This is a genomic window from Aquitalea pelogenes, assembly GCF_041914625.1.
GTDB lineage: Bacteria > Pseudomonadota > Gammaproteobacteria > Burkholderiales > Chromobacteriaceae > Aquitalea > Aquitalea pelogenes.
Genome location: NZ_JAYSDA010000001.1, coordinates 1 through 57671, shown reverse-complemented (window position 1 = coordinate 57671; position 57671 = coordinate 1). Strand labels below are relative to the sequence as shown.

The 57671-nt window shown below is 60.0% G+C and carries 49 protein-coding genes and 1 pseudogene (1 of these 50 running past the window's edge); 28 read left to right on the top strand and 22 right to left on the bottom strand.

What is annotated here, in order from left to right; translation table 11 throughout:
• The 6 genes from ACE3SE_RS00250 to ACE3SE_RS00225 form a co-directional block, all read left to right on the top strand.
• Positions 1 to 939: the end of a hemagglutinin repeat-containing protein gene (locus tag ACE3SE_RS00250; RefSeq protein WP_374553166.1), read on the top strand. It extends 5358 nt beyond the left edge of the window; 939 of the gene's 6297 nt are visible here — the last part of the coding sequence; the start codon falls outside the window, past its left edge; the stop codon is at positions 937 to 939.
• Between the two features lie 35 nt (positions 940 to 974).
• Positions 975 to 2723: a hypothetical protein gene (locus ACE3SE_RS00245; RefSeq protein ID WP_374553165.1), complete on the top strand. Its 1749-nt coding sequence runs from the start codon at positions 975 to 977 to the stop codon at positions 2721 to 2723.
• Positions 2720 to 3343 (top strand): hypothetical protein, encoded by a 624-nt coding sequence (locus tag ACE3SE_RS00240; protein ID WP_374553163.1) that lies wholly within the window; start codon positions 2720 to 2722, stop codon positions 3341 to 3343. Before ACE3SE_RS00245 ends, ACE3SE_RS00240 begins: the two co-directional genes overlap by 4 nt.
• Before the next feature lie 86 nt (positions 3344 to 3429).
• Positions 3430 to 4608, top strand: a complete 1179-nt coding sequence (coaBC, locus tag ACE3SE_RS00235) for a bifunctional phosphopantothenoylcysteine decarboxylase/phosphopantothenate--cysteine ligase CoaBC (RefSeq protein ID WP_374553161.1) — start codon at positions 3430 to 3432, stop codon at positions 4606 to 4608.
• A 78-nt stretch (positions 4609 to 4686) separates the two neighbouring features.
• Positions 4687 to 5139 carry a dUTP diphosphatase gene (dut, locus tag ACE3SE_RS00230; protein WP_062791246.1) on the top strand — a complete coding sequence of 151 codons (453 nt, stop codon included), beginning with the start codon at positions 4687 to 4689 and terminating at the stop codon, positions 5137 to 5139.
• Between the two features lie 146 nt (positions 5140 to 5285).
• On the top strand, positions 5286 to 6269 hold the full coding sequence (locus ACE3SE_RS00225) for a GGDEF domain-containing protein (RefSeq protein ID WP_374553159.1): 984 nt from the start codon (positions 5286 to 5288) through the stop codon (positions 6267 to 6269).
• A gap of 13 nt (positions 6270 to 6282) precedes the next feature.
• On the opposite strand, the gene ACE3SE_RS00220 is transcribed toward ACE3SE_RS00225, so the two are convergent.
• Positions 6283 to 7584: a ferredoxin reductase family protein gene (locus ACE3SE_RS00220; protein ID WP_374553157.1), complete on the bottom strand. Its 1302-nt coding sequence runs from the start codon at positions 7582 to 7584 to the stop codon at positions 6283 to 6285.
• Positions 7585 to 7838: 254 nt separating this feature from the next.
• On the opposite strand from ACE3SE_RS00220, the gene ACE3SE_RS00215 reads away from it, so the two are divergent.
• On the top strand, positions 7839 to 8573 hold the full coding sequence (locus ACE3SE_RS00215; protein WP_045845263.1) for a peptidylprolyl isomerase: 735 nt from the start codon (positions 7839 to 7841) through the stop codon (positions 8571 to 8573).
• Positions 8574 to 8716: 143 nt separating this feature from the next.
• Entirely contained in the window at positions 8717 to 8959 is a 243-nt protein-coding gene (locus ACE3SE_RS00210; RefSeq protein WP_045845264.1) for a GlsB/YeaQ/YmgE family stress response membrane protein, read from the top strand.
• Between the two features lie 42 nt (positions 8960 to 9001).
• On the opposite strand, the gene ACE3SE_RS00205 is transcribed toward ACE3SE_RS00210, so the two are convergent.
• Together ACE3SE_RS00205 and ACE3SE_RS00200 are read right to left on the bottom strand one after the other, a co-directional pair.
• A complete protein-coding gene (locus ACE3SE_RS00205; RefSeq protein ID WP_374553156.1) occupies positions 9002 to 9706 on the bottom strand; it encodes a glutathione S-transferase N-terminal domain-containing protein in 705 nt (234 codons plus the stop codon).
• Between the two features lie 129 nt (positions 9707 to 9835).
• On the bottom strand, positions 9836 to 10696 hold the full coding sequence (locus tag ACE3SE_RS00200) for a LysR family transcriptional regulator (RefSeq protein WP_045845266.1): 861 nt from the start codon (positions 10694 to 10696) through the stop codon (positions 9836 to 9838).
• Between the two features lie 98 nt (positions 10697 to 10794).
• Here ACE3SE_RS00200 and ACE3SE_RS00195 point away from each other — a divergent pair, with 98 nt between their 5' ends.
• Both ACE3SE_RS00195 and ACE3SE_RS00190 read left to right on the top strand, forming a co-directional pair.
• On the top strand, positions 10795 to 11250 hold the full coding sequence (locus ACE3SE_RS00195; protein WP_374553154.1) for a multidrug/biocide efflux PACE transporter: 456 nt from the start codon (positions 10795 to 10797) through the stop codon (positions 11248 to 11250).
• Between the two features lie 16 nt (positions 11251 to 11266).
• Positions 11267 to 11602, top strand: coding sequence for a DMT family transporter (locus ACE3SE_RS00190; RefSeq protein ID WP_045845268.1), 336 nt, complete (start codon positions 11267 to 11269; stop codon positions 11600 to 11602).
• Positions 11603 to 11654: 52 nt separating this feature from the next.
• Here ACE3SE_RS00190 and ACE3SE_RS00185 read toward each other — a convergent pair whose 3' ends face one another.
• Entirely contained in the window at positions 11655 to 12926 is a 1272-nt protein-coding gene (locus tag ACE3SE_RS00185) for a diguanylate cyclase (RefSeq protein ID WP_374553152.1), read from the bottom strand.
• A gap of 175 nt (positions 12927 to 13101) precedes the next feature.
• On the opposite strand from ACE3SE_RS00185, the gene ACE3SE_RS00180 reads away from it, so the two are divergent.
• The 4 genes from ACE3SE_RS00180 to ACE3SE_RS00165 all read left to right on the top strand — a co-directional run bounded on the left by ACE3SE_RS00180 (position 13102) and on the right by ACE3SE_RS00165 (position 20880).
• Positions 13102 to 15918 carry a valine--tRNA ligase gene (locus ACE3SE_RS00180; protein ID WP_062791262.1) on the top strand — a complete coding sequence of 939 codons (2817 nt, stop codon included), beginning with the start codon at positions 13102 to 13104 and terminating at the stop codon, positions 15916 to 15918.
• 72 nt (positions 15919 to 15990) lie between these two features.
• Positions 15991 to 16842 carry a hypothetical protein gene (locus tag ACE3SE_RS00175; protein ID WP_374553150.1) on the top strand — a complete coding sequence of 284 codons (852 nt, stop codon included), beginning with the start codon at positions 15991 to 15993 and terminating at the stop codon, positions 16840 to 16842.
• Between the two features lie 491 nt (positions 16843 to 17333).
• Complete coding sequence (locus tag ACE3SE_RS00170; RefSeq protein ID WP_374553148.1) at positions 17334 to 18989, top strand: hypothetical protein; 1656 nt, start codon at positions 17334 to 17336, stop codon at positions 18987 to 18989.
• A 1213-nt stretch (positions 18990 to 20202) separates the two neighbouring features.
• Positions 20203 to 20880, top strand: a complete 678-nt coding sequence (locus ACE3SE_RS00165) for a hypothetical protein (RefSeq protein WP_374553146.1) — start codon at positions 20203 to 20205, stop codon at positions 20878 to 20880.
• A gap of 67 nt (positions 20881 to 20947) precedes the next feature.
• On the opposite strand, the pseudogene ACE3SE_RS00160 reads toward ACE3SE_RS00165, so the two are convergent.
• A pseudogene (locus tag ACE3SE_RS00160) lies at positions 20948 to 22198 on the bottom strand (methyl-accepting chemotaxis protein); the annotation flags it as partial.
• Between the two features lie 455 nt (positions 22199 to 22653).
• On the bottom strand, positions 22654 to 23487 hold the full coding sequence (locus ACE3SE_RS00155) for an SDR family NAD(P)-dependent oxidoreductase (RefSeq protein ID WP_374553144.1): 834 nt from the start codon (positions 23485 to 23487) through the stop codon (positions 22654 to 22656).
• Between the two features lie 162 nt (positions 23488 to 23649).
• On the opposite strand from ACE3SE_RS00155, the gene ACE3SE_RS00150 reads away from it, so the two are divergent.
• Genes ACE3SE_RS00150 through ACE3SE_RS00135 form a run of 4 tightly spaced genes read left to right on the top strand, consistent with a single transcriptional unit; the run spans position 23650 to position 27955 of the window.
• Entirely contained in the window at positions 23650 to 23883 is a 234-nt protein-coding gene (locus ACE3SE_RS00150; protein ID WP_045845349.1) for an exodeoxyribonuclease VII small subunit, read from the top strand.
• On the top strand, positions 23873 to 24769 hold the full coding sequence (locus tag ACE3SE_RS00145; RefSeq protein WP_374553142.1) for a polyprenyl synthetase family protein: 897 nt from the start codon (positions 23873 to 23875) through the stop codon (positions 24767 to 24769). Before ACE3SE_RS00150 ends, ACE3SE_RS00145 begins: the two co-directional genes overlap by 11 nt.
• Positions 24770 to 24785: 16 nt before the next feature.
• The gene (gene dxs / locus ACE3SE_RS00140) at positions 24786 to 26633 is read left to right on the top strand and encodes a 1-deoxy-D-xylulose-5-phosphate synthase (RefSeq protein WP_374553140.1); all 1848 of its coding nucleotides are present in this window, start codon (positions 24786 to 24788) and stop codon (positions 26631 to 26633) included.
• A gap of 29 nt (positions 26634 to 26662) precedes the next feature.
• Positions 26663 to 27955, top strand: a complete 1293-nt coding sequence (locus ACE3SE_RS00135) for an MgtC/SapB family protein (protein WP_374553138.1) — start codon at positions 26663 to 26665, stop codon at positions 27953 to 27955.
• Here the strand turns inward: ACE3SE_RS00135 and ACE3SE_RS00130 are convergent.
• Entirely contained in the window at positions 27952 to 28626 is a 675-nt protein-coding gene (locus ACE3SE_RS00130; protein WP_045845279.1) for a class I SAM-dependent methyltransferase, read from the bottom strand. The genes ACE3SE_RS00135 and ACE3SE_RS00130 overlap by 4 nt on opposite strands.
• A 234-nt stretch (positions 28627 to 28860) precedes the next feature.
• On the bottom strand, positions 28861 to 29655 hold the full coding sequence (locus tag ACE3SE_RS00125) for an alpha/beta fold hydrolase (RefSeq protein ID WP_374553136.1): 795 nt from the start codon (positions 29653 to 29655) through the stop codon (positions 28861 to 28863).
• Between the two features lie 164 nt (positions 29656 to 29819).
• On the opposite strand from ACE3SE_RS00125, the gene dsbD reads away from it, so the two are divergent.
• From dsbD to ACE3SE_RS00110, 3 genes are all read left to right on the top strand, one after another.
• Positions 29820 to 31613 carry a protein-disulfide reductase DsbD gene (gene dsbD, locus ACE3SE_RS00120; protein ID WP_374553134.1) on the top strand — a complete coding sequence of 598 codons (1794 nt, stop codon included), beginning with the start codon at positions 29820 to 29822 and terminating at the stop codon, positions 31611 to 31613.
• Between the two features lie 264 nt (positions 31614 to 31877).
• Entirely contained in the window at positions 31878 to 33275 is a 1398-nt protein-coding gene (locus tag ACE3SE_RS00115; RefSeq protein ID WP_374553132.1) for a methyl-accepting chemotaxis protein, read from the top strand.
• 133 nt (positions 33276 to 33408) lie between these two features.
• A complete protein-coding gene (locus tag ACE3SE_RS00110; protein WP_374553130.1) occupies positions 33409 to 34521 on the top strand; it encodes an AI-2E family transporter in 1113 nt (370 codons plus the stop codon).
• A gap of 73 nt (positions 34522 to 34594) precedes the next feature.
• Here ACE3SE_RS00110 and ACE3SE_RS00105 read toward each other — a convergent pair whose 3' ends face one another.
• Both ACE3SE_RS00105 and ACE3SE_RS00100 read right to left on the bottom strand, forming a co-directional pair.
• Positions 34595 to 35782 (bottom strand): acetyl-CoA C-acetyltransferase, encoded by a 1188-nt coding sequence (locus tag ACE3SE_RS00105; RefSeq protein WP_374553128.1) that lies wholly within the window; start codon positions 35780 to 35782, stop codon positions 34595 to 34597.
• Positions 35783 to 35817: 35 nt separating this feature from the next.
• Positions 35818 to 36210, bottom strand: a complete 393-nt coding sequence (locus tag ACE3SE_RS00100) for a MerR family transcriptional regulator (protein WP_045845282.1) — start codon at positions 36208 to 36210, stop codon at positions 35818 to 35820.
• A 144-nt stretch (positions 36211 to 36354) separates the two neighbouring features.
• On the opposite strand from ACE3SE_RS00100, the gene ACE3SE_RS00095 reads away from it, so the two are divergent.
• From ACE3SE_RS00095 to ACE3SE_RS00065, 7 genes are all read left to right on the top strand, one after another.
• Positions 36355 to 37206, top strand: coding sequence for a 3-hydroxybutyryl-CoA dehydrogenase (locus ACE3SE_RS00095; RefSeq protein WP_062790464.1), 852 nt, complete (start codon positions 36355 to 36357; stop codon positions 37204 to 37206).
• A gap of 45 nt (positions 37207 to 37251) precedes the next feature.
• On the top strand, positions 37252 to 38754 hold the full coding sequence (locus ACE3SE_RS00090; RefSeq protein WP_374553126.1) for a CoA-acylating methylmalonate-semialdehyde dehydrogenase: 1503 nt from the start codon (positions 37252 to 37254) through the stop codon (positions 38752 to 38754).
• 100 nt (positions 38755 to 38854) lie between these two features.
• A complete protein-coding gene (locus tag ACE3SE_RS00085; RefSeq protein WP_374553124.1) occupies positions 38855 to 40015 on the top strand; it encodes an acyl-CoA dehydrogenase family protein in 1161 nt (386 codons plus the stop codon).
• Positions 40016 to 40502: 487 nt separating this feature from the next.
• Positions 40503 to 41285 carry an enoyl-CoA hydratase gene (locus ACE3SE_RS00080; RefSeq protein WP_374553122.1) on the top strand — a complete coding sequence of 261 codons (783 nt, stop codon included), beginning with the start codon at positions 40503 to 40505 and terminating at the stop codon, positions 41283 to 41285.
• Between the two features lie 11 nt (positions 41286 to 41296).
• Positions 41297 to 42418, top strand: a complete 1122-nt coding sequence (locus ACE3SE_RS00075; RefSeq protein WP_374553120.1) for an enoyl-CoA hydratase/isomerase family protein — start codon at positions 41297 to 41299, stop codon at positions 42416 to 42418.
• Between the two features lie 24 nt (positions 42419 to 42442).
• Complete coding sequence (gene mmsB, locus ACE3SE_RS00070) at positions 42443 to 43333, top strand: 3-hydroxyisobutyrate dehydrogenase (RefSeq protein ID WP_374553118.1); 891 nt, start codon at positions 42443 to 42445, stop codon at positions 43331 to 43333.
• Positions 43334 to 43500: 167 nt separating this feature from the next.
• Positions 43501 to 44592: a polyamine ABC transporter substrate-binding protein gene (locus ACE3SE_RS00065; RefSeq protein ID WP_374553116.1), complete on the top strand. Its 1092-nt coding sequence runs from the start codon at positions 43501 to 43503 to the stop codon at positions 44590 to 44592.
• Between the two features lie 63 nt (positions 44593 to 44655).
• On the opposite strand, the gene ACE3SE_RS00060 is transcribed toward ACE3SE_RS00065, so the two are convergent.
• The 12 genes from ACE3SE_RS00060 to ACE3SE_RS00005 form a co-directional block, all read right to left on the bottom strand.
• Positions 44656 to 45408, bottom strand: a complete 753-nt coding sequence (locus tag ACE3SE_RS00060; RefSeq protein ID WP_374553114.1) for a competence/damage-inducible protein A — start codon at positions 45406 to 45408, stop codon at positions 44656 to 44658.
• A gap of 33 nt (positions 45409 to 45441) precedes the next feature.
• Complete coding sequence (locus ACE3SE_RS00055; RefSeq protein WP_374553112.1) at positions 45442 to 46233, bottom strand: YdcF family protein; 792 nt, start codon at positions 46231 to 46233, stop codon at positions 45442 to 45444.
• A 15-nt stretch (positions 46234 to 46248) separates the two neighbouring features.
• The gene (locus tag ACE3SE_RS00050) at positions 46249 to 46959 is read right to left on the bottom strand and encodes an ABC transporter ATP-binding protein (protein WP_045845292.1); all 711 of its coding nucleotides are present in this window, start codon (positions 46957 to 46959) and stop codon (positions 46249 to 46251) included.
• Positions 46956 to 47726, bottom strand: a complete 771-nt coding sequence (locus tag ACE3SE_RS00045) for an ABC transporter ATP-binding protein (RefSeq protein WP_045845293.1) — start codon at positions 47724 to 47726, stop codon at positions 46956 to 46958. Before ACE3SE_RS00045 ends, ACE3SE_RS00050 begins: the two co-directional genes overlap by 4 nt.
• A gap of 3 nt (positions 47727 to 47729) precedes the next feature.
• On the bottom strand, positions 47730 to 48812 hold the full coding sequence (locus ACE3SE_RS00040; RefSeq protein ID WP_374553109.1) for an ABC transporter permease subunit: 1083 nt from the start codon (positions 48810 to 48812) through the stop codon (positions 47730 to 47732).
• A gap of 17 nt (positions 48813 to 48829) precedes the next feature.
• A complete protein-coding gene (locus ACE3SE_RS00035) occupies positions 48830 to 49759 on the bottom strand; it encodes a branched-chain amino acid ABC transporter permease (RefSeq protein ID WP_131359099.1) in 930 nt (309 codons plus the stop codon).
• Between the two features lie 717 nt (positions 49760 to 50476).
• Complete coding sequence (gene astB, locus ACE3SE_RS00030) at positions 50477 to 51823, bottom strand: N-succinylarginine dihydrolase (protein ID WP_374553106.1); 1347 nt, start codon at positions 51821 to 51823, stop codon at positions 50477 to 50479.
• On the bottom strand, positions 51820 to 53280 hold the full coding sequence (gene astD, locus ACE3SE_RS00025; RefSeq protein ID WP_374553105.1) for a succinylglutamate-semialdehyde dehydrogenase: 1461 nt from the start codon (positions 53278 to 53280) through the stop codon (positions 51820 to 51822). Before astD ends, astB begins: the two co-directional genes overlap by 4 nt.
• A complete protein-coding gene (gene astA, locus ACE3SE_RS00020) occupies positions 53277 to 54311 on the bottom strand; it encodes an arginine N-succinyltransferase (RefSeq protein WP_045845298.1) in 1035 nt (344 codons plus the stop codon). The genes astD and astA overlap by 4 nt, the downstream gene beginning before the upstream one ends.
• 11 nt (positions 54312 to 54322) lie before the next feature.
• Positions 54323 to 55342 carry an arginine/ornithine succinyltransferase subunit alpha gene (gene aruF, locus ACE3SE_RS00015; RefSeq protein ID WP_045845299.1) on the bottom strand — a complete coding sequence of 340 codons (1020 nt, stop codon included), beginning with the start codon at positions 55340 to 55342 and terminating at the stop codon, positions 54323 to 54325.
• 108 nt (positions 55343 to 55450) lie between these two features.
• Positions 55451 to 56665: an aspartate aminotransferase family protein gene (locus ACE3SE_RS00010; RefSeq protein WP_374553102.1), complete on the bottom strand. Its 1215-nt coding sequence runs from the start codon at positions 56663 to 56665 to the stop codon at positions 55451 to 55453.
• A 369-nt stretch (positions 56666 to 57034) separates the two neighbouring features.
• On the bottom strand, positions 57035 to 57671 hold a 637-nt coding region (locus ACE3SE_RS00005), incomplete at its 5' end, for a S1 RNA-binding domain-containing protein (protein ID WP_374553101.1).

Here is a 57671-nt window from a genome sequence, read left to right as displayed (position 1 = left end):
AGCACCTCCAGCAGCGTGGGCGTGGACGCCTCCATCGGCGGCAGCGTCAAGAAGGAAAGCAGCAAGCCTGATACTGCTGGCAGCGAAAGTAAGCCGGCAGGCGGCAAGACCGACACCAACGCCAAAACCGCAACGGCCAGCAGCAGCGACCAGCCAGCGGAAAACAAGACCGAAACCGAAGCCAAGGCCTCTGACAATGGCATCAGCCTGAGCGGCGGCACCAGCAGCGATGCACAAGCGGCCAGCCTGCAAGGCGGCCGTGGCCTGAGCATCACCGCCGGTGGCAATGCCAGCTTTGCCGGTACCCAGATGCAAAGCGGCGGCGATGTCGGCATCCAGGCCGGTGGCAATGTCACGCTGGGTACCGCCAATAGCAGCGCAGTCAGCGGCAGTTTGGGCGGCGCAGCGGGTGGCGGCTCGGCCATGATCAACCAGGCGCAGATCAGCGGCGGCGAAAGCAAGCAGACCGTCAATATCCAGAACGCCGGTAACCTTAGCGTCAACGCTGGCGGCAAGGTCAGCCTGCAAGGCACCCAGGCCCAGAGCGATGGCACGGTTTCCGTGCAGGGCGCAGGTGGCGTGCAGCAGCAGACCGTGGTCTCCGGCAGCGCCAGTGCCGGGCTGACCAATGTTGGCGCTTCGGTACAGGTACAGGGCGTGCAGATGCAGGGCGCAGGCCGGACACTGGTGCAAACCGGTGCCAATGGCAGCTTTAGCGCCAGCGTCAGCGTACCTGCCAACCTGCCGCCCGGCAGCAAGGTGCAGGCCAGCACGGCAGATGGCAAACCGCTGCCAAGCTGGCTGAGCGTGGATCCAGCCAGTGGCAAGATCAGCGGCACCCCGCCTGCCGGGTTCAGCGGTTCGCTCCAGGTGAACATCAGCGTACCCCAGGCTGATGGCAGCACCAAGCAAGTGCCATTGACCTTCTCCGCGCCGTGATATCCAATCGGCGGCACGACTAAGGAGAAGACCCAATGATGATGGACGACCTGTTGCAGTGGCGTGCGCTGCTGCAACAGCCTGTCGCCTTCCACGCCTTCCTGTTGCAAGGCTTGCTACAGGGAGGCTGGAGTCGGCAGCCACATGAACTGACCGCAGCCGCAGCCCGTGAGGCGCGCCAGTTGCTGCGCCTCTGGCTGCACCAGGCCCCTATCGCCAACGAAACGGATGCACTGACGCTGATGCAAGCACGTGGTGCGCTGCGTCGCGTGCAAGAAGGACTGGACGATAGCCTGGAACAACTGCTGCTGGATGCACTGGGCAACGAGGGACAGCTGGATCCGCTCGCCCTGGGCGACGCGGACCGGCTCAAACTGGCCTTGCTGGGCGACGCCCGGCTGCTAACCCGTTTCTCCTTGCAAGACTGGAGCAGCAAGGACCCGATAGCCGCCATGCTGTTTGCCATCCAGTCGCTGGACGCTCATTTGCTGGATTCCCTCTCGCAACTGGCTCTGCAGCGGCTGGCTGAGTGCATTCCTGCCATGGGCCTGGCCGACTTGCCGCTGGCCTTGCTCAACCCCTTGATGCTGGCCTGTCACCGGCTCAGCTATATCGACTCCCCCCGTCGCTACGATGCCAAGCAGAAACTGGTGGATCAGGCAGCGGCCATCCTGTTCCGCCATGGCAAATTACCCGGCCCCGTCCCGCCACCGCCCGCCAGAAACCGCCCCCGGCTGCTGGTGATTGGCGAAGGCCTGCGTGAAGGCCATGCCTTGTTCCGCTTTTTCGCCGAACCACTGCGGGATATGCGGCAACATTTTGACGTAGTGCTGCTGTGCGACGCCTCGGTGTCGGACGCCACCCTGGCCGAACTGGGCGACAGCGCCATCCGCTTTGCCGTCGGGCCTGACCCCTTGACGCTATGGACCGAACAAATCACCGCGCTGGCACCGGATGTGATTTTCTACCCCGGCATCGGCATGTCCTTCCCTACCTTTACCCTGTCCCTGATGCGGCTGGCCCCCTTGCAAGTGGCCTCCATCGGCTGTCCGGCAGCCAGCTGCAGTGCACAAATCGACGCCACCTTGCTGTTTGATACCCTGACTGCACCGCCTGGCCTGCCGCAGCCCATCCGCTACAACAAACACCGCCTGCGCCCGGCACGGGCCGGCATGGCTATGCCGCAACGCCAGCGCCCGGCAGATGGCGCACCGATCCGCATTGCCGTCAATGCCATGGCCATCAAACTGAACGATGGCTTTCTGGCTGCGCTGGAGCGAGTGATGACTGCCAGCGCGCCGGATACCGAACTGCTGTTCATGCCCAATGCCGATGCGCTGGAAACCGCCACACTGGCGCGCCAGCTCAGCACACGCCTGCCTGCTTCACGGGTAATACCCTCGCAGGATCACACTGCCTATATGGCCGCACTGGCCGAATGCGACCTGGTATTGCAAAGCTTTCCCTTTGGCGGTGCCAATACCACCCGCGACGCGCTAGACCTGGGCATTCCGGTGGTGGCACTGGACAGCCCCTGGCTGTCCGGCCAGACCGACAGTTTGCTGCTGGCCGATCGCGGGCTTGGCCATCTTTGCTCCAGCCATGTGGATGACTATGTCGCACTGGCCATCAGCCTGGCCCGCCCCGACAGCCCCCAGCGCAAGGATATCCGCCAGCAGTTGGCAGCCATGGCACATGAGAGGCAGGTCTCGCGGCAGGGCGAACTGGACGCAGGCACAGCCCTGTTCCGCTACTGGCAAAACCGGCAAGGAGCCGCAAGATGACGGCACCCCGCATCGCACTTGTTGGTAATGGCGCCATGGCGCTGGAGTACTTTGAACTGTTTGCGCCCGCCACCTTTTGCGCAGTGTTCAGCGAAGCCGCTTTTGCCGACCACAACCGCCTGCCACTGCCACAATACACCGAGCCAGCCGTGCTGCGCGCAGTGGCAGATCACTACGTGCTGGCCATTGGCGATGTCACAGACCGACAACGGCTGAGCGTCGTCATGGAAGCCGCGGGCCTCGCCCCCTGTCCACCGCTGCTGCTGCCCGGTGCGGTGGTGTCACCTAGCAGCCGCGTGGAAGCCGGCAGTGTGATTGGCCATGGCGTACAAGTGGGTGCGCGCTGCCATATCGGCCCGCACAATTTCCTGATGCATCACGCCGTGGTCGGCCATGACACCACCACTGGCAGCCATGTGCTTCTTTGCCCAGGCAGCTATGTCGCAGGCTATGTGCGTATCGGAGAACGGGTGGTGATCCAGGCCCATGCCGCCGTAGCCCGTTCATTGTCGGTGGGTGACGACGCGCTGGTCAGCCAGGGGGCATCCTGCTTTCGTGACGTTCCGGCCGCGGCAATCGCCATCGGCAACCCGGCGCGCCTGCGCCGCAAGGATGGCTGAACGGCGTTCATTGTCAGGGCGATACTTCGAGCCAGAGCCGATTTCCGGTACACTTGCCGGCTATTGCCATTCCAGACGAGACAGCCATGACAGCCCGACGCATCCTGCTAGGTGTGAGCGGCGGCATTGCCGCCTACAAAGCAGCCGAACTCACCCGCCTGCTGGTCAAGGCCGGTCATACGGTGGAAGTGGTGATGACCGAGTCCGCCACCCGCTTTGTCACCCCGGTCACTTTTCAGGCCCTGTCCGGCCATGCGGTTTATACCGACCTGTGGGATCCGCGACCGGACAATGCGATGGCGCATATCGAACTGTCGCGCCGGGCAGATGCCTTCCTGATTGCCCCGGCCAGCACCAACCTGCTGTTCAAGCTGGCCCACGGCGTGAGCGATGACCTGATTTCCACCCTGGCTGCCGCCCGCACCTGTCCGCTGATCGTCGCTCCGGCAATGAACCGCCAGATGTGGCAAAACCCGCCCACCCAGCGCAATGTCGCCCAGCTGAAGGCAGACGGGGTGTCGGTTTGGGGACCGGACAGCGGTGAACAAGCCTGCGGCGAAGTGGGCGAAGGACGCATGCTGGAACCGGAAGCACTTGCCGAAATGCTGGAAGGCTTTTTTGTAGCCAAAACCCTGGCCGGCAAAAAAGTGGTGCTGACTGCCGGCCCCACGTATGAAGCCATCGACACCGTGCGTGGCATCACCAATATTAGCTCCGGTAAAATGGGCTATGCACTGGCACGCGCCTGCCGCGACGCCGGTGCCGACGTAACGCTGATTTCCGGCCCCACCGGCATGCCCGCACCACAGGGCCTGACCCGCATCAATGTGGATAGCGCACGGCAAATGCACGATAGCGTGATGCAGACTGTCGGCGCTGCGGACATTTTCATCAGTGTGGCTGCGGTGGCTGACTACCGGGTGAAAAACCGCTCGGAACACAAGATCAAGAAAGGCGCGGGCCTGCCGGTGATCGAACTGGAAGAAAACCCGGACATCCTGGCCACGGTAGCCAGCCTGCCCGCCGCACCGTTCTGTGTCGGCTTTGCCGCCGAAAGCCAGAACCTGCTGGAATTTGCCGAGACCAAACGCAAGAAAAAGCGGCTGCCGCTGCTGGTGGCCAATCTGGCGCAACACGCCATGGGTGCGGACAGCAACCAGGTTGTGCTGCTGGACGATGCCGGAGCCCATGCGCTGCCGGACATGCCCAAGCCCGCCGTGGCCCGGGCCATTGTCGAGCATCTGACCCGTCTGCTGCCCCGTTAAGTCGCAACCACAATCCGACCTTGCCCCAAGGCAGGCCCGCGCGGCCTGCCTGCCCATTTGATTCGCAGGAATACCATCATGAAACCTGTTGTAGACGTCAAAGTGCTGGACCCGCGCCTGCACGACAACCTGCCCGATTACGCCACGCCCGGCTCTGCCGGCCTGGACCTCAGGGCTGCCATTGACAAGGACTTGCTGATTGCACCGGGTGAAACCCAACTGGTGCCCACCGGCATGGCCATTCACATTGCCGACCCCAAACTGGCCGCCATGATCCTGCCGCGCTCCGGCCTGGGCCACAAGCATGGCATCGTGCTGGGCAATCTGGTCGGCCTGATCGACTCCGACTACCAGGGCCAGCTCTTCGTTTCGGTATGGAACCGGGGCCACACCGCCTTCCACCTGACACCGCTGGAACGCATTGCCCAGATGATCATCGTGCCGGTGGTTCAGGTGCAGTTCAATCTGGTGGATGACTTCGACCAGTCCGAACGTGGCGAAGGCGGCTTTGGCAGTACCGGCCGCAGTTGATGGATCAAGGCCGGTCAGACTCTGACCGGCCTTCTTCATGGCATAAACCGCTTGGGATATCTATACTGGGACAGCATTTGTCATGAATGAACCCAAGCGCAGCAGACATTGCTTCACCGGACATGCGTAGCACTAGCACACTGAACATGCCATCCGCCCAACCCTTGCCGGACATCCTCGACAGCCTGGTGGCGCTGACCGCCCAGCGGGAACGCCGTACGCTGGAAATCAGCCTGCTCACCACCTTGCGCGAGCTGCTGAAGGACTGCACGGTCGCGTTGTACAACTGCCGCTGGATTGACGGCCATCCCTGGTGGCGCATCCAGCTGGACAGCCTGGACGAGCTACCCCAGCAAAACCAGCCATGGACCCTGCCCGGCAGCAAAATGCTGCGCATCCTGCTGCAACAGGATGAACGCCAGGACGTCTACTCCACCGATACCGGCCTGTGCCTGCCGCTGTATCAGGCCAATCAGGTGGTGGCGGTACTGATGATCACACCGCATGAAGGGGTGCAGGTGGATCACACCCTGCTGCTGGCGCTGGCACGCATCCATGAAAATTTTCTCAACCTGCTGCACGCCTCGGACAGTGACACCCTCACCGGGCTTTTCAACCGCCGCAAGTTTGACAACCAGCTGTTTGCCCGGGTTGCCCAGCAGCAGGCCGGCACGCCACGGCTGCCGTATCTGGCCTTGCTGGACATCGATCATTTCAAGCAAGTGAACGATACCTACGGCCACATCATTGGCGACGAAGTATTGCTGATGCTGGCGCAACGGATGCAGCAGTTCTTTGGCGAAGATGACGGCCTGTTCCGCTATGGCGGCGAAGAATTCGCCATCCTGTTCAGCGCTGTCAGTGATGAAAAGGCACAGGCCGTTCTGGAAGGTTTTTGCACCCGCATTGCCACTCAGCCCTTTCCGCAAGTCGGCCAGGTCACAGTCAGCATCGGCTTTACCAGACTGGGCAGTTGCATGGTGCCAGCCCAGTTGATAGAACGTGCCGACAAGGCGCTGTACCACTCCAAAAGCCATGGCCGCAACCAGGTAAACCAGTTTGAAGCCCTGCAACAACTGGGTATGGTGAGCGAAGCCGAAGTCGCCAGCGGCGACATCGACCTGTTCTGACACCAATACAACCTTAGAGCAGCGAAAATGCCTCGTGGTGAAAGCGCGGCGGTACGGCACGTGCGGCCAGTTGCTGCTGCAAGCTGCGCCCCAGGCCTTCCGGACCACAAAACCAGACATCACTGGCCGCGGGCAAGGCATCAGCCTGCAAGCGTTGTCCTTTGTCACTTTCCAGTACATGCAGACGGATACCCAGCTGGCGGCATGCCGTGCGTATTTCTTCCAGCGCCGCAGCTTCTGCCACATGGCGCACACAGTAATAGAAATCTACCGGCACCGTCAGCGGCCGCCAGGCGGCCTGCAACCAGGCCAGAAACGGCGTCACACCCACACCGCCAGCTACCCACACTTGCGGGCCGTCCAGCGGCCGTCCATCCACTGCATCGGTAAAGCCGCCATACGGCCCTTCCACCTCGACAGCCATCCCCACTTGCAAGCGACCGGCCAGGCTGGATGTGTAGTCGCCCAGTGCCTTGATGACAAAACGCAGCTCGCCATGACCTGGCCAGGCCGACGCAATGGTGAAGGGGTGAGCCCCTTCTTTTGCATCGAGTCGCAGCAAGGCAAACTGCCCGGCCTGATGCCCAGGCCAGCGCGGCAGCAGGCAGTTCACCTCCAGCATATTGCCCGGCAAGGGGCGCAGCGCGGTAATGCTGCCGCCGTAACGCTGCAGACTGCCGGTTTTACCCTGTAACGAAGCCAGGGCCGCAAATACACCAGCCAGCATGGCAATGGCCAGGCCCCAACCCAGCGGCGTCCACCAGAAAGCCTGCGGAGTAAGAATGACACTGTGAAACACCCCCATGAGGTAGACCGGGGCAAACAGGCGGTGCAATTTGCGCCAGAAGCCATACGGCACCATGCGCAGCAAGGCAATGATCACCAGGCCCAGAATCACCCAGGCTGCCCATTCCCCCACCTGTTTGGCCAGACCGGTCCAGGAAAACACATGCGGATGAAACGGCTTGTGGCGCGGAGCAAGCCAGCCCAGCTGCATCAACCAGCGCGGCGACAAATCCAGCAACCAGTGGCCTGCCAGCATCAGGCCGGCAGCAATCCCCAGCCGTCGGTGCAGGCGGTACATCTTGTCCAGCCCGCCCCACAGCTTTTCCAGCCACAAGGGGCGGATGCCCAGCAGCATGCCCAGCGACATCAGCATGATCAGCTCCACGCCGCTCAGCAGCATCAGCTCATGCCGCCAGGCAAAATAATTGTCCGGCCAGGGAATATAAAGCGCGTGACACAGCACGAAGGCCAGTGCCGTCAGCAACATGGCCGACGCCAACGGATAGTCTGTCCAGCGGAATGATTTCACGATATCGCCCCGAAAATAAGATTCAGGACATTTAACTAAGCAGGCATGTCGCAGTGTTGTCACCCGCAGCCGGAAATGTTGCTGATTGATAATCGGGCCAGCTGTCTTAACAAATGTTCGCAAATCAGCGCAAAACCGGCCCCCTACCATGCAGCGCTATTGACATCCACCCCGGCGGCCCCATTTAATTCCCACTTTTAGCGCGCCGTATACTTTGCAGCGTCTCACTTACTCTCCCCGAACAGGAAAATCTCATGGCCATTACCGTAAACGGCGTCGAAATCACTGAAGCCATGGTGCAAGCAGAACAGGAAAACCACGCAGATGCGCCCAACCCGCGCGATGCCACCATCCAGGAACTGGTGCTGCGTGAACTGCTGCTGCAAAAAGCCAAGGCCGAAGGCCTGGACGCTGCCAACCCGAATGCCGCCATTGGCGCCCTGCTGGAAAAGGAAATCCAGGTAGAGCCGGTGGACGAAGCCACCTGCCGCGCCTTCTACGACGAATACCCGGAACGCTTTGCCAGCGGCGAATCCGCCGTGGCCAGCCACATCCTGTTCCCGCTGGGTGGCGGTGACGAACTGGGCAATATGCTGGCCAAATCCAAGGCTGAAGGCGTGCTGGCCGAAGTACAAGCCAACCCGTCCCGCTTTGCCGACCTGGCCCGTGAACACTCCACCTGCCCGTCCGGCCAGCAAGGCGGCAGCCTGGGCCAGTTCGGTCGTGGCCAGATGGTGCCGGAATTCGAACAAGCAGTATTCAGCACCGAAGCCGGCCAGATCACCCCGAACCTGGTACAAACCCAGTTTGGCTACCACATCATCCAGGTGAACGAGCGCAATCAGGGCGGCCAGATCAGCTTTGACGACATCAAGCAGCGTCTGCAGCAATACCTGACCCAGATGGCCGGCAACAAGGCCATGCACGAATACCTGGCTGGCCTGGTGCAAGCCGCCAAGATCGAAGGCTACAGCATGCCTGCCCTGTAAGGCAGCAGCCTCGCATTTAGCTGCATGCAGACAAAGCCGGGCTTGCCCGGCTTTGTTTTACCAGGCAATTAAACAAAAGCAGAAAACTGTTTCAAACAAAACGGAAAGCGTTAACAGCGCTCCGGTAACAGAAGGACACGGCCATGCACTTGTTCTGGTTCTTGATTGTCGGCGTTGTCGCCGGCTGGCTGGCAGGTTTGCTGATCAAGGGAGAAGGCTTCGGACTGCTGGGCGACATGCTGATCGGCATCATCGGCGCCTATATCGGCGGCTATCTGTTTGGTGTGCTGGGACTGAGCGTCCACGGCATGCTGGGCCACATCATCATGGCCACCGCCGGAGCCAGCGCACTGCTGCTGGTAGTACGCCTGCTCAAGCGGATATAAAGCCACAAGCGGGCCGGCTGGCTGCCAGCCCGCCATGCAGCATCAGGCGCGCGGCGGCTGGTTCAGGCCGGCCTGCACCGCCGGCCGGGCAACAAAGGCCTCCAGCACGCGCTGCACTTCGACAAAATCGGCATAGCCCACCAGCTCGCCCGCACCATAAAACTGCACCAGATTGCGTACCCAGGGCAGGATGGCCATGTCGGCAATGGTGTATTCATCGCCCATGATCCAGCGTCGCCCTTTCAGGCGGGCGTCCAGCACACCCAGCAAGCGGCGCGATTCCGCCACATAACGGTCACGCGGACGCTTGTCCTCGATATCCTTGCCGGCAAATTTGTGGAAGAAACCCAGCTGGCCAAACATCGGGCCAATCCCACCCATCTGGAACATCAGCCACTGAATGGTTTCATAACGCAGCGCCGCGTCAGCAGGCAGGAACTTGCCGGTCTTCTCCGCCAGATACAGCAGGATGGCACCGGACTCGAACAAGGCCAGCGGCTTGCCATCCGGCCCGTTGGGGTCGAGGATGGCCGGAATCTTGTTGTTCGGATTGAGTGACAGGAACGCCGGACTGAACTGGTCGTTGGTTTCAAAGCTGACCAGATGCGCCTCATACGGCAGGCCGCACTCCTCCAGCATGATGGACACCTTCACACCATTGGGCGTGGGCAGCGAATACAGTTGCAGACGGTCCGGATGTTGCGCCGGCCATTTGTCGGTAATGGCGAAAGAGGACAAATCAGTCATGAGTGCGCCTTGGTAAGGGTCAGCCGGGCTGACCGGAGGATTGCGGAAGTAAACCAGCGTTGTTGCATAGTATGGGCAAAGCCCGGTGCAACAAGAACAATCGGCAGAACGCAGTGTTTTGCTGGCTGATCAAACACCCATCAACTGCGCCAGCACCCAGGATGCCGCCCGGCCGGGCTGGCGCGCTTGCGACCACACCAGATCCACCTGCACCGCTTTGGGCCAGCCGGCCACTTTCAGCTCGGTCAGTTCATCCCCGCCAAAGTTGACGGCCAGCCAGCTGGGCAGCTCCGACCAGCCAAAACCCAGCCGCGTCATTTCCAGCAGCAGCAGGTAGCTGGGAGCGGACCAGCAACGCGCACTGAGCGTGGCGCTGGGTGGGCCGTAGTAGGTGTTGAGCCGCAGCTCGCGCTCGGCGGCCAGTTGCTCACGGCTGACGCTGGCGAGGCCGGCCAGCGGATGGTTGCTGCTGACATACAGGCTGCTCTGGCTGGCATCCGGCATGGGGTAGCAGCCGATATCAGCCGGATAGCGCGCCAGCCCTGAAACAAAACCCAGCTGGGCACGGCCGCTTTCCACCAGGTCTATCACGTCCTCTTTTTCCGCTACCAGCGTTTCCAGCTCCAGCGCCGGGAATTGCTGCTCGAACAGCCGCAGCATCTGCTCCAGTGATTCGGACTGAAAGGTATCGGACAGCACGATGGTGAGCCGCGGCTCCAGCCCGCCTGCCAACAGCCCGGCCACCCGGCTCAGCGCATCACCCGCCTCCAGCAACTGGCGGGCATGGCTGAGCAATTGCTGCCCGGCCGGGGTGAGCACCGGCTGTCTGCCACTGCGCTCGAACAGGCTGACGCCCAGGTCGATTTCCAGGTTGGCAATCGCCTCGCTGATGGTGGACTGACTCTTGCCCAGACGGCGCGCGGCAGCAGAAAACGAGCCCAGCTCGGCCGCGGCGCTGAAGGCGGCAATGGCATCTAGCGACCAGGACATATCGGTTTCTCCGATGGATTTTATTTTTTAACTATCCGACAAACCAATCAGAATGTCACCCGAACCCACCTGACACCACTACGGGAAAGGACCGCACCATGTCTGCCAGCAACAACAAGCACGTCGGCGAACGCATTCTGCATGCCGTGTTGTATGAAGTCTGCGCCATGGTGATGCTGGTGCCGCTGGCCGCCCTGCTGACCGGCAGCGGCATGGGCCAGATGGGCGTGCTGGCGCTGATGATGTCCTGCGTGGCCATGTTGTTCAACATGCTGTTCAACGCCCTGTTCGAGCGAGCGGAACGACGTTGGGGCCTGCAGCGGACGGTGTGGGTGCGCAGTGCCCATGCCGTGCTGTTTGAAGGCGGACTGGTGGTGATGCTGGTGCCGCTGGCCGCGTGGTGGCTGCAGGTTTCGCTATGGCAGGCCCTGCTGCTGGACCTGGGCTTTTTCGCCTTCTTCCTGCCTTACACCTATGTATTCAACCTGGCTTATGACCGGCTACGTCAGCGTGTCATGCAAGACAGGCAAACTGTGGCAACACAAAGCAAATAAACCAAGGGAGACCGACATGAACAACGCCTGGATTTTCCTGAGCATTGCCATTCTGGCTGAAGTGGTGGCCACCTCATCGATGAAACTGACCGAAGGCTTTACCCGGCTAGGGCCTTCGCTGCTGACGGCCGCCGGTTACATGCTGTCGCTGTACATGCTGTCGCTGACCTTGCGCCATGTGCCGGTGGGGGTGGTGTACGCCATCTGGTCCGGCGTGGGTATCGTGCTGGTCTCTGTGGTGGCCTGGCAGCTATACGGCCAGAAGCTGGACCTGCCCGCCATCATCGGCATGGCCATGATTATTGGCGGCGTGCTGGTGCTGAACCTGTTTTCCCGCTCTGCCGTTCATTAATAAACGCTGAGCACAAAGCTGCTGCGGCATTGCGCAGCAGCAGCCGGTCCGCTCAGGCTGGCGTAGCGGGCGACGCACCCTGCGGCATACCCACCATGCCACCACACACCTGATTACGCCCGCCATGCTTGGCCTGATACAGGAAGTTGTCCGCCTGTTTGAGCAGGCTGCCCAGATCGCCCTCCTCCATCGCAGCCATGCCGATACTGACGGTAAAGCGCAAATCCCCTTGCGGGGTGGTGATGGCCAGATTGCCCAGTGCGCGACGCAGCTTGTCCAGCTGCGCCAGCATCACTGCGGGGTCAACCTGCTGGGTGAGGATGACAAACTCCTCGCCGCCGAAGCGGGCAATGATGTCATCCGGAAAGAAGGACTCAAGCAAGCGCGCCGTCTGGCAGATCACCCGGTCGCCCATATCGTGTCCATAACTGTCGTTGATGCGCTTGAACAGGTCGATGTCCAGCACCGCCACGCCGATATTGTGGCGCAGCCCGCTGGCCTGCTCGAAAAAGTGTCGCCGGTTGGACAGGCCGGACAGGTGATCCTTGTTGGCGGACTGTTGCAGTGCCTGCAGGTTTTCCACGAACTCCACATTGCGCGTGACGCGACAGAAAAACTCTTCGTAATTGAAAGGCTTTTGCAGGTAGTCATCCGCCCCGGCCTTGATGAAACGGGCCGTCATGGTGGGGTCCTGGCTGCCGGAAATGCCGATGATGGCCAGCCGGGTATGGTCCAGGAAACGGCGCACCGTACTGGTCATGCGCACACCATCCATGCCCGGCATGTCGTGGTCGGTCAGAATCAGCCGGATATCGCTCTCGCGCCGCAACAGCGCCAGTGCCTGCTCGGCATCAGGGGCCTCGATCACCTGATACAGATGGCGCTCCAGCTGCATGCGCAAAAACTGGCGTACCGCCTGTGAATCGTCCACCACCAGCACCTTGATACCCGGGTTGACACGAATGCGCCGCAGCATCTTCATCACGTATTCAAAGGCGGACGGGCTTTCCTTGGGGATGTAATCCACCACCGGCATACACAGCACCCGCTCGCGCGTTTGCATGTCGTTGTGCGCGGTCAGCACCACGGTGGGAATGCGGTTTTCCAGCAGCAAGGGCAATACCTCGCCATTGGGGGCATCGGGCAGGCAGTAATCGGCCACCGCCGCCATGAAGCGCGGGTCCTCGGCCAGTGCCTGCCGCACCTCGGCCAGGCTGGTCACCGGCACGGCAGTGAAGCCCTGCTTGTTGACCAGGCGACACAGCGGGCGGATCAGCATCTGGCTGTCCTCGATCACTAGAATCCGGGGTGCAACGCTAGGCATGGCGAATTACTGTCCATCAAGAAAGTTGGCTTCATTATTGACGAAGCCGGACTTTATGTCAGTAACGGTTGGATTAAACCGACAAGCGGGCATCCACGAGCCGTGACTCGGAGAACACCGCAAAAAAGAGTATAATCGACCCATTTTTTCAGCATAAGACGCACCATTCACCACCATGGAACTTGCCAAGAGCTTTGAACCGGGCGATATCGAACGCCGTTGGTACCAACACTGGGAACAGGCCGGCTACTTCAAGCCGAGCATGGACACCACCAAGCCGTCCTTCGCCATCCAGCTGCCGCCGCCCAACGTCACCGGCACCCTGCACATGGGCCACGCCTTCAACCAGACCATCATGGATGGCCTGACGCGCTACTACCGCATGAAGGGTGACAACACGGTATGGATTCCCGGCACCGACCATGCCGGCATCGCCACCCAGATCGTGGTGGAACGCCAGCTGGCCGAACAAGGCATCAACCGCCACGACATGGGCCGCGAAGCGTTCACCGCCAAGGTGTGGGAATGGAAGGAAAAATCCGGCGGCACCATCACCAGCCAGATGCGCCGCGTAGGCTGCTCGGTGGACTGGAGCCGTGAATACTTCACCATGGACGACGTGCGCGCCGAGGTGGTGACCGAAGTCTTCGTGCGCCTGTACGAACAAGGCCTGATCTACCGTGGCAAGCGCCTGTCCAACTGGGATGCCAAGCTGGGCACCGCCATCTCCGACCTCGAAGTGATTTCCGAGGAAGAAGATGGCCACATGTGGCACATCAAATATCCGGTAGTCGGTAGCGACGAATTTGTCACCGTCGCCACCACCCGTCCGGAAACCCTGCTGGGCGACGTGGCCGTGGCCATCAACCCGGAAGACGAACGCTATCAGCACCTGCTGGGCAAACAGCTGCAACTGCCGCTGACCGGCCGCACCATTCCGGTGATTGCCGACAGCTATGTGGACAAGGAATTCGGCACCGGCTTCGTCAAGATCACCCCGGCGCACGACTTCAACGACTACGAAGTGGGCAAGCGCCACAACACCCCGCTCATCAATGTGATGAGCCTGCAAGCCACCATCCTGCCCAAGGCGCAGATCTTCGGCTTTGACGGCAGCGCCCAGGGCAGTATCGAACTGCCGGCCGCCTATGCAGGCCTGACCACCCAGGAAGCACGCAAGGCCATGCTGGCCGACCTGCAAGCCCAGGGCCTGCTGCTGGACACCAAACCGCACAAGCTGATGGTGCCGCGTGGCGACCGTACCGGCACCGTCATCGAACCCCTGCTGACCGACCAGTGGTTCGTGGCCATGAGCAAGGTGGGCGAAGGCGACGCTACCGGCCAGTCCATCGCCCAGAAGGCCATTGAAGCCGTGGAATCCGGCGAAGTGCGCTTCATCCCGGAAAACTGGGTCAACACCTACAACCAGTGGATGAAGAACATCCAGGACTGGTGTATCTCCCGTCAGCTGTGGTGGGGCCACCAGATTCCGGCCTGGTACGACGAAGACGGCAATATCGTGGTTGCCCGCAGTGAAGCCGAAGCCCAGGCCAAGGCCCCGGGCAAGACCCTGCGCCGCGAACAGGACGTGCTGGACACCTGGTTCTCCTCCGCGCTGGTGCCGTTCTCCACCCTGGGCTGGCCGGAAGAAACCCCGGAACTGAACGCCTTTGTCACCTCCAACGTGCTGGTGACCGGTTATGAAATCATCTTCTTCTGGGTTGCCCGGATGATCATGATGACCAAGCACTTCACCGGCAAGGTGCCGTTCCGCGACGTGTACATCCACGGCATGGTGCGCGACCACGAAGGCAAGAAGATGTCCAAGTCCGAGGGCAATGTGATTGACCCGGTGGACCTGATTGACGGCATCGCGCTGGAGCCGCTGGTGGAAAAACGCACCACCGGCCTGCGCCGCCCGGAAAAAGCCCCGGCCATTGCCAAGGCCACCGAAAAGCTGTTCCCGGAAGGCATTCCGGCCTATGGCACCGACGCCCTGCGTTTCACCATGGCCAGCTACGCCACCCTGGGCCGCAGCGTCAACTTCGACTTCAAGCGCGCCGAAGGCTACCGCAACTTCTGCAACAAGCTGTGGAACGCCACCCGCTTCGTGATGATGAACGTGGAAGGCAAGGACTGCGGTCAGGACGAAAGCCTGCCGCTGGAATTCAGCTTTGTTGACCAGTGGATCATCGGCCGTCTGCAACAGGCCGAAGCCGATGTCACCAATGCGCTGGAAACCTACCGCTTCGACCTGGCCGCCCAGGTGATTTACGAATTCATCTGGAACGAGTACTGCGACTGGTACGTAGAACTGGCCAAGGTACAGCTGCAAAACGGCAACGAAGCCCAGCAACGCGCCACCCGCCGCACCATCGTGCGCGTGCTGGAAGTGGCCCTGCGCCTGACCCACCCGCTGATGCCCTTCATCACCGAAGAGCTGTGGCAAACCGTCGCCCCGCTGGCCAATGCCAAGAAGACCGACTCCATCATGCTGGCGCAATGGCCGGTAGCCGTGCCGGAGAAAATCAATGCCGCGGCCAACGCGCGCATGGATGCCTTCAAGGACATGGTCAACGCGGTGCGCAACCTGCGTGGCGAAATGGGCATCGGCCCGGCTGTGAAAGCCCCGCTGTTCATTGAAACCAGCGATGCCTCGGTAGCGGATTTCATCCCTTACCTGAAGCTGCTGGCCCGTCTGACCGAAGGCAGCATTGTTGCCACCTTGCCGGCAGACGACGCCCCGGTGGCCATTTCCGGCAACGCCCGCCTGATGCTGAAGGTGGAAGTGGACAAGGCCGCCGAAACCGCCCGCCTCACCAAGGAACTGGGCAAGCTGGACGCCGAACTGGCCAAGCTGACCGCCAAGCTGGAAAAACCGGGCTATGTGGACAAGGCTCCGGCACATCTGGTGGAGCGTGACAAGGCGCAACTGGCCGAGCTGAACGACAAGATGGACAAAGTGAAAGGTCAGCTGGCCAAGCTGGCTTGACAAATAAAACCCTCTCAATTCGAGAGGGTTTTATTTTCCCATGCTAAATGACATCAACATAAAGAGAAAATTATGGCAGAGCATAATAAAAATGAAAACTCAACGAATGTTGCATCTACTGGTAACTGGTGGGAAGGTTACATAATCCGCTACACTCTAGGAAGTTTAGTAGGTGCTGTTATATGCTGGAAATTAATAAATGAAACCAGTGGTAATCATGTATTTCAAGGATTTCTTAGTGCAAAAGATGATATTGTAAAATACGTAGTTTTACTGCTAATGGGATTGTGCTATTGCTACGTTGCGAGTTCTCCAATGTTGGTGATACATATAGCTCGTTATAAAGAATTCAGAAATCTTCATCGAAATATTCCGTGGCGGTTTGTGATTGCCATAAGCGCAATATGGGTTACGCTTATTTTTCTACTTCTCTTTCTGTCTGGATTTTCATTTTCCACGATTAGTTACACTGCAAAACTCAATCTGATATGCGGCTTGTTGGTGCCACTCCTTGTAATGCTTATTCAAATAATTATAATACCCAAAGGCAATGGAGAAATTATTGATCTTTTCAAATTTTATGATGATCTTTCATTTTTAAGGCATTACACATTTACAGATATAATGACTTCTTACAGGCACATCCGTGAACACGGAAATGCATATGCCGTTCTGATGCTTGAGGTGTTAATGGGGTGGAGTTTGACTTTTTGTATAAAAGTAGAATTTTATTTGGCAATTGCAGTATTGATAGCCTGGATATCTCCGGGTTGTTATGCTTGGATTGTTGGAACCAATATTGAAAAAAGATATATCAAAGAGCATTTGATGGCCGCAAAAAGAAAGCATGGATATATAATGGCACAGCGCAAGTCGGTCAAAAATCAATATGTTCCATTTTCGAAAAAAATAATTAAGAAATAATTGGGAATTTAACTGTGATCGGACTGGAACTTCGCGGGTCTCGCCCCGCCGTCGAGGTACTTTACTTTTGCTTCGCCAAAAGAAAGTACCCAAAGAAAAGGCGACCCGCAGCGCGTCGAATTCCCGCCCCAGCCATGCCGCCCAGGGCGCGGCCGGAACTTGCGGCGCGCTAACGTCGCGCCGCTTCGAACAGCCGACCGCTTAAGACCCTGAGCGGCACGTCTGCGTCGGCTCGCGCTGACGGGATCAGGTTTCGTTGGTACGGTCTTGCGATAACGGATTACTGTCTGGATCGTCACCGATACAGGTCAAGATTTCCTCCATGCCATCGTGCTAGCATGGCTGATATTGGCCAGATGCAGCCATTGCCTAGACATGAGGTCATACACACAAGTGCGGCCAATGCGGACTGTTATGACCTTGTGCTAGCATAGCTTCTATTCGACCAATATAAGAAGGTTTGCAAAATATTCAAATATAAAGGGCCGACTGTGAACTCCCAATCATCCGAACTGAAAGTCCAGCAGGTAAACTGTTTCTATAACTACACAATTGGTCTGGATGTTACGGAGATTGATCTTCTTAAGACTGCCTCGAAGCTCCTTAAGTCTGGAATTGCTAGGACTATTTGCTTCTCTGATCTGAAAGCTATTTACCTTGATAGGGCAGGCAAGTTTCAAGTCGAGTGGCTTAAGCCTGAAGGTCGTAAGTGGGATAGCCATTGGACTGTTGGTTTTAGTGAGTCATTACCTAAACAAGCCACAGCGGATTTAGTCTTTTGCCTGGAATTGTCATTTCATGAACGGCAAATTGAAGGATCAGAGGCAAGGCACATACCAGCACACTTGCGCACAGCCCTACAGCCATTTGTTCTTGAGCGTGATGGCTTATTTTTACCTATTTACCCATGGCTCAAGATTTATTCCGATGGCGTAATGTCAATTTCATTCCAACTTGATACTACATGGGATGATCTTCCGGAAGCTGACTTCATCCAAAATATTGTCAACTTGTCACAATGCTACTTTGATCGCATCTGGATGCAAGCCGAAATACAGCGTATGGATGGTGAGCAGGCTTTACTTGATGCATTCGAGGCAGAAATATCAATAGGTGGTCAAAGTTTACTTAATCGAAAAACACGCAAAGCTGTTAGGGCAATGCGAAGAAGTGCCAAAGCAGAACTTGATAACTCATTAAAAAAAGAAGGGCGAAGCTTTGAGTTGCATGGAGAACGATGGTGTTTGCACCAAATCGCAGGTACCGAAGATCAAGACAAATGGGAGGCAACCATTGATCTTTGTCGATCGATGTACACAACAGCACTGACTTCACAAATAGTTGTGAAAGATAATAGAATAAACAAGACGAGAGCAAGAGTAAAATTATGGCAAGGGCGCCCCTCTATTTCGTTGGTGCGATTTGCCAATCAGCCTCAAGAAAAAAATGTACTACTCGAAAAATTCGGTCCCTCGCTGTCACGCATTCTGATGCGCACTCCTTTTCTAGATAATCCTCCCATTTTACCAACCGACTTACGGCTTTTTGAAGATTATTGCTTCCATGGCAATAGAGCAATACTACTTTGGACTTGGACAAGGCCGTCTAATTCACCTCAAGATGCGTGGAGGGATTCAAATACTCGGCCTCATTTATTGGAAAACCAGGCCCGCGCCGAACATTTTGAGTACCACAACATGCGCATTGCGAGAGCATCAGCAATAGCAAGCTCTCCTCCATCGGATGAACATCTTATCCATGCTTACGAAACACTCTCAGTTGCTGAATTAGTGATTCACCAATCAAGTCAAGCTGGAGAAATTACGGATGCTCTCGATTATCTTATAGAAACGGCAGGTACAACTAGGCTTATTGCATCAGGTAAAGAGCAGGCACGATGGCACTTGGATGAGCGTCGTTTGAGAATCGAAAAGCGGCAGTCCCGCTTGGATAGGTGGTTATCAACTGTGTTTGGATTCGTTGGCGCAGCTGGCCTAGCCGACTTGGTTGTTAAACCACTAATAAAGGCCACCTATTCAACTTGGGCAGATTGGGTTATTGGATTGATTGCATTTGGATCAGCTTCATTAGCAGTTGGAGTTCTTGCGATTTTCATGCTACTAATGAACCACATCCGAAATGAATAATGCCAATTTGATATAACCCTAAAATTCTAATTATTTCGTTAACCACATTAAACTGACACAACCGGCTTGGTAGCAATCATCAAAACATAATCATTGCTGCAACTTTTCCGATCGAATCATAGATATCTTTTAAAGCAAGAATGCGATTCAGTTATTATGAATTTGTATTCAATGACAAATTTCGCCATTAAATCAAGCTATATCCCCACATTACCGTGGCACCCCACCGGCCCCGTCAAGCATGCCGACGGGTGGCCGGGGCGAGGTATTAAGCGCCTGCCCTGTCTGAGCGATTTGACGTTAGCAAATCGCGAGTTCAGGCGCGCCTCGCCCCGGACGGGACCTGTCGGGCAGCCGCAGGCCATGCTTGTGGGGTGGCCTTTGGGGTTGGAAGGGGCCTTTGGCCAAGCAAAGGTCCCTTCCCCGCCGCCGCGCGGACGCGGCAAGACAAAACATCATCCGCGTCAGCGGATGCTTGTCCTTTGTGCATCAAGAAAACCATCGAAAAGCAAAGACAAAAACAAATCGCGGGTCTCGCCCCGCCGTCGAGGTACTTTACTTTTGCTTCGCCAAAAAGAAAGTACCCAAAGAAAAGGCGACCCGCAGCGCGTCGAATTCCCGCCCCAGCCATGCCGCCCAGGGCGCGGCCGGAACTTGCGGCGCGCTAACGTCGCGCCGCTTCGAACAGCCGACCGCTTAAGACCCTGAGCGGCACGTCTGCGTCGGCTCGCGCTGACGGGACTATGCCAGCTCCGACAGATGTTCTTGATCAGATAACCACCGCACCAACGCGCCCACCGGCCCCGTCAAGCATGCCGACGGGTGGCCGGGGCGAGGTTTTAAGCGCCTGCCCTGTCTGAGCGATTTGACGTTAGCAAATCGCGAGTTCAGGCGCGCCTCGCCCCGGACGGGACCTGTCGGGCAGCCGCAGGCCATGCTTGTGGGGTGGCCTTTGGGGTTGGAAGGGGCCTTTGGCCAAGCAAAGGTCCCTTCCCCGCCGCCGCGCGGACGCGGCAGCAAAATCATCATCCGCAAAGCGGATACAAAACCATTTCCTACACTACTTGCCAGCCATCCACACACCGTAAAACCTTGCGACTAGCCCGCTTGCTGTTTAGCCTTTGCGAGTTGCGCTTAAACAGCGCGACCAGGTTTGGCGACCTGATTATCCGGACAGGAAATCCTCTACCACCATATTGATGGAGACATCACCATGTCCGCTAACACCAAAACCACCCTGCCCCCACCACCCCTCACCCTCCACTACCTCGGCAAACCCATCCGCCTCACCCTCCACCACACCCCGCCCCTGCTCGCCATCGCCGACCTCGCCGCCGCCATCGGCCCACGCTGCACCGAACAACTCCGCCAGCAACTGCAAACACACGCACACCAGCCCGACGACCACACCCCACCCAGCTGGCCACTGCCCGCACTGCTGCAAGCCCTGCGCCGCAGCCGCAAACCCGCCGCCCGCCAACTACGCCGCTGGCTAAGCCGCGAACTGCTCCCCGCCCTGCACCAGCTGCCACCCCATGCCCCGCGCTGGGAACAGGCACTGGCCATGGCCGCCGAAGCCGGTCAGCAAATCAGCCATGCCGTACTGCAAACCGTGCTGCAACAGGAAGAAAACTGGCAGCACACCCACTGGCTGCTGACGCTGGATTACACCCCGGACCACCCACGCCGCCATAGCCATGGCCGGCTCAGCGCACTGGAATGCAGCGCCACGCCCTTGCAGGCGCTGGCAGATGAAATTGCACAGCCCAAGGGCCTGGGCATGCCGAACGGGGATTTGCTGAAACTGGTGGCGGCCTGCCATGCGCAGCTGGCGCAGCGCATGAACAAACAGGCATGGCGGGAGATGGCGCGCAGAGGAGAGACAAACTGAAACGCCGCAGCCCATCAGCGCGGTGATGGTGACTGCGGCGTGTTGCAGCTAGTGGAGGAAAGCGGAATCAGCCTGCCTGTACGCCCTTGTCCAGCGCCATCTGCTGGATGGCGGTGACCACCGAATCCGCGCCCTGGCGGATCTGGTTGATGACATCGCCCACCTTGTTGACCTGATCGACACTGCCTTCCACCAGGGTCTTGATCTGGTCCATATTGTTCACCGCAGTACCGGTCTGGTTCTGGATGGCGGTAACCATGCCGGAGATTTCTGCAGTGGACAGCGAGGTGCGCTCGGCCAGCTTGCGCACTTCGTCCGCCACCACGGCAAAGCCACGGCCGGTTTCACCGGCGCGGGCGGCTTCGATGGCGGCATTCAGGGCCAGCAGATTGGTTTGGTCGGCAATGTCCTTGATGGTTTGCACGATGGTGCCGATTTGCTGGGAGTGCTTGCCCAGTGACTGCACGCTTTGGGCGGCAGTGGCAATTTCATTGGCCATGTTTTCGATATTGCTGACGCTGTCACTGATGTTGTTGACGCCCTCTTCTGCCCAGTGACGGGTTTGCTGCGAGGTGTTGAAGGCAAACAAGGCGCTGTCGCGTTCCTGTTTCTGGGTCTGCACATTGGTGGTGATGTCGGTGGCAAACTTGATGACGGATACCACCTTGCCGCTTTCATCAAACACCGGGTTGTAGCTGGCTTCCAGCCAGCGCTCGCTGCCATCCCTGGCAATGCGTTTGATCTGGCCGGAGAAAAAGTGGCCGCTGCGCAGTTGGTCCCACAGCTGGGCGTATTCCCGGCTATTGGCAAACTCTGGCGAACACAGTCGGCGGTGGGGCTGGCCGATCAATTCCGACTCCTGATAGCCCATGACCTTGAGGAAGTTCTGATTGACCTTGGTGATGGTGCCATCCAGGGTGAATTCGATACTGGCCATCACCCGGTTCACCGCGTCCAGCACTGCCCGGTTGCGCGAGGCTTCTTGCACGCGCTGGGTGATGTCGGTAGCAAACTTGATAAAGCCGGTGATTTTGCCGCTGGCGTCCTTGATCGGGTTATAGGTGGCCTCAAGCCACACCTCGTCGCCATTGCTGCGCAGGCGCTTGACCCGGCCGATAAAGGGCTTGCCTTCGCGCAGCGATTGCCAGAATGCCTGGTAAGCTGGCGACCCGGCATAGCCGGGTTCACAGAAGGCGCGATGGTTCATGCCTGGCAAGCTGGATGCGCTATAACCCATTACCTGTTGAAACAAGGCGTTGGACTCCACCACATTGGCATTCAAATCGAATGTGACGCTGGCGGTGGAGGCATGGATGGCATCCAGTATTGCTTTTTGCTGATCCAGCATGGCTGCTTGCTGGTCAATTTTTTCATGCAGTTTTTTATTAAACATTCATCACCCCCGATGGCTGCTTTTATTAATAAATCGTTAAAGCAATAGCGCAAGCATGGATATAAGTATAACCACGCATTCATGACAGTAAAGAATTTTCAGGGGAAATTTTTGGGTTGAAGATGAAGGGCGGAATTAAGGCAGCAGTTGCGCTACTTTTAAAGCATTTACAAAAAAACAATTCAACATTAGTTGTAGCATCGCAAGCGACACTTTATTCAAAAACAGAAGTTTTATTGCCGATTGAAGCCGTAGTACTGGCAAAACATGGCGGTAAGCGTAAATACCACCACCAGCCATGCACGTCTCATCTCTACGCGATATTCACCAGATGCCCGCAGCGCAGTCAGGCCGCTCCTGCCAGCGGCCATTGCACAGTATTACACCGCCTTGCGCAGCGCCCAGTCAAAAGCGCGGGTAGACAGCACCCGGCGTAGCACCCAGAACACCTTGGTGGGCTTGGTGACGCGATAGCGCGCCCTGGGGCGGCTGGCGCTGACCGCCTGCCATACCGCCTCGCCCACGGCGGTGGCGGGCAGGGTGAATGGCGCGGCGTGGCCTTCTTTTTTCAGGCGCACCAGCTGGGCTTCGTATTCCTCGCGGTGCACGCTGCCAGTCACATCCACATTCTGCAAGAAGCGTTGCAGGGCATTGGGGCGGAAGCGGCTTTCAATCGGCCCCGGCTCCACCAGCGAGACAAAAATGCCGGTGCCGTGCAGCTCCTGCCGCAGGGTGTCGCACATGCCTTCCATGGCGAACTTGCTGGCGTTGTAGGCACCACGCCAGCGCATGGCGGCAAAACCCAGGATGGAGCTGTTATAAATGATGCGGCCATGGCCCTGGGCACGCATGACGGGCAGCACGGCGTTGGTAAGTTCCCACGGGCCGAACAGATTGGTTTCGAACTGCTCGCGCATGGCTTGGCGGTGGATGTCTTCCACCGCGCCGGGCTGACCGAAACCGGCATTGTTGAACAGGGCATCCAGCCGCCCGCCGGTCTGCGCCAGCACGGTTTGCAGGGCGCTGTGGATGGAAGCGCTGTCGGTGACATCCAGTTGCAGGCTTTCCAGCCCTTCGGCCTTCAGCCGGGCTACGTCCTCGGCACGGCGGCAGCTGGCAAACACGCGCCAGCCACGCTGGGCGAACAGTTTTGCCGTGTGGTAACCAATGCCGCTGGAGCAGCCGGTAATCAGAATGCAGGGGGGGTGGGACACGTCACAACCTCGTCAAAATCAGGCAAACAGGCGGAACCCTACACCATACGGCGGGCATTGTTGAAGCAGTTTCCTGCCCCTTGCCGCGCAGACAAAAATATCGTGTTGCCGTGGAAATGGAATAAAATGGCCGACTACCGATTTTGCGACAAGGAAAACGCCATGGCGAAATCCGCCAAAGCCCCGGCCAGCTTTGAAACCGCGCTGGCCCAGCTGGAGGACATCATCCAGGCGATGGAAGGCGGCGATGTGCCGCTGGAGACTGCACTTGCGTCCTACAAGCAAGGCGTGGAGCTGATCAAGTTCTGCCAGGGCAAACTGTCCGACGCCGAGCAGCAATTGAAAATTCTGGAAAACGACGAACTCAAACCGCTGGACCTCAGTAATGGCCAATGAATCCTTCATCGGCTGGATGACGCAGATCCAGCAAACCATGGAAACCGCCCTCGCCCGCTTTCTGCCCTCGCCCGACACCTTGCCGCAGCGCCTGCATCAGGCCATGCGCTATGCCACGCTGGAAGGCGGCAAGCGGGTGCGTCCGCTGCTGGCCTTTGCCGCAGGTGAGCTGAGCGGTGCCAGCGCAGAAAACCTGGCGCGCGTGGCGGCGGCGGTGGAGATGATCCACGCCTATTCGCTGGTCCACGACGACCTGCCCTGCATGGACGACGATGTGCTGCGCCGTGGCAAGCCCACCTGTCATGTGGAGTTCGACGAAGCCACCGCCCTGTTGGTGGGTGATGCGCTGCAAACCCTGGCATTCGAGCTGATTGCCACCCCGATGGAAGGCGTAAGCCCGGCCAGCCAGCTGGCCATGTGCCACACACTGGCACGTGCTTCCGGTCACGGTGGCATGGCCGGTGGCCAGGCGATTGACCTGGCCAGTGTGGGCCAGACGCTGAACCTGCCCGAGCTGGAATTCATGCACATGCTGAAGACCGGTGCGCTGATTCGCGCTGCCGTGCTGCTGGGTGCAATGGCAGGCCAGCCCCTGTCGGCCAAACAGACCGAACAGCTGGATATCTTTGCCAAGCGCATTGGTCTGGCCTTTCAGGTGGTGGATGACGTGCTGGATTGCGAAGCCGACACCGCCACGCTGGGCAAGACCGCCGGCAAGGATGCCGCCAATGACAAGCCCACTTATGTCAGCCTGATGGGCCTGGCCGAGGCCAAGCAATTTGCCCGCGAATTGCGCGAGCAGGCCTTTGCCGCGCTGGAAGACTTTGGCCCGGCTGCCGACCGACTGAAACAACTGGCCGACTACATCGTGGCCCGCTCGTTTTAACCGCAGAAGAACAACAATGACTCCGCTGCTCGACACCATTCATCAGCCCTCCGACCTGCGTGCGCTGGGCCGCCAGCAACTGCCGCAACTGGCAACGGAACTGCGCGAATTCCTGGTCGATACGGTCAGCAAGACCGGTGGCCATTTTGCCTCCAACCTGGGCAGCATCGAGCTGACCATCGCCCTGCACTACGTGTTCAACACCCCGGACGACCGTCTGGTGTGGGACGTAGGCCACCAGACTTACCCGCACAAAATCCTCACCGGACGCCGTGAGCGCATGGGCAGCATGCGCCAGAAAGGCGGGCTGGCGGGCTTTCCCAAGCGCGAGGAATCGCCTTACGACACCTTTGGCGTGGGCCATTCGTCCACCTCCATCGGTGCGGCGCTGGGCATGGCGGCCGCCGCCAAACTGCAAGGGCTGGACCGCAAGTGCGTGGCCATCATCGGTGATGGCGCCATGACTGCCGGTCAGGCTTTCGAGGCGCTGAACAACGCCGGGGCGATGGATACCGATTTGCTGGTGATCCTCAACGACAACGACATGTCGATTTCGCCCAATGTCGGCGCGCTGAACAATTATCTGGCCAAGCTGATGTCCGGCCGCTTCTACGCCGCCATGCGCGAGGGCTCCAGCAAGGTGCTGGGCATGGCCCCGCCCTTGAAGGAAATTGCCAGCAAGGTGGAAGAGCACGTGAAGGGCTTCTTCACGCCGGGTACGCTGTTCGAGGAATTCGGCTTCAACTACATCGGCCCCATCGACGGGCACGATCTGGACGTGCTGGTGGATACGCTGAAGAACATCCGCAGCCTGAAAGGGCCGCAGTTCCTGCATATCGTCACCAAGAAGGGCCACGGCTACAAACTGGCCGAGAACGACCCGGTGAAATACCACGGTGTCACCAAGTTCGACCCGGCCAATGGCCTAGCCGGTGGCAAGAGTGGTGGCAAGCCGCAGTACACCCAGGTGTTTGGCGACTGGATTTGCGACATGGCCAAGCTGGACAAGCGTCTGGTGGGCATCACCCCGGCCATGCGCGAGGGTTCCGGCCTGGTGCGTTTCGAGAAGGAACACCCGGACCGCTACTTTGACGTGGCCATTGCCGAGCAGCACGCCGTCACCTTTGCTGCTGGTCTCGCCTGTGATGGCGCCAAGCCGGTGGTGGCGATTTACTCCACCTTCCTGCAGCGCGGTTACGACCAGTTGATTCACGACGTGGCACTACAAAACCTGCCGGTACTGTTTGCCATCGACCGTGCCGGTCTGGTGGGTGCCGACGGCCCCACCCATGCGGGTGCCTTCGACATTTCCTTCCTGCGCTGCATTCCCAACATGACAGTGCTGGCTCCGTCCGACGAAAACGAATGCCGCCAGCTGCTGTACACCGCCTTCTGCATGGACAGCCCCACCGCCGTGCGCTACCCGCGTGGCGTCGGCCCCGGCGTGGAAATCCAGCAGGAAATGACTGCCCTGCCGCTAGGCAAGGGTGTGCTGCGCCGCAGTGGCAAAGGCAAGGTGGCGATTCTGGCTTTTGGCAGCATGGTGACCCCGGCGCTGGCCGCGGCCGAGGCACTGGATGCATCAGTCGCCGACATGCGTTTTGTCAAACCGCTGGATACCGGCCTGATCCGCCAGCTGGCCGAACAGCATGAGTACATTGTCACCGTGGAAGAAAACGTGGTGATGGGCGGAGCAGGCTCCGGCTGTCTGGAAGCCATGCAGGCCATGGGCATCGTCAAGCCTGCCTTGCTGCTGGGCCTGCCGGACGACTATGTTGAACATGGCGACCCCGCGGTATTGCTGGCCGATTGCGGCCTGAACGCTGCCGGGATTGAAGCGAGCATCCGTAACTGGTTGCCCTGACAATAACAACAGCGTAAAGAGAGGCAGTCATGGGCGGTATTGATCTGGCAGCATGGCTGAATCTCAAGGGCAGCCCCTTCGAGGCGCTGCCGCTGTTTGTCACCAGTCTGGCCATCGGCCTGCTGATGGGGGTGGAGCGCGAACGCAAGCACCACACCCTGGCAGGCATCCGCACCTTTCCGCTTACCGCCATTTTCGGCACGCTGGCCGCCATGCTGGACGCGCCATCACATGGCGTATTGCTACAGACGGTGGGCCTGCTGGCGGTGGCGTCCTTCGGCTTTCTGCCCGAACGCTGCGCCGACAGCGACAAGACCGAACCGCGTACCACTACCGTGGCGTCCTTGCTGGTGGTCTATTGCCTGGGCGCACTGGTATGGCACGGCTATGGCGGCGTTGCCGTGGCAGTGGGCATTGTCGCCACCGCCCTGCTCTACCTCAAGCCCGAGCTGTCCGGCCTCACCCACAAGCTGGAGCGGCGCGACCTGCTGTCGCTGCTGCAGTTTGCCGCGCTGTCCTTCATCGTATTGCCACTGTTACCCAACCGCACCTTCGGCCCCTACCAAGCGGTGAACCCGCATCAGGTGTGGCTGATGGTGACGCTGATCGTGGGCATCAGCCTGTCCGGCTATCTGGCGGTGAAGTTACTGGGCCAGCGCGTGGGCGGCCCCTTGCTGGGCATTCTGGGCGGGCTGGTTTCCTCCACCGCCACCAGCCTGATCTACGCCCGCGAGGCACGCGCCAATCCGCTGTCGCTGAACCTGGGCACGGCCGTCATCCTGCTGGCCAATCTGGTGCTGTTCGTGCGGCTGATGGTGCTGGCTGCGGTGGTGCAAACCAGTGTGTTGCCTGCAGCGGCATGGGTGCTGTTACCCGGCCTGCTGTGCGGGCTGAGCGCCGCCCTGTGGCAGCTGCGCCAGCACAATAACGGCCAGCCGCAGCCGGAGCTGCAACTGAGCAACCCCTCGGAAATGAAGCTGGCGCTGGGCTTTGGTGCCATGTTTGCGCTGGTGATGTTTTGCGCCGCCTGGCTGAATGCCGAGTTCGGCAGCAAGGGCGTGTATGTGGTGGCACTGATTTCCGGCCTGAACGATGTGGACGCCATCTCGCTCACTGCTTTCAACCTGTTTGGCGAGAACCGGCTGGACGGCCAGCAAGTAGCCACCACCCTGGCGCTGGCGATTACTGCCAACAATGTGTTCAAGTTCAGCCTGATCGCCAGCCTGGGCGGCAGTGCACTGGCACGCCGCTGCCTGCCCACCCTGCTGGCGGCCAGCGGCGGCATGCTGGCCGGGCTGCTGGTGCTCGGCTGGCGGACCTAGTGCGCCAATGCGCGCTGGCGCTGACGCGACAGGCGTACGATGCATCCCTTGTAGGCCTCGCCGCTTTCCATCTTTTGCGGTGCACGCTGGCTGTCATGTCCATAGCCCAGTGCCGCCATTTCCCGGCAGAAACCGGCGCGGTTGCCGCGGTCCGGGTCCACGATGATGACTTCTGCACCGGGCGCGGCATGGCGATCGATAAAATGAGCCAGTTGGCCGGGCTGTTGCCGCTCGTACAGCACGTCACTGCCGATGATCAGGTCGAACTGCCCCAGTTCCGGATTGCTGCCACCCCAGTCACCGGCGTGATATTGCAGTGGTGACAAGTGGTTGAGCAGCAGGTTTTCCCGCAGGAAATCCGGGCTGCGCGGGTGCCAGTCACTGACGGTGACATCCCCGTGACGGCGATGTACCACCATGCTGGCCAAGGCCAGACCGGCACCGATTTCCAGCACGCGCAAACCCCGCAGCGGTTCGCTGCTCATCAGCAAGGCCAGCACGCGGGCAGAGGGCCACAGCAAGCCGAACAAGGGCCAGCTGGCCGGTGAAATGCCACGCTGTTCGGCTTCGCCCAGCGGGTCGGAATATTGCTGGGAATCCAGCAGGGAACGGACAAGATAATCGGTGCCATCAACGGACACCGTTTGTTGCTTGGTCAGATAGCCGGGCATGCCGGGACGCCTTTACAGGGATTGAAGCGGGGTTGCACTGCGAGGAAACGTTCTGATCGAACGGGCAGGCGCTTCAGAAAGACAGTCGGGCAAGAAGAAGCTGCGGGGACGAAAAGGCAGTCGGACACCACACCCCCGTCTAGGCGGCATGGCAAAAACTGCGCCTAGGGTAACACAGCATGCGCCGGCCGCGACTGGATCTTGTGCAGTGCATGATTCCTGCGCCGCAGGCAGCTAGCCTCCTCCCAGCAGGCCGGGCAGCAGTTGCAGGATGGTCTGCGCCGTCTGCTGTGGCGCTTCCAGCGGAAACAGGTGGCTGCCAGTCACCTCATGCAGCTGCATGCCAAAGTGGCGCTGTGCGTAGCGCAGGTCGGATGGCCGCACCACATCATGGCGGCTGGCGGCGACAAAGGCGGTTGGCACGGTCAGTTGACCGCGATAACGCGGGAAATCATGCGGCAGGCCGCAGTAAATCCGGTGTTCAATCTGCGGACGAAAGCGCAAGCGCCGCCCACCCTGGCCGTCGTCTTCGCTGCCATGCAAGGCATAGTCGGCCAGACAGTCCGGGTCGAAACGGGCAAAGGCCGGTTTGCGGGCAAAGTAGTCGTGCATCATTTCCACGCTGGCCCAGTTGTCACGCCGCCCCAGGGTATTGCCACCGGGGGTGATGCGGGCGATCAGGCCCAGTTTCTTGGCCAGCCAGATCAGCGCCGCACGGCGCGGCCCCATCAAGGGTGAGTCCAGAATCACCAGTGCCTTGAACAGTTCCGGTGCGCGGATGGCGGCATAAAACAGCAGATAGCCGCCCAGTGAATGGCCGACACCAATCACCGGCTGGCCATAGCGGCTGAGCACGGCAATGGTTTCGTCCACCAGATGCGGCCAGCAGTCCGTCACCGGATACTGCGGGTCATGGCCGATGCAATCCAGCCAGCCCAGCTGGTAGTGCTGACCCAGTGCGCGCAGCAGCTTGCCGTATACCGGCGCGGGAAAGCTGTTGGCGTGGGCAAAATGAATGATGTCCTGCATGATGTGGTGTTGCGCCCATTTTGATTTGTTATGCGTCGATACTACCGTAAAATGGCGCTTTGCCAGCCGCCGTGACCAGGCAAACCGCTTGCGGCCACCAGCCGGCACGGAACCGGCGGGCCCCTTGCTGGTCAACCCTTGCATCTTCCAGATAACGCACCATCATGCCGCACTCCCTGTTACGCCTGTTGTCCCCCTTGTGGCGCCTGCTTGCGCTGCTTGGCCTGCTGGGCCTGAGCACTGCCGCACTGGCGGTGAACCAGGCAGACCTGCTGCCACCGGAAAAAGCCTTTGCCGTCAGCGTGGAACGCCAGCCGGACCACCTGCTGCTGCAACTGAAGGTGGCGGACAACTATTACGTCTACCGTGACCGCCTGAGTTTCAGCACCGAACCGGCTGGCTTGCTGGGCAGCCCGGCCTTGCCACCCGGCCAGACCAAGCAGGACGCCTTTTTTGGCCAGCAGGTGATTTACCATGGCCAGCAGCTGATCAAGCTGCCGCTGCATCCCGGCGCACCGGCCAGTTTCAAGCTGAACGTGAAACTGCAAGGCTGCTCCACCGCCGGCGTGTGCTACCCGCCCTACACCCATCATCTGGACATCAATGCCTACGGCAGTGCCAGCAATGGCAGCAGCAGCTGGCTGGCAGATGCCACGCCGGGAAAGCCGGCGGGTAGTGGCGGCAATCTGGCGGCCAAGGGCTGGCTGGCCACGCTGGGCAGCTTTCTTTTGGCCGGCATCGGCATGGCCTTCACTGCCTGCATGTATCCGCTGCTACCCATCGTGTCCTCGCTGATTGCCGGGGAAGGCCAGCACATCACCCGCCAGCGCGGCTTCTGGCTGTCACTGACTTATGTGCAGGGACTGGCGCTCACCTACACGGTGATCGGCATCATCGCCGGACTCACCGGTTCGCTGCTCACCGTCTGGCTGCAACAGCCTGCCGTCATCCTCAGCGCCAGCGTGCTGATGGTGGTGTTTGCCCTGTCCATGTTCGACCTCTACACCATCCAGCTGCCTTCGGCGCTGCAATCGCGGCTGGCCAATGCTTCCAACCGCCTGTCCGGCGGCAAGCTGGCCACGGTGTTTGCCATGGGTGCGCTGTCAGCGCTGATCATCGGCCCGTGCGTGGCCCCGCCGCTGGCGCTGGCGCTGGGATATATCGGCAGCACCGGCGACGCCGTGCTGGGTGGTGCGGCGCTGTATGCAATGGCACTGGGGCTGGGTTTGCCGCTGATCCTGATCGGCACGTTTGGCGGACACGTGCTGCCGCGCGCGGGTGGCTGGATGAAGGCGGTGAAATCTGCCTTTGGCGTGCTGATGCTGGCGCTGGCCATCTGGATGGCCACGCCCTTCCTGCCTGCCATGCTGGTACTGCTGCTGTGGGCGGTGCTGTGCGTGGGCTGTGCCGTGTTCCTGAAGGCATTTGAAACCCTGCCGGGCAATGCCCACATCAGCCACAAGCTGGGCAAGGGCCTGGGCCTGCTGCTGTTCCTGGTGGGTGCAGCACAACTGGCCGGGGCGCTGGCCGGGGAAACCGACCCACGCTATCCGCTGAAATGGCTGGCGGGCAACAAGGCACAGGCCAGCATCAGTCAGCAGCCGGTGTTTGCCCCGGTCAGCAGTACAGCCGAGCTGGACAGCAAACTGGCCGAAGCCCGCGCCAGCGGCAAACCGCTGCTGCTGGATTTCTATGCCGACTGGTGTGTGTCGTGCAAGGAGATGGAAAGCGAGACCTTTCCCGACGCCGCCGTCAGTCCGCTGATGCAGCGCTTCGTATTGCTGCGGGCGGATGTCACGGCCAACCTGCCGCAACATCAGGCCCTGCTCAAGCGCTTTGGTCTGTTCGGCCCTCCGGGCATCATCCTGTTTGACCCGGCAGGTCAGGAAAAAGGCCGGGTGATCGGTTTTACCCCGGCTGCCGAATTTGCCCGCCAACTGCAAAACATGTTGCAGTAACCCAAACGTCATTATCATTTGTCATCATCATTCTCGCTAATATCGAGGATCAGTACGGACACGGCCTGAATCGTGTTCCTACTGATCCTGTTTTGCGTGCTATTCTGATAGCATTGTGCAGTGCAAAATTTTGGGTCGTACCGACAGGCCATGCCAGCAACTTGCGTGCCGCAAATCAAACCGCAGATGAATGTTGGGGGAATGATGGGTCTCATGTTTTGGGTGAAGAGTGATCGGCCCGTAGCGACCGGGCCGCAAGATGCCGTGTCGGAAGATACCTTGCGCCGCACCGTTACCGCGCTGGCCGAACGCGTTGGCCGGCTGGGCATTGAATCGGTGGAAATTGACGGCCGGGTGGACACGGTGCATGCGCGCGCTACCAGCCGCACGGAGAAAATGGCATCGATGGTCGAGGCGGTACATTCGCTGTCCGGGGCCAACACCCGTATCGGCGATGCGGCCGAATCCACCCACAAAAATGCCACCGAGGCGGCCACCTGCATGGAAGAAACCCGCGCCACCGTCAAAGTGGCACTGGATGCCATTCTTGAGCTGGTGGACGGTGTTGGCCAGATCGAAGCCAAGCTGCCGGAAATCCTCACCTCGCTGGAACATGTCTCCCAGGTTTCCAAAACCGTCAACGATGTCGCCAAGCAAACCAATCTGCTGGCACTGAATGCCTCCATCGAGGCGGCCCGCGCCGGAGAGGCTGGTCGCGGTTTTGCCGTGGTGGCGGATAACGTCAAGAACCTGTCAGCCCAGACCGAGGGCGCGGTGCAAATGATTCAGGCCACGCTCAGTGCGCTCAGCAGCCAGGTGGATTCGCTGATTGCCAACAGCCGCGCCGCCTCGCAGGTTGCCCAGGCAGCGCGTTCCGGCACGGGCGAGATTGGTTCGGCCGTCACCCGCATTGACCAGATCAGCAAGGACCTGGCCCAGGTCAAGCAATCGGTGGCCGGGATTGTGGAAGAAGCGGTGGGTAACCGCGAACACTGCCGTCATATTGAAGATGAAATCCGGGTGGTGGCCGAAACCACGCGGGAATCACTGAAGGATATCGAAGTCATCAAGGGCCATACCGCCTCACTGCTGAACATGAGCGAGGATCTGGTCTCGCTGACTTCCGAAGCCGGTATCAAGACGGTGGACACACCGTTTATCGAGAAAATCGTGGCGTCGGCCAAACAGGTGTCCACACTGTTTGAAGATGCGGTGCAACGCGGCGAAATTTCCATCAATGACCTGTTCGATACCCAGTACCAGCAAGTACCGGATATCACGCCACCGCACTACCTGACGCGCCACACCGATTTCTGCGCCCGCCATCTGGGGCCGCTGTGCAATGAAATTGTCGACTCCTCGCCCGACATCATCGCCTGCACACCGGGCGACATGAACAATTACTACCCCATCATCAACCGGGAATTTGCCAAACCGCCTACTGCTGACCCGGTATGGAATGCAGCCAACTCCCGCGCCAGAACGCGTCAGCTGGACCGCACTTCGCTCAACCAGATGAAGACCAAGAAGCCCTTTCTGGTACAGACCTACCGCCGCAATATGGGTGGTGGCCGCTTTGACCTGATGAAAAACTATTCGGCCCCCATCGTGGTTCAGGGCCGGCAGTGGGGCGTGCTGCGCATCATGGTCAAGGTGAGATAAACGGGCCGGATAACCCGGCCAACAGGGTTTCCCGCGTTGCGCTGGCTTGAAGTTGGCGGGTTGATCCATTAACGTGTCACACCATCGGGCAGGCTTTGTGCCTGCCTTTTTCACTCAGACTCCGGATTTCCTCATGCCGCCCAAACCCTTTCCCAGCATCAGTGTGATGGCCGTGTTGCGCATCGCCGTGATGGGCCTGCTCATCCTGTCCTGCCTCAAGGTCATTCAGCCGTTTCTGGGTGCGCTGACCTGGGCTGCCATCATTGCTATTTCTGCCTGGCCGCTGTTTACCCGGCTGCGCCTGCGGCTCAATGGCCGCGCCAAGCTGGCGGCGGTCATCATTGTGGGTGCGCTGTCGCTGACGCTGGCCATTCCCATCGGCCTGATGGCGCTGACGCTGGCCGATACCATTCCGCAACTGGCATCCATGTCGCGTGACCTCACCAGCATTCACCTGCCCGATGCCCCGGCCTGGGTCAACACCCTGCCGCTGGTGGGCGAGTCACTGCACAAGTTCTGGGTGAGCGTGCAGCTGGACCTGCCGGGCTTTATCGACAAAGTCCGCCCGGCCATCAACAAGGCCGCCTTGTGGGCGCTGGAAAGCGGGGCGTCAGCCAGCCTGAGCATGCTGGAAATCGTGCTGGCCATCGTGATTGCCGGCCTGTTGCTGATCAATGGTGACAAGCTGTGGGATGGGGCCGAACTGGCCATCAGCAAGCTGGGCGGTGCCACGGCAGACGAATTGCCCGAGGTGATTGCGCGCACCATCCGCAGCGTCACCACCGGGGTGGTGGGCACGGCACTGGCACAAACCGTGCTGTGCGTGATCGGCCTGTTGATTGCCGGGGTGCCCGGTGCACTGGTGCTGGGCTTTCTGTGCTTCATTGTGGCGGTAGCGCAGCTGCCCACGCTGATCATCTGGCTGCCAGCAGCCGGCTGGGTGTTTTACTCAGGCGCGACCGGCATGGGCATTTTCCTGCTGGCATGGGGCTTCTTGCTGGTGAACACCATCGACAACGTGCTCAAGCCGCTGCTGATCAGCCAGGGCGCACAAATGCCCTTGTCCATCATTTTCATGGGGGTGATTGGCGGCCTGCTGGCCTGGGGCCTGCTGGGCCTGTTCATCGGCCCTACCCTGCTGGCCGTGGGCTTTACCCTGTTCCGCCACTGGCTGCGGCCGGAGGATTATCCGGAGCATGCCGAGGAGTCCGAGCCGCCGTGTGATGTACAGGAAGAGCGTCGCTAAGCCAACTTGGCTAGCGGTGTGCTCCCATGAAAAAAGCGCCCTGCAGGGCGCTTTTTTGTTGCACGGGCTGTAGTTACAACAGTTCCAGCGCCACCGCCGTGGCCTCGCCACCACCAATGCACAGGCTGGCCACACCGCGTTTGCCGCCATGCTGACGCAGGGCGGACAGCAGGGTCACCATCACCCGCGCACCGGATGCACCAATCGGGTGGCCCAGTGCACAGGCCCCGCCATGCACATTTACCTTGTCATGCGGCAAGCCCAGCTCCTGCATGGCCGCCATGGTCACCACGGCAAAGGCTTCGTTGATTTCAAACAGGTCGACATCGCCCACCGTCCAGCCGGTCCTGGCCAACAGCTTGCGCATGGCCCCCACCGGCGCGGTGGTGAACAGGCCAGGCTCCTGCGCGTGAGTGGCATGCGCCACCAAGCGGGCCAGTGGCTTGAGCCCACGGCGGGCGGCTTCGCTCGCCTTCATCAACACCAGCGCGGCGGCACCATCGGAAATGGAGCTGGAATTGGCCGCCGTCACCGTGCCGTCCTTGCGAAAAGCCGGTTTCAGGCTGGCAATCTTGTCGAGCCGGGCCTTGAGCGGCTGCTCGTCAATTTCCATGGCTTGCGTACCGGTCTTGCCCTCCACCAGCACCGGGGTGATTTCATCGCGGAAACGACCCTCGGCAATGGCTTGCTGGGCGCGGGTGAGCGAGGCGATGGCAAAGGCGTCCTGTGCTTCACGGCTGAAGCCGTAATCACCGGCACAGTTTTCGGCAAATACGCCCATCAGCTTGCCCTTGTCGTAGGCATCTTCCAGCCCGTCGAGGAACATGTGGTCCTTGATTTCGCCATGTCCCAGCCGCAGGCCGCCGCGCGCCTTGGGAATCAGATAAGGCGAATTGCTCATGCTTTCCATGCCACCGGCCACCATCACGCTGGCCGAACCGGCCAATAGCAGGTCGTGCGCCAGCATGGCGGCTTTCATGCCGGAGCCACACATCTTGTTGATGGTGGTGCAACCGGCTGCCAGCGGCAGTCCGGCTCCCAGCGCAGCCTGGCGGGCCGGCGCCTGGCCCTGGCCGGCGGGCAGCACACAGCCCATGATCACCTCGTCGACATCCTCGGCAGCCACACCAGCCCGCTCTACGGCGGCGCGAATGGCGGCTGCACCCAGCTGGCTGGCCGTCTGGCTGGCAAACATGCCCTGAAAGCCGCCCATGGCGGTACGGGCCATACCCACAATGACAATCGATTCTTGCTGTTGCATCTGTCTGTTCCTTCCTGAATGGCTTGCTTGCCCGGCTACGGTGTTGATGCTGCCTGTTTGCCCAGTGCCTTCTCGCACTGGCTGCGGATCTGGCTGATTTCCCCCATCACCACGCGGATATCGTCCAGCTGTTCCTGCAATTGCTGTTCCTTGCGGCTGAGGATGCGGATGAATTCGCGCAGCTGCGGTTCGTCGTTGCTGGCTGCATCGTACAAATCGAACAGCTCGCGGATTTCCAGCAAGGACAGGCCGATGCGCTTGCCACGCAGAATCAGCATCAGCCGCACCCGGTCGCGCCGGGTATAGATGCGGCGCTGGCCATCGCGCTGCGGCTCCAGCAGCCCCTGGTCTTCGTAAAAGCGGATGGTGCGCGTGGTGACGTCAAATTCCTGTGCCAGCTGGCTGATACTGTAGGTCACGCCTTGCATGCCTGTTCCCCTGTTGTTGTTTTGGCCCTGCCCTTTGCCTGCTGGCAGCAGACAGCCGTGTTTTGATCCCCGATGCCAGATTGTTGATTGACGTTGACGTAAACGTCAAGTTATTGTGATAAAAACAACGCAGGAGAACAGCACATGACAACACAAAAAATCGGCGTGGTTGGCGCAGGCACCATGGGCAACGGCATTGCCCAGGTGTTTGCCATGCATGGCTTTGCAGTGCGGCTGGCCGATGTCAGCGAGGCAGCCCTGCACAAGGGCCTGGCCGCCATTGGCAACAGCCTGGCACGCATGGCGAAGAAAGGCAGCATTGCCGAAGCCGACATCGCCGGCATTCTGGCGCGCATCCACCCCACCACCCGGCTGGCCGAGCTGGCCGACCGCGATCTGGTCGTCGAAGCCGCTACCGAAAACCCGGCCATCAAGGAGTCCATCTTCCGCGAACTGGGCAGCGTGGTGCGGGCAGACGCCATTCTGGCATCCAATACCTCGTCCATTTCGCTCACCCGCATTGCCGCCTGGGTGCCACAGCCGGAACGCGTGGTGGGCATGCACTTCATGAACCCGGTGCCCTTGATGCAGCTGGTGGAAATCATCCGCGCCATCCAGACCGCCGACCACACTTACCAGAAAGTGTTCGAACTGGCGGTGGCGCTGGGCAAGACCCCGGTGACGGTGAAGGACGGGCCGGGCTTTGTTTCCAACCGCATCCTGATGCCGATGATCAACGAAGCGGCTTTTGCCCTGTTCGAAAACCTGGCCACCGCTGAGGACATCGACACCGTGATGAAGCTGGGCATGAACCACCCTATCGGCCCCTTGGCACTGGCCGACCTGATTGGCCTGGATACCTGCCTGTCCATCATGGACATCCTTTATACCGAATTCCGTGACAGCAAATACCGCGCCTGCCCGCTGCTGGCACAGCTGGTGGCGGCCGGGCACCTGGGTCGCAAGAGCGGCAAGGGTTTTTATCACTACGACTGACATACCAAGACGGCACACAAGCCGCCAAGCACAGGAGAGTTGCAGATGAAACAGGCTGTTCCCAGCGTCAAGCTGCTGATCAACGGTGAATTCGTCGAATCGCAGAGCCAAGAGTGGCGCGACATCATCAACCCGGCCACGCAAGAAGTGCTGGCACGGGTCCCCATGGCCACCTCCGGGGAAGTCGAGGCCGCGGTCGCCAGCGCCAGAACGGCATTCGCCAGCTGGAAGAAAACCCCCATCGGCACCCGCGCACGGATTTTCCTCAAGTACCAGCAGCTGATCCGCGAGCACATGAAGGAACTGGCCGCGCTACTGACGGCGGAACAGGGCAAGACCCTGGCCGATGCCGAGGGCGATATCTTCCGCGGGCTGGAAGTGGTGGAACACGCCGCCAGCATTGGCAATCTGCAACTGGGCGAATACGCTGAAAACGTGGCCGGAGGCGTGGATACCTACACCGTGCAACAGCCACTGGGCGTATGTGCCGGCATCACCCCCTTCAACTTCCCGGCGATGATTCCGCTGTGGATGTTCCCGATGGCCATTGCCACCGGCAATACCTTTGTGCTGAAACCATCCGAACAGGACCCGATGGTGACCATGCGGCTGGTGGAACTGGCCTTGCAGGCTGGCATCCCGGCGGGCGTGCTGAATGTGGTACATGGCGGCGAAGCAGTGGTGAATGCCATTTGCGACCATCCGGACATCAAGGCCATCTCCTTTGTCGGCTCCAGCCGCGTCGGCACCCACGTTTACAACCGCGCCAGCCTGGCCGGCAAACGGGTGCAATGCATGATGGGCGCGAAGAACCACGCCATCGTGCTGCCGGACGCCAACAAGGAACAGGCGCTGAACCAGCTGACCGGCGCGGCATTCGGCGCAGCTGGCCAGCGTTGCATGGCCTTGAGCGTGGCGGTGCTGGTGGGTGAAGCACGCAACTGGATTCCCGATCTGGTGGCCAAGGCCAAGTCCCTGCGCGTGGGCGCAGGCAAGGACAACCCGGACCTGGGCCCGCTGATTTCCTGCACCGCCCGCGAGCGCGTGGCCAAACTGATTTCCCAAGGCGTGGCCGAAGGCGCGGTGCTGGAGCTGGATGGGCGGGAAGTGCAAGTGGATGGCTACCCGGAGGGCAACTTTGTCGGCCCCACCATTTTCTCTGGCGTCACCACCGACATGGCCATTTACCGGCAGGAAATCTTCGGCCCGGTGCTGTGCCTGCTGGGCGTGGACACGCTGGATGAGGCCATTGCCATCATCAATGCCAACCCCAATGGCAACGGCACCGCCATCTTCACCCAGAGCGGTGCTGCGGCACGGCGCTTCCAGGAGGACATCGACGTCGGTCAGGTCGGCATCAATGTGCCGATTCCGGTGCCGGTGCCGCTGTTCAGCTTTACCGGTTCGCGCGGCTCCAAGCTGGGCGACCTCGGCCCTTACGGCAAGCAGGTGATCCTGTTCTACACCCAGACCAAAACCGTCACCAGCCGCTGGTTCGACGACGAGGCCAGCAGCGGCAAGGTGCACACCACCATTTCGCTGCGCTGAGCTGGCCTGATCAAGGCAGACCGATTCACGTCAGATAAAACAAGACAGCAGCAGGCCGCCATCCCCCACCGGCCCGGCTGCTGCAAGAGGAGAAACCGACATGGACTTTGCACTCAACGAACAGCAACTGGCCTTCCAGGACAGCGCGCGCGACTTTGCCAGCAGCCGCCTTGCCCCGTTCGCTGCCGAATGGGACCTGGAAGAAACCTTCCCGCTCGCCACCATCCGCGAAGCCGGCGACATGGGCTTTCTCGGCCTGTACACCCCGGAAAGCCACGGCGGGCTGGGCCTGTCGCGGCTGGATTCGGCCATCGTGTTTGAAGAACTGGCCGCCGGCTGCACCTCCACCGCCGCTTATCTCACCATCCACAATATGGTGAGCTGGATGATTGCCAGCTTCGGCAGTGCCACGCTGGCCGGGGAATGGGTGCCGCGCATGGTGAGCGGCGAAGTGCTGGGCAGCTACTGTCTGACCGAGCCGGGTGCTGGCTCCGATGCCGCCTCGCTCAAGACCCGTGCCGAGAAAAAAGGCGAAGTCTATGTGCTGAACGGCAGCAAGATGTTCATCTCCGGCGCGGGCAGCACCGATGTGCTGGTGGTGATGGCCCGTACCGGCGGCCCCGGCCCCAAAGGCGTGTCAGCCTTTGTGGTGCCCGCCAATGCGCCCGGCGTGCAGTACGGCAAGAAGGAAAAGAAAATGGGCTGGAACAGCCAGCCCACCCGCGCCATCACCTTCGACAATGTGGAAATTCCGGCAGGCAACCTGCTGGGCGAGGAAGGCATGGGCTTTGCCTATGCCATGAAGGGGCTGGATGGCGGCCGCATCAATATCGCCACCTGCGCCGTCGGCACTGCCCAGGCCGCGCTGAGCGCCGCCCAGCGCTATGTGCAGGAGCGGCAGCAGTTCGGCCAGCCGCTGGCCGACTTCCAGACCGTGCAGTTCCGCCTGGCCGACATGCTGACCGAGCTGGTGGCCGCGCGCCAGATGGTACGTCTGGCGGCATTCAAGCTGGACAGCGGCAGCACCGACGCCAGTGCCTACTGTGCCATGGCCAAGCGCTTTGCCACCGATCTGTCATTCAATGTCGCCAATAATGCCTTGCAGCTGTTTGGCGGCTATGGCTACCTGAAGGACTTCCCGCTGGAACGCCATGTCCGCGATGCCCGCGTGCACCAGATTCTGGAAGGCACCAACGAGGTGATGCGCATGATCGTCGCCCGGCAGTTGCTGAAAGATGGCGCGCTGGAGAACCTCCGTTGAACACGCATATGTACCCTGCTTGTGGGGTGCATGTTGCAATACAGGATTGATGTTGACGACGCAGCCACGGCCCCATCAAGCCTGCCGCCGGATGGCAGACCCGAGGTATTAAGAGCTGCTAACAAAACATCGTAGAGAACCCGGGCCAAGGCGCGCCGCCGCAGACAGTACATGGCGTACGGCAAGGCGGCGCAACGCTGGAGCGGGGGTTTTGTTAGCGGGTCGAAGCGGCTGCATGTTTGAGCCCTGCGACACTAGCGCAGGGCGAGTTCAGCCGCGCCTCGGGACTGACAGGATCCGGCGGGCAGCCGCAGGCCAGGCTTGCCGGGGTGGCCTTTAAGGGTGGAGGGGATATTTGGCCACGCAAATATCCCCTCCCTGCCGCCGGGCAGCCCCGGCAAACCAAACCGGCATCCGCGCAGCGGATTCAGGACAACAAAGATCGTATACAGACTGTAGGCACTACTTACCAATGATCGGGAACGCCATGACACATTACGCTCATCTGCAAGTGGAAAAACGCGGCCATACTGCGCAAGTCACCATCGACAACCCGCCAGCCAACACCTGGAACCGCGCCAGCCTGAACGCGCTCAAGCAACTGGTGGCAGACCTGAACGCGGACGACAACATCTACGCACTGGTGATTACCGGTAGCGGCAGCAAGTTCTTCTCCGCCGGGGCCGACCTCAATCTGTTTGCCGACGGCAACAAGCTGGTGGCCACCGAAATGACCATGCTGTTCGGCGAGGCCTTCGAGTCGCTGGCCGCTTTCCGTGGCGTCAGCATTGCCGCCATCAACGGCTATGCCATGGGCGGCGGGCTGGAATGCGCGCTGGCCTGCGACATCCGCATTGCCGAAGTCCAGGCGCAAATGGCGCTGCCGGAAGCCGCGGTCGGCCTGCTGCCCTGCGCTGGCGGCACCCAGCAGCTGCCATGGCTGGTGGGTGAAGGCTGGGCCAAGCGCATGATTTTGTGTGGCGAGCGGGTGGATGCCGACACCGCCGAACGCATCGGCCTGGTGGAAGAAGTGGTCGGTCAGGGCCAGGCGCTGGAAGCCGCGCTCAAGCTGGCGGAAAAAGTGGCGCGCCAGTCCCCCTCCTCGGTCAAGGTGTGCAAACAGCTGGTGCAGCGCGCACGCATCGAACCGCCCGGCTACAACCTGATTCACGAGCGCGAGCAATTCATCAAGCTGTTCGATACCGCCGACCAGCAAGAAGGCGTGCAGGCCTTTCTGGCCAAGCGCAGCCCGCAATGGCACAACCGCTGACAGGAGTCGTCATGCCCGATGTTGTCTTGTTTGAAGAACGCCGCTGTGCCGATGGCAAACGCATCGGCATTGCCACCCTCAACAGCGAAAAATCGCTCAATGCGCTGACGCTGGAGATGATCCGCCTGCTGCAAGCCAAGCTTGCCGCCTGGGAAGCTGACTCCAGCATCGCCGCAGTACTGCTGCGCGGTACTGGCGAAAAGGCCTTCTGCGCCGGTGGCGATGTGCGCGCCCTGCGCGAAGCGCTGCTGAGCGACGACAGCCACCCGCAGCCGCAGGCGCTGGCCTTCTTCCGCGAAGAATACGCGCTGGACTACCACATCCACTGCTATGCCAAGCCGCTCATCGTGTGGGGGCATGGCATCGTGATGGGTGGCGGACTGGGCCTGATGGCCGGGGCCAGCCACCGCGTGGCTACCAGCGCCACCCGCATTGCCATGCCGGAAATCACCATCGGCCTGTATCCGGACGTGGCCGGCAGCTGGTTTTTGCAACGCATGCCAGCCCGCGTCGGCCTGTTCCTCGGCCTGACCGGCGCACCACTGAATGCGCATGATGCGCTGATCTGTAATCTGGCCGACCACGTGCTGGCCAGCGAAGCCTGGCCACAGCTGCTGGAGCAGCTGCAACAGCAATACTGGGATGCCGACAGCGCCACCCGCAGCGCCCAGGTTTCCGCCCTGCTCAGCCAGCTGGAACACGCCGCACGCAGCAGCCTGCCAGCGTCCAATGTCGCCCCCAATCTGCTGACCATTCATCAGCTGATGAGCATGGGCGACCTCGCCACAGTGGCCGATGCCCTGGGCAGCTGGCAGTTCGACGACGACTGGCTGGCCAGTGCCGCCAAAAACTTCCGTCACGGCTGCCCGGTGTCCGCCGCCGTAACCTGGGAAATCTTCCAGCGTGCCCGCCACCTGTCGCTGGCCGAAGCGCTGCGCATGGAGCTGATCCTGTCGCTCAACTTCTGCCACAAACCCGACTTCCGCGAAGGCGTGCGTGCGCTGCTGGTGGACAAGGACAGGCAACCGCAATGGCACTACCGCCAGCTGGCCGACATCCCGCAGGCGTGGGTGGACAGCCACTTTGTGGCACCGTGGCCGGCAGAGCAGCACCCTTTGGCCACCTTGCCTTAAGTACAACAAAAGAGGAGAGAGACAATGACACACATCGCCTTCATCGGACTGGGCAATATGGGTGGGCCGATGGCGCTCAATCTGGTGGCCAGGGGGTTTAGCGTCGCCGCTTTCGATTTGTCTGCCGACGCACTGGCCAGGCTGCAAGCCGCCGGTGCGCGCGCCGCCAGCAGCGCGCTGGACGCCGTGCAAGGCGCCAGCGTGGTGATTTCCATGCTGCCGGCCGGCAAGCATGTGCAGGCGCTGTATCTGGGCGAGCAAGGGCTGTTTGCCAGCCTGCCCAAGGGTACGCTGGTCATTGACTGCAGCACCATTGCCGCCAGCGATGCACGCAAGGTGGCCGATGCTGCCACTGCAGCTGGCCTGCGCATGCTGGACGCACCGGTTTCCGGCGGCACCGCCGGGGCCGCTGCCGGTACCCTCACCTTTATTGTCGGCGGTGACGAGGCCGATCTGGCCGAAGCACGCCCGTTGCTGGAGGCCATGGGCAAGAACATTTTCCACGCTGGTGGCAACGGCGCGGGCCAGACCGCCAAGATCTGCAACAACATGTTGCTGGGCATCCTGATGGCAGGCACCGCCGAAGCGCTGGCGCTGGGGGTGAAGAACGGGCTGGACCCGAAAGTACTGTCGGACATCATGAGCAAGAGCTCCGGCCGCAACTGGGCGCTGGAGCTGTACAACCCATGGCCGGGGGTGATGGAAACCGCCCCGGCCAGCCGTGGCTATAGCGGCGGCTTCATGACTGCGCTGATGCTCAAAGACCTGGGCCTGGCCGAAACCACCGCGCTGGACAGCCATGCCGCCACACCACTGGGCACGCTGGCGCGCAATCTGTACGAGAACCATGCGGCTGCCGGTAATGGCCAGCTGGATTTTTCCAGCATCCTGCAGTATTTCCATCCGCAAGAGTGAAAGCACTCTCATCCACGCCAGCCCGGCCCCTGTGCCGGGTTTTTCATGGCTAGCGCACACGCCTCAGGGCCATTCGGCCTGTTGCGCAGCAAGGCATGAAACCTCGCCGTCAGCAGACAGTCCAAAGTCCTTCATGACGACGTATTCAACCGCTCAGGAAACCAGCCATGAAAACCAGAAAACTGTTTGCCACCACCCTCTTGCTGGCCGCTGCCAGCCAGGCGTCCAGCGCCGCCGGGGTGCTGAATGTGTATAACTGGTCCGACTACATTGCCAAGGACACCATCCCCGGCTTTGAAAAGCAGACCGGCATCAAGGTGCGCTACGACAACTACGACAGCAATGAAACCCTGCAATCCAAGCTGCTGACCGGCAGCTCCGGCTACGACATCGTCACTCCCACCTCGGACTTCATGGCCAAGCAGATTCAGGCCGGGGCCTTCCAGAAGCTGGACAAGAGCAAGCTGCCCAATCTGCGTAATCTGGACCCGGCACTGATGGCCAAGATAGCCGGGGCCGACCCGGGCAATCTGTATGGCGTTCCCTGGGCCTACGGCACCGACGGCCTGGGCTACAACCTGACCAAGGTACAGCCGCTACTGGGCAAGGACGCGCCGCTGGACGACTGGGACAATCTGTTCAACCCGCAAAAAGCGGCAAAACTGAAAGGCTGCGGCATTTCGGTACTGGACGATGCCAAGGCCGTGTTCGCCACCACCCTGCACTATCTGGGCAAGCAACCTAACAGCCGCAATCCGGCCGACTATCAGGCTGCCTTCCAGACCCTGCAAAAAATCCGCCCCTATATCAAGCGTTTCAGCTCGTCCGGCTATATCAACGAACTGGCCAATGGCGATATCTGCATGGTACTGGGCTACTCCGGTGACGTGGTGATCGCCAAAACCCGCGCTGCCGAAGCAAAACGCCCCTATCAGCTGGCCTATTACATTCCCCGGACCGGTGCGCCACTGTGGTTTGACGTGATGGTGATTCCCAAGGGAGCCAAGAATGTCGATTCCGCCCTGCAGTGGATCAACTATATGCAAACTCCGCAGGTGAACGCCGGCATCACCAATACCGTGTTCTACCCTACTGCCAATGCGGCGGCGCGCAAGTTCGTGAAACCGGAGATTGCCAACGACCCGGCCATCTACCCGCCACCAGCCCTCATCAACAAGCTGTTCCTGCTGGAACCGGTACCGGCTGACATCATGCGGCTGCAAAACCGGCTGTGGACACAGCTGAAAACCGGGCGCTGAGGCAAGGTCCAGCAAAGCAAAAAGGGGCGTAAAGCCCCTTTTTCAGTTGTGCCACACAACAGATCAAGACCGTTCACGCAAGGTATAACCCGCCGCCGTCAGTGCCTTGCGCCATTCGGCAATGGCTATTTCCACCAGCTGGCGCTGGCCGGTAAAGCCGAAGTCGATGTGCATCTGCGGAATGGTTTCGTTGCCAAAACTGGGCAGGCTGGACAGCTTGAGGGCAGGATAGCGCTGGCTGAAATCCTGCATCAGGGTGATCAGGTCGCCCTCGCGCGCATTCAGCGCAATCACCCCGGCTTCCACATCCGGGCTGTCATTGAACAGATGGCGGTACTGGCTGTCCAGCACCCATTCGATCATCGGCCAGGCCATGGCGGGAAAGCCCGGCACGAAATGCACATCACCATGGGAGAAACCGGCAATCTGGTTCACCGGATTGGGGATGATGCGGCTGCCTGACGGGAACATCGCCATATTGATGCGGTGCGGATAAGCATCCTCGCCAAAGCGTGCCTCGATCAGCGCACCGGCTTCGGGGTGAACCTCCAGCGGCAAGCCCAGCGCCTGTCCGGCACAGCTGCGGGTGTGGTCGTCCGGGGTGGCACCGATGCCGCCAAAACTGAACACCAGTTCGCCGCTGGCAAAGGCACGCTGCAAGGCGGCGGTGATGCGTGCCGGGTTGTCACCCACGTATTCCGCAGTGGCCAGGCTCAGGCCACGCGCCGCCAGAATGCGGATCAGGGATTGCAAATGCTTGTCCTGCCGTTTGCCGGACAATAATTCATCGCCGATGATGATGGCTGCAACGTTCACGCTTCACACCTCTTGCTCGGAGTTGACCCGGCATCAATCCGGCTGCGTGGCTCTGCCGTGCAACCAGCCTTGTACCGAGTAAAAGAAAATGCCCAGCCATTCGCGCAAGGCGGAATGGCATTCCTGCATGGCCCGCCCGGTGGGCAGATACCAGGCCAGCCCTGCGCCATCATAACGGACAAAACCGGTGGGTGCAGGCAGCACATTCAGGCCCTGGGCCTGAAAAAACGGCAGCGCGCGGCGCAGATGCCAGCCCTGGCTGACCAGCACGATACGGCTGATGCCTGCCTTTTTCAGCATGAGCGCACTGTAACGGGCGTTCTCCAGCGTGGTATTGGACTGCATTTCCACCCAGCGTACTGACAGGCCGTAGTCCTGTTGCAGGGTACGCGCCATCACCTCGCCTTCCGGCTCGCCACCATAGGGTGAGCCACCGGTCACCAGCAGGGGCAGATGAGTGCGTCGTGCCAGAAAGGCGGCGTAGCGCAGCCGGGTCTGGGTATCGGCACTCGGTTCGTTACGCTCGTATTCGGGAGCCGGTTTCTTGCCGCCGCCCAGCACCACGATGGCCTGTTGCTGTTGCAGCTGGGCAGTATTTACAACCGGATAGCGCTCCAGACCGGCATTCAGCCACATGGCAGTACGGGGGATGGACAACAGATAGGCCAGCAGCAGGCCGACACATACCAGACTGGCCCCCATGGCAGGCGCACGGCGGCGCAGCAACAGCCCCAGGGCGATGGGGAGAATGAAAAGCAGCGGGGGCAATAAAAAGGCCCCGAAGAGCTGGTGGACCAGTACTTCGGGGCTAATCGTTGCTGTCATTGAAGACTCTTTTGCTTACTCGCCGAGGTAGGCGTTACGCACGCGTTCGTCGTCGAGCAATTCGCGCGCCGGGCCACCCATGGTGATACGGCCGCTTTCCATCACATAACCGCGCTGGGACACTTCCAGGGCCAGTTTGGCGTTCTGCTCCACCAGCAGCATGGTCACGCCTTCCTTGGCAATCATCTGGATGATCTCGAAGATCTTTTCCACGATGATAGGTGCCAGGCCCATGGACGGCTCATCCAGCAGCAAGAGCTTGGGCTTGGACAGCATGGCACGGCCCATGGCCACCATTTGCTGTTCGCCGCCGGACAGGGTGCCGGCCAGCTGCTTGTAACGCTCTTTCAGGCGCGGGAACAGTTCGTACACGCGCTCGATTTCGCTCTGGATGGCCGCCTTATCATTGCGGTAGTAGGCACCCATTTGCAGGTTTTCTTCCACCGTCAGCTTGCTGAAGATGCCACGGCCTTCCGGCACCATCACCAGACCATGACGCACATAGTCGTGGGACGGAATGGTGCCGTTCAGCTTGCCATCGTAAGTGATGCTGCCGCCGGACGGCTTCACCATGCCGATCAGGGTTTTCAGGGTGGTGGTCTTGCCGGCACCGTTGGCACCGATCAGGGTGACCAGTTCGCCCTGGTTGATGTGGAAATCCACGCCACGAACAGCCTGAATGCCGCCGTAAGCCACTTGCAGGTTTTTAACTTCCAGAAGGCTCATGCGTGTGCCGCTCCCAGGTAAGCTTCAATCACTCTCGGGTTCTTGCGTACTTCTTCCGGAATGCCCTCGGCAATCTTCTTGCCGTAATCCAGCACCGCAATACGGTCACACAGACCCATCATGAGTTTGACGTCGTGTTCAATCAGCAAAACCGTAGTACCGCTCTTGGCGATCTTGCTCATCAGCTCCTTGAGCTCTTCGGTTTCACGCGGGTTCATACCGGCAGCCGGTTCGTCCAGTGCCAGCAGCTTGGGCTCGGTGGCCAGCGCGCGGGCAATTTCCAGACGACGCTGGTGGCCGTAGGACAGGTTGCGGGCACGTTCGTCGGCCACGTCGGCAATGCCTACGTATTCCAGCAGTTCCCAGGCTTTGGCGGTAATCGCCTTTTCTTCCTCGCGGGTACGGCGGTCACGCAGTACCGCGCCCAGTGCCCCGGCCTTGGAACGGATGTGGCGACCCACCATCACGTTTTCCAGCGCAGTCATTTCCGCGAACAAACGGATGTTCTGGAAAGTACGGGCGATACCGGCGTTCACCACCACGTGCGGCTTGGCCTGGAACAGGTTGTGGCCGTCGAAGGTGAAGGAACCTTCGTCCGGCACGTACAGGCCGGTCAGCACGTTGAACAGCGTGGTCTTGCCGGCACCGTTCGGGCCGATCAGACCGTAGATTTCACCCTTGTTGATGGTCAGGCCGACATCGCTCAATGCGTGCAGACCGCCAAAACGCTTGTTGATGCCTTCGATTTTCAGCAGTACTTCAGCCATGACTTAACCTTTCTGCGCAGCCGCTTCTTTGGCGTCCTTGAATTCGGCCTTGCGGCGCTTGGACGGCAGCATGCCTTCCGGACGAACCAGCATCATCACCACCATGGCAATGCCGAACAGCAGCATGCGGGCGTTTTCCGGGTCGATCAGCATGCGACCCATGGTCTTCATCTGCAGCGGGCCAATCACGTCACGCAGGATTTCCGGCGCAATGGTCAGCACGACAGCACCCAGGATCACACCGGCGATGTTACCCATGCCACCCAGAACGATCATGGCCAGGATCATGATGGACTCCAGCAAGCTGAAGGATTCCGGCGATACAAAACCCTGGAAGGCAGAGAACAGGCCACCAGCCACACCACCGGACAGCGCACCCAGTGCAAAGGCCAGCAGCTTGATGTTGCGGATGTTGATACCCATGGCCGAAGCGGCAATCTGGTCTTCACGCAGCGCAACCCAGGCACGGCCGATACGGGAGTGCTGCAGGCGGGAAGCCATGATCACCACGATGACGGTCAACACCAGGAACAGGTAGTAGTACAGATAGACCGGCGGCAGGGACATGCCGAACAGGTTGATCGGCGAACCCAGGTCGGCACCGGCCACGCGGATCGGGTCGATCAGGTTGATACCTTGCGGGCCGTTGGTGATGTTGACCGGCGCGTTCAGGTTGTTCATGAAGATACGGATGATTTCACCGAAACCCAGCGTCACGATGGCCAGATAGTCACCCTTCAGGCGCAGTACCGGAGTACCGAGCAGAATACCGAAGAAGGCGGCAAACAGCGCACCCAGCGGAATGGTGACATAGAAGGGCCAGTGAATGCCGAAGTGCGGCGAACCCAGCAATGCGTAGGTATAGGCACCCACGGCATAGAAGGCGATAAAGCCCAGGTCGAGCAGGCCGGCAAAGCCCACCACGATGTTAAGGCCCAGTGCCAGCATCACGTACAACAGCGCGAAGTCGACGATACGCACCCAGGAATTACCCAGCGCGCCGCCTACCACGAAGGGCAGTACGCACAGGGCAATGCCGCTGGCGATGAACAGCCCGACTTGTTTGGAATCAAATGCCTTGCTCATGTTATTTCTCCCCCAGATCAGGCGCGGTCAGCCATCTTTTCGCCCAGCAGGCCGGACGGACGGAAAATCAGCACCAGGATCAGCACCATGAAGGCAAAGATGTCCTGATAGTTGGAACCCAGGAAGCCACCGGTCAGTTGACCGATGTAACCTGCACCCAGGCTTTCGATGATGCCCAGCAGGATACCGCCGGCCACTGCACCACCCAGATTGCCGATACCACCCAGCACCGCAGCGGTAAACGCCTTCAGGCCGATCATGAAGCCCATGTAGTAGTGAGCTTGGGAATAGTTGGTAGCAACCATTACACCGGCAATCGCACCCAGGGCGGAGCCCAGCATGAAGGTGGCGGAAATGATGGTGTTGACGTTGACACCCATCAGGCCGGCCACGGCCGGGTTCTGACTGGTGGCACGCATGGCGCGACCCAGCTTGGTTTTCTCAACCACAACCAGAAGGCCGATCATCAGCACCAGGCACAGCACCACGATCATGATTTGCAGCTTGGTAATGCTGGCACCCATGATGCTGACGGTGTCTGCATTCAGCAGGTCAGGGAACGGGATGTAGTTGCGGCCCCAGATCAGGATGGCAATCTGCTGCAGCGAAATGGACAAGCCAATCGCAGTAATCAGCGGAGCCAGACGCTGAGCGCCACGCAACGGACGGTAAGCCACCCGTTCAATGACAAAGCCCAGCAAGGCGCAAGCCGGAATGGCAACCAGCGTGCCGATCAGCACGATAGCCCAGCCTGGAAGGTCCACACCCGAGTGCATCAGGGTAGAAACGACGGTAATGCAAACCATTGCACCAATCATCACGACTTCGCCATGGGCGAAGTTGATGAGCCCCATGATCCCGTACACCATGGTGTAACCCAGCGCGATCAGCGCATAGATGCTACCAAGTACCAGACCATTGAGGATCTGTTGGAAAAAAATGTCCACGTGGGAGATCTCCTTTGATTTAAACGACCCAGCAGCTTGTAGGGCTTCCCCTCTTCTTATGCCACCTGTAGTTGTTGCCTGTCGTATCGAACCATTTTCCTGGTTTCTGTCTGACAGCCGCACGGATTATGCGTGTGGATTCAATCGACTGTCAATCTGAAAAACCGGTGAAAAACAGCAAAAAGGCAAATCATTTAAGATTATTGCAAGTTATTGATTTTATTGGCTTTTTCTCAAGTATATTACTGCGCTGCAGCAAGATAATATCGGATATCTTCACTGCGCGAGAACACACCTGGCAAAGCCTGCATTTTCACATTTTTGACATGTTTCCCCTTGAAAATATTCGCAACCGAAAAGAAATGTTCATTCGCATTCCAATGCGAACACAGAATTTTCGCACTCATTCGAATGTATACAATCTTCGGGATACAATCGTCCGCCCGACTGAACACACCGCATCCCTGCAAAATTTTTGTCGGCTCACTACATCATTAAGCAAGCAGTACAGACAAAACAGTTTCTTGCGGCCTCTATAGCAAGAGTCGGGCCAGTTTTTTGGCGCTGAAAACGGGAAATTTGCCCCACAATGTGGCAAAAAATGCAGCAGCGCCCCATAACAGCACAAAAGCCACCCGCAGGTGGCTTTATATATAGACAGAAACAGGGCGACTGACCGGAATGAAGACATCGCCCTGCCCTGATGCATGATCTGGCTCAGGCCAGCTGGAAGGGGTAAACCGAACCCAGCCGCATGATGCGCGTCAGCTCGTCCAGCGCCGTGCGGCATTCGTCCAGCAGCAAGGGGTCGGCCAGATCATCCGCACTCAGGCGATCACGGTAATGCCGCTCCACCCAGGCGTTCAGCGTCGCGAACAGATCATCGCTCATCAGCACGCCCTGGTTGACTGCAGCAATCTCGCTGGCCGACATCGCCACGCGTAAACGCAGGCAAGCCGGGCCGCCGCCATTCTGCATCGACTGCTTGAGGTCGAACACGCGGATTTCATTGATCGGGCCGCCGCTGCTGCTCATCTTTTGCAGATAGCTCCACACACGCTCGACGTTGCGGCATTCTTCCGGCACCACGATGATCATGCTGCCATCCGGCTTGGACAGCAGCTGGCTGTTGAACAGATAGCTCTTCACCGCCTCGGCCACGCTCACTTCGGCATCCGGCACTTCCACCGGTACAAACTGCCCACCCACGGCCGCCAGCTTGCGTGACAGCTCTTCCAGCACCCTGCCCTGCTCCAGAAAAGACTTTTCATGGTGGAACAGCACATTGCGGTTACCCACCGAAATCACATCGTTGTGGAACACACCGGCATCGATGGTGGCCGGGTCCTGCTGGGCATACACCACGCCGGATTCCGACAAACCATGCAGGCGCGCCACGGCCTGGCAGGCTTCCAGCGTCTGTCGCGCCGGAAAGCGCTGCGGGGCCGGGTAACGACCATCGAATGCTGCCGCGCCGAATACGAAGAACTCCACCCCGGCAGCATCATATTCCGCACAGAAGCGGGTATGGTTGGCCGCACCTTCATCACCAAAGTGCATCTGCGCCGGCAGGGCTTCATGCACCATGAAGTGCTGTTCGTCGGCAAACATCGCCTGCAACAGACGGCGCGTGGTGGGATGCTCGATGGAACGGTGGAATTTGTTGTTCAGATTGGCCGGGGTAAAGTGCACCCTCTTGTCCGCGGTATCGCCAGACGGGCTGACCGTAGCGGCATTGGCCGTCCACATGCAGGAAGCGGACGAGGCTGCCGCCAGAATGGCCGGGGCCTCCTTGGCGGCACGCGCCACCACTTCGCCATCCGTACCGGAAAAACCCAGGCGGCGCAGGCTGGCCACGTCCGGGCGCTCGTGCGGGGCCAGCACGCCCTGCTTGAAGCCCAGGTCGTGCAACGCCTTCATCTTGGCCAGACCCTGCTGGGCTGCCTGCTTGGGATTGGACACTGCCTTGGTATTGCTGGTGGAAGCCACATTGCCAAAGGACAGGCCGCTGTAGTTATGTGTCGGCCCAACCAGGCCGTCAAAATTCACTTCGTAGGCGTTCACAGTGTAATCCCCGGAGAAAGTTGGGCAGGCACGGTCAGGCTGTCGCATTCCAGCGAGGCCACTGGGTAAGCGCAGTAATCCGCGGCATAGTAAGCGCTGGGGCGATGGTTGCCAGAGGCACCGATGCCACCGAACGGGGCAGCACTGGAAGCACCGGTCAGCGGCTTGTTCCAGTTGACTACGCCAGCGCGGCTTTCCAGCAGATAGCGTTCGTACAAGGCACGGCTATCCGACAGCACACCACCGGCCAGGCCAAATCGGGTGTCGTTGGCAATGGCGATGGCTTCATCAAAGTCCGCATAGCGGATGACTTGCAGCAGCGGGCCGAAGAATTCTTCGTCCGGGCGCTCCACCGCAGTGCTGTCGATGATGCCGGGCGACAGGATGGCGGCATCCGGCGTCAGGCGGCGCATTTCCAGCAGGCTCTTGCCGCCGTTGTCCAGCAACCAGGCCTGGGCCTTGAGCAAGGCTTCAGCGGCGGCATTGGAAATTACCGCACCCATGAACGGTGCCGGTTGTTCGTCGTACTGCCCCACTTTCAGCTTGGCGGTGACTTCAACCAGGCGAGCCAGCAGCGCATCACCCCACGCACCTTGCGGCACCAGCAGGCGACGCGCGCAGGTGCAGCGTTGTCCCGCCGACACGAATGCGGACTGGATGATGTGATGCACGGCGGCATCGACATCGGCCACGTCTTCCACGATCAGCGGATTGTTACCGCCCATTTCCAGCGCCACGATCTTGTCCGGCTGACCGCCGAAATTGCGGTGCAACAGTTCGCCAGTGGCCGAGCTGCCGGTAAAGAACAGGCCGTCGATGCCCTTGTGGCCGGCCAGGGCGATGCCGGTTTCACGCGCACCTTGCAGCAGGGCAATCACTCCGGCCGGCAAGCCCGCTTCCACCCACAGGCGTACCGTTTCCTGTGCGGTCCACGGTGTCAGTTCCGACGGTTTGAACAACACGCAGTTACCGGCCAGCAGCGCAGGAACGATATGGCCATTGGGCAAATGGCCGGGGAAGTTGTACGGGCCGAACACGGCCACCACACCATGCGGCTTGTGACGCAGCACCGCCTGGGCATCACCCATGGGCGCGGCGCGCTCGCCGGTACGCTCGTGATAGGACTTCACCGAAATCTCCACCTTGTTGACCATGGTGGTGACTTCGGTCAGCGCTTCCCACATCGGCTTGCCGGTTTCCTTGGCAATAATGGTGGCCAGCGCATCCTTGTTGGCAGTCAGCAGTTCGCCAAAACGGCGGGCGATGGCAATGCGCTCGTCCAGTGCAGTGCGTGCCCAGGACTTGAAGGCCAGACGTGCCGCCACAACAGCCTGATCAACCTGCGCGGCATCCGCGCCCTGCCCTTGCCAGATGAGCTCCGCCGTGGCCGGGTTGGTCTTGCTCAGGTCTGCGCCGGCACCGGCCAGCCATTGTCCATTGATATACAAAGTGGTCATGCGTTCTCCTTGGGCGACAATGCCACGCAGCGTACGTGGTCGCCTTCCTGCACGTTCAGGGCCTGCGCCTGTTCCGGCGTCAGGCAGAATTCATGAGTGGGTGCTGGTGCTTGTGCCAGAATCACCCGGAAACCGGTCAGCGACTGATTGGATACCAGGTAATGGCAACGCTCCCCTTCGGGCAGCGGGTCCAGTACGCGGGCGGTCACGGTGCGGCTTTCCTTCACCGCCCGAATTTCGCTGGTATAGGCCTGCACGGTAGGGCCGGCATCAAAGATGTCGACATAGCCTTCGTAGCGGAAACCTTCGGATTCCAGCATGGCTACGGCCGGGCGGGTGTTGTCGTGGGTCTTGCCGATTACCGCCTGGGCATCGGCTGGCAGGAAATCGACATACACCGGATGCTTGGGCATCAGCTCGGCGACAAAAGCCTTTTGGCCGACGCCGGTGAGGTAATCCGCCTGGGCAAAATCGATGGAGAAGAAGTGACGCCCCAGCCCTTCCCAGAAGGGTGAGCGGCCATCGGCATCGGATACGCCACGCATTTCCGCCACCACGGTCTTGCCGAACAGTTGCGGGAATTGCGCCAGGAACAGGAAGCGGCTTTTGGACAGCAGGCCGCCATTGCGGTTGGCGCGGAAATCCGGATGCAGGAACAAGGTGCACAGCTCGGAATAACCGGTATGGTCGTTGGACAGGAACAGGGTTTCGTGACGCGAGTACACGCCCAGCTCGTCCGAGGCGTGCACGATGGTGCCCACGCGGTAGTTGTACCAGGGCTCCTTCAGGCCAACGGCGGCTTCCAGCGCGCAGATACCACCAACCTGGCCGGTTTCGCTGTCTTCCAGCACGAATACATAGCCCTGGTCGGCGCGGTCCAGCTCACCGGCAAAGGACAGTACCGAACGGCTGATGCGACGCGACAGGCGTTCTTCGTTCACCGGCAAGGAGGTAAGGCCGACTCCGGCACTGCGTGCCAGATTCATCAGGCCGGGCAGATCGCTATGTGCGATCGGACGGATAATCATCATGCTGTCTCTCCTCAGCCTTGCTGCAAGCCGACCACACGCACGGTGTCGCCGCTGCTTACACCCAGCGCCTGGGCGGCATCCGGATTGATGAAGGCCACACCATCGACAATGGCCACGCGGATGGCTGCCGCCACGAAGTCACCTACCTGCTGGTTGCACACCAGATGCATGCTGGCCTGGGCCGGCAGGCTGGCGGCCACTTCCACCGGATGACAACGGTTGCGCTCCAGCGTTTGCAGACGGTCCAGCTCGGCAGTCAGCACCGCGCCACCATCAAAGATGTCGATATAGTTGTCTGCCTCGAAGCCTTCGGTGGTGAGCAACTGACAGGGACGCTCGAAATTGGCGTGAATCTGGCCGATGGCATTTTGCGCATCGTCCGGCAGCAAGGGCACATAGATGGGATAGCTGGGCATCAGCTCGGCAATAAAGGTTTTGCTGTGGCCGACAAACGCCTGCTCCACCTGCAGGAAGTCCATATTGAAGAAGCGGCGGCCAATGGCGTTCCAGAACGGCGACTGACCGGCATCGTCATGAATGCCCTGCATTTCGGCAATGATGCGACGGCCAAAGCGCTGCCGTGCCGTGGCGATGAACAGCAGGCGCGCACGGGACAGCAGTTCGGCGGCCAGCGGTTCCAGTACGGTATCGGCATAGAAACCGCACAGCTGCACCATGCCGGTAAGGTCGTGACAGATATTGAGCACATGCACCCGGTTGTTCACCTTGAGGGTGCGCGAGGCATGCACGAAGGTTTCGCTGCGGTAGCTGTAAAACGGCTCGTCAAAACCGGCACAGGCACTGATGGAGGCAGTACCCACCACTTCGCCGGCGGATTCCAGCACGAACATATAGTATTCGCTGCCGGTTTCTGCGGTGGCTTCAAACTCGAACGACGATGAGGACTGCTGGATCCGTTCGAACAGCTTGTCCCGATTGTTGGGCAGGCTGGTCACACCGATGCCGCTGGCTACGGCCATTCTTTCGATGGCGGGCAAGTCGGCAGTGCGGACTGGGCGCACGATAAACATGGAAACCTCCCTCTGCGGGGTAAGCCGCTGCGCCGTTTCGCGGGCGCAGCCGTACCCACAGCCACGGCAAAGCCTGGCTGTGGTGTCTCTTGCGGGAAAAAACGGGGCTTACTTGGCGGCGACGAGTTCGGCCACGGCAGCATCAAAACGCTGCAGCGCTTCGTCGATGTCGCGGTCTTCCACCACCAGCGACGGTGCCATGCGCACGACATTGACACCGGCAACCAGCAGCAACAGCTGATGCTTGCTGGCAGCGTTGACGAAGTCCTTGGCACGGCCGGCAAAGGCATCGGTCAGTACGCAGCCCAGCAGCAAGCCCATGCCACGGACCTCCTTGAATACCTTGTACTTGTCGTTGATGGCATTCAGGCCATCGCGCAGGCGCTGGCTCTTGGCACGTACACCGGCCAGCACTTCCGGGGTGTTGACGATTTCGATCACCTTGAGGGCAACCGAGGCGGCCAGCGGGTTGCCGCCGTAAGTGGTACCGTGGGTGCCGACCGAGAAGCTCTGGGCAATCTTGTCGGTGGTCAGCATGGCACCAATCGGGAAACCGCCACCCAGCGACTTGGCGCTGGAGAGGATGTCCGGCGTCACGCCATATTCCTGATAGGCGTACAGCGAGCCGGTACGGCCCACGCCGGTTTGTACTTCATCGAAAATCAGCAGGGCATTGTGCTGGTCGCACAGTTCACGCGCAGCTTGCAAGAAGGCCTTGTCGGCCGGCAGCACGCCGCCCTCGCCTTGCACCGGCTCGATGACCACGGCGCAGGTCTTTTCACTGATGGCCGCCTTGAGGGAGTCGATATTGTTGAACTCGAAATGGTGAATGCCAGCCGGTACCGGGGCAAAGCCTTCGGTGTACTTGGGCTGGCCACCCACGCTCACGGTAAACAGGGTGCGACCGTGGAAGGAATTCTTGCAGGAGATGATTTCGTTCTTTTCCGGACCGAAATGATCGGCGGCATATTTGCGTGCCAGCTTGAAGCAGGCTTCATTGGCCTCGGCACCGGAGTTGCAGAAGAAGGCACGATCGGCAAAGGTGGCGGAAGTCAGCGCATGAGCCAGTTTCAGTACCGGCTCGTTGGTGAACACATTGGACACATGCCACAGCTTGCCAGCCTGTTCGGTCAGCGCAGCCACCAGTTGCGGGTGGCAATGGCCCAGCGAATTCACGGCGATACCGCCAGCCAGATCAATGAATTCACGACCATCCTGATCCCAGACTCGCGATCCCAGGCCCTTGACCGGAATGAAGGCAGCCGGGCCGTAGTTGGGGACCATGACCTGGTCGAAATCAGCGCGGGTGATCGAATTGCTCATCTTTATAGTTCCCTTCCTGCTTGGTCCTCCGTTTCTGCCTGCTGTCCGGGGCAGTAAACGGCATTGTTATGATTTAATACGCTTGAAATGATTCTAATCGAATCTTCCGGCCAACCCATATCCGGTTTGCGACATCTGCTTATAAAATTACTTGACCTATCTCAAACCCGTCAAACCGCCATTTTCACCTTAATTTTCAGCATCTTGCAAAACAAATCGTCGGCACAGCCGCCATCTGGCGGTCAAAATGCTGCGCAGCATGCGTCCTGCCTGCCGTAATCGCGACATTCACACCGGCATCCCTTCCCTGCCGCCAGACGCAAAAAAGCCCGCATTGCTGCGGGCTTTTGCTTGGCAGATTGCCAGGAATTACTGCTGGGTCTTCAGACCAAAGGAGTCGGCGGTTTCGCGCGCAACCTTGGATTCGTCTTCCAGCAGCGCCTTGATGGACAGGCGGATACGACCGCGATCGTCCATTTCGATGGCCTTGACCTTCACAACCTGGCCTTCTTTCAGGTAGTCGGACACATTCTTGATGCGCTCGTTGGCGATCTGGGAAATGTGTACCAGACCATCCTTGCCCGGCAGGATGGAAACGATGGCACCGACGTTGTTGTCGAGGATCTTCACTACGGTACCTTCGTAGATCTTGCCCACTTCAACTTCAACGGTGATTTCTTCAATACGCTTCTTGGCAGCCTCGGCGCCTTCACCGGAGATGGAGGCGATGGTGATGGTGCCATCTTCCTCGATATTGATCTCGGTGCCGGTGTCCTTGGTGATGGAGCGGATGGTTTCGCCGCCCTTGCCGATCACGTCACGGATTTTCTCCGGATTGATCTTCATCACGTACAGACGCGGAGCGTGGGCAGACAGCTCTTGCGGGCCTTCCACGGCTTCCTTCATCAGGCCCAGGATATGCTGGCGGCCTTCCTTGGCTTGTGCCAGGGCAACCTGCATGATTTCCTTGGTGATGCCCTGGATCTTGATGTCCATCTGCAGGGCG

Excerpts from the sequence above, each read along its gene's own strand:
- ACE3SE_RS00135 (WP_374553138.1), top strand. The coding sequence starts at position 26,663 with ATGGGCGGTATTGATCTGGCAGCATGGCTGAATCTCAAGGGCAGCCCC.
- astA (WP_045845298.1), bottom strand. The coding sequence starts at position 54,311 with ATGATGATTATCCGTCCGATCGCACATAGCGATCTGCCCGGCCTGATG.
- ACE3SE_RS00040 (WP_374553109.1), bottom strand. The coding sequence starts at position 48,812 with ATGAGCAAGGCATTTGATTCCAAACAAGTCGGGCTGTTCATCGCCAGC.
- ACE3SE_RS00145 (WP_374553142.1), top strand. The coding sequence starts at position 23,873 with ATGGCCAATGAATCCTTCATCGGCTGGATGACGCAGATCCAGCAAACC.
- ACE3SE_RS00205 (WP_374553156.1), bottom strand. The coding sequence starts at position 9,706 with ATGACTGATTTGTCCTCTTTCGCCATTACCGACAAATGGCCGGCGCAA.
- ACE3SE_RS00125 (WP_374553136.1), bottom strand. The coding sequence starts at position 29,655 with ATGCAGGACATCATTCATTTTGCCCACGCCAACAGCTTTCCCGCGCCG.
- ACE3SE_RS00075 (WP_374553120.1), top strand. The coding sequence starts at position 41,297 with ATGCCCGATGTTGTCTTGTTTGAAGAACGCCGCTGTGCCGATGGCAAA.
- ACE3SE_RS00130 (WP_045845279.1), bottom strand. The coding sequence starts at position 28,626 with ATGCCCGGCTATCTGACCAAGCAACAAACGGTGTCCGTTGATGGCACC.
- dxs (WP_374553140.1), top strand. The coding sequence starts at position 24,786 with ATGACTCCGCTGCTCGACACCATTCATCAGCCCTCCGACCTGCGTGCG.
- ACE3SE_RS00245 (WP_374553165.1), top strand. The coding sequence starts at position 975 with ATGATGATGGACGACCTGTTGCAGTGGCGTGCGCTGCTGCAACAGCCT.
- ACE3SE_RS00080 (WP_374553122.1), top strand. The coding sequence starts at position 40,503 with ATGACACATTACGCTCATCTGCAAGTGGAAAAACGCGGCCATACTGCG.
- ACE3SE_RS00175 (WP_374553150.1), top strand. The coding sequence starts at position 15,991 with ATGGCAGAGCATAATAAAAATGAAAACTCAACGAATGTTGCATCTACT.
- ACE3SE_RS00215 (WP_045845263.1), top strand. The coding sequence starts at position 7,839 with ATGGCCATTACCGTAAACGGCGTCGAAATCACTGAAGCCATGGTGCAA.
- ACE3SE_RS00010 (WP_374553102.1), bottom strand. The coding sequence starts at position 56,665 with ATGAGCAATTCGATCACCCGCGCTGATTTCGACCAGGTCATGGTCCCC.
- mmsB (WP_374553118.1), top strand. The coding sequence starts at position 42,443 with ATGACACACATCGCCTTCATCGGACTGGGCAATATGGGTGGGCCGATG.
- ACE3SE_RS00200 (WP_045845266.1), bottom strand. The coding sequence starts at position 10,696 with ATGTCCTGGTCGCTAGATGCCATTGCCGCCTTCAGCGCCGCGGCCGAG.
- ACE3SE_RS00105 (WP_374553128.1), bottom strand. The coding sequence starts at position 35,782 with ATGCAACAGCAAGAATCGATTGTCATTGTGGGTATGGCCCGTACCGCC.
- ACE3SE_RS00225 (WP_374553159.1), top strand. The coding sequence starts at position 5,286 with ATGCCATCCGCCCAACCCTTGCCGGACATCCTCGACAGCCTGGTGGCG.
- ACE3SE_RS00185 (WP_374553152.1), bottom strand. The coding sequence starts at position 12,926 with ATGCCTAGCGTTGCACCCCGGATTCTAGTGATCGAGGACAGCCAGATG.
- ACE3SE_RS00090 (WP_374553126.1), top strand. The coding sequence starts at position 37,252 with ATGAAACAGGCTGTTCCCAGCGTCAAGCTGCTGATCAACGGTGAATTC.
- ACE3SE_RS00210 (WP_045845264.1), top strand. The coding sequence starts at position 8,717 with ATGCACTTGTTCTGGTTCTTGATTGTCGGCGTTGTCGCCGGCTGGCTG.
- ACE3SE_RS00180 (WP_062791262.1), top strand. The coding sequence starts at position 13,102 with ATGGAACTTGCCAAGAGCTTTGAACCGGGCGATATCGAACGCCGTTGG.
- ACE3SE_RS00050 (WP_045845292.1), bottom strand. The coding sequence starts at position 46,959 with ATGAGCCTTCTGGAAGTTAAAAACCTGCAAGTGGCTTACGGCGGCATT.
- ACE3SE_RS00055 (WP_374553112.1), bottom strand. The coding sequence starts at position 46,233 with ATGACAGCAACGATTAGCCCCGAAGTACTGGTCCACCAGCTCTTCGGG.
- aruF (WP_045845299.1), bottom strand. The coding sequence starts at position 55,342 with ATGTTTATCGTGCGCCCAGTCCGCACTGCCGACTTGCCCGCCATCGAA.
- ACE3SE_RS00085 (WP_374553124.1), top strand. The coding sequence starts at position 38,855 with ATGGACTTTGCACTCAACGAACAGCAACTGGCCTTCCAGGACAGCGCG.
- ACE3SE_RS00165 (WP_374553146.1), top strand. The coding sequence starts at position 20,203 with ATGTCCGCTAACACCAAAACCACCCTGCCCCCACCACCCCTCACCCTC.
- ACE3SE_RS00110 (WP_374553130.1), top strand. The coding sequence starts at position 33,409 with ATGCCGCCCAAACCCTTTCCCAGCATCAGTGTGATGGCCGTGTTGCGC.
- ACE3SE_RS00045 (WP_045845293.1), bottom strand. The coding sequence starts at position 47,726 with ATGGCTGAAGTACTGCTGAAAATCGAAGGCATCAACAAGCGTTTTGGC.
- ACE3SE_RS00150 (WP_045845349.1), top strand. The coding sequence starts at position 23,650 with ATGGCGAAATCCGCCAAAGCCCCGGCCAGCTTTGAAACCGCGCTGGCC.
- coaBC (WP_374553161.1), top strand. The coding sequence starts at position 3,430 with ATGACAGCCCGACGCATCCTGCTAGGTGTGAGCGGCGGCATTGCCGCC.
- dut (WP_062791246.1), top strand. The coding sequence starts at position 4,687 with ATGAAACCTGTTGTAGACGTCAAAGTGCTGGACCCGCGCCTGCACGAC.
- ACE3SE_RS00195 (WP_374553154.1), top strand. The coding sequence starts at position 10,795 with ATGTCTGCCAGCAACAACAAGCACGTCGGCGAACGCATTCTGCATGCC.
- ACE3SE_RS00095 (WP_062790464.1), top strand. The coding sequence starts at position 36,355 with ATGACAACACAAAAAATCGGCGTGGTTGGCGCAGGCACCATGGGCAAC.
- ACE3SE_RS00065 (WP_374553116.1), top strand. The coding sequence starts at position 43,501 with ATGAAAACCAGAAAACTGTTTGCCACCACCCTCTTGCTGGCCGCTGCC.
- astD (WP_374553105.1), bottom strand. The coding sequence starts at position 53,280 with ATGACCACTTTGTATATCAATGGACAATGGCTGGCCGGTGCCGGCGCA.
- ACE3SE_RS00100 (WP_045845282.1), bottom strand. The coding sequence starts at position 36,210 with ATGCAAGGCGTGACCTACAGTATCAGCCAGCTGGCACAGGAATTTGAC.
- dsbD (WP_374553134.1), top strand. The coding sequence starts at position 29,820 with ATGCCGCACTCCCTGTTACGCCTGTTGTCCCCCTTGTGGCGCCTGCTT.
- ACE3SE_RS00240 (WP_374553163.1), top strand. The coding sequence starts at position 2,720 with ATGACGGCACCCCGCATCGCACTTGTTGGTAATGGCGCCATGGCGCTG.
- ACE3SE_RS00190 (WP_045845268.1), top strand. The coding sequence starts at position 11,267 with ATGAACAACGCCTGGATTTTCCTGAGCATTGCCATTCTGGCTGAAGTG.